The following is a 54,856-nucleotide window of genomic DNA, read 5'->3' as shown; positions in this document are numbered from 1 at the left end:
CGAGCTGGCCGAGACGTTCACCGCCTCCCGCCACGCCATGGACGACATGCCGATGGACGACACCGACTACGGCACCGTCCACTGGGACGTCGACCGCGTACGCGAGGCGGCGCGGACCATCGCGAACCGGGGCGACCTGCTCCACACCGTCGCCGCCGTCGCCGAGTCGGACGGCTCCATCGCCGGGTTCACCGAGCTGGTGGTCCCGGGCGACGGGAAGGGCGACGCCCAGCACTACGGCACCGGCGTGCTGCCCGCGCATCGCGGGCACGGGCTGGCCCGCTGGATGAAGGCCGAAGCTGTCCGGCGGGCACGTGAGCGCTACCCCGACCTCGACGGCCTGCTGACCGACACCGCCGACGGGAACCGCCACATGCGCGCCGTCAACGACGGGCTCGGTTACGTGCCGACCCATCAAAGGGTGACGCTGCAGCTCGACCTGTAGCGACGGTCGACCCGGACTCGACCTGAAGCGGCGGGACGACCCGGTCAACCTGTCGCGGCGGGCGGCCCGGTCGAAGGAAGGCCGGGCGTTCGCGGTCACGAAGCCGCGCGTCGCAGGCTGCGCGCGAGCCAGGGCGGGCAGTCCGCGGCGGCCTCGGCGGCCGTGAGCCAGACGAGGCCGGCCACCTCCTCCGCCGACGCGGCCACCGGCTCGGCGTGCGCCGGCAACGCGCCGCGGAACACCACGTTGATCACCGGATCGCCGTCGTCGGTGACGAAGAACCCGCTCTCCACATAAACGAGCTCGACCCCGTCCAGCTCGACGCCGATCTCCTCGGCCACCTCCCGGCGTGCCGTCTCCTCCAGTACGTCGGCTCCGGCGCCCTCGGCCTCGACCTTCCCGCCGACACCGGCGAGCATCCCGGGTGCGTGGGCCTCCTGGGCACCCCTCCGGATGAGCAGCCAGCGGCCGTCCCGTTCCAGCAGCACCTCGACGTTGACGACGAACGCGGGTCGCCCCGCTCGGGTGACACATGCCGATATTTCCGGCGGGTGAATGGTCATGACCGGAACTCTACGAGCCCGGCGTTCCCGTACATGACCATGTGGGGCGGTCCTATGCTCGGCGCGTCAATCGCCGCCCCTGGATGGGAGGCTCGTATGTCCGAGCCTGGTGGCAGCGAGGCGATGCCCCGGTCCGTGTCCGTGGCCAGGATCTGCATGTGGATCCAGACGGTCATGGGGATGGTCGGCCTGTTCCTGCTGTTCATCCTGCTGGGGAGCGCGCCGGTGGGGGTCGTACGGGGGGCCTTGCTGTTCGCGTTGGCCGTGCCGCTGGTGACGATCTCGCTGATCGGGTTCCTGGCGACGCGGATCGTCTCCCGGCGCGCCTGGGTACGCGTCTTCGGGCTGGTCGTCGAGTTCCTGCTGATCCTCTTGGGCATCTGGCGGGTCACGAACGGCGTCAGCCCCGGGAACGTGCTGGGGGTGATCCTCGCCGCGGTGGCGTTCGCGCAGTTGTGCGGGGCCCCGGCCGCGCGGTGGTTCGACCGGTGAGCCCGTTCAGGAGGCGACGAGGGCCTTGGACCGGTCGGTCGCCATGCTGATGGCGAAGCCGCCGAGCACCGTGCCGGTGACGTAGCGCTGGACGCGGATCCAGACCGGGCGGCGGGCCAGGAACGCCGCCAGGCTTCCCGCCGTGACCACGAACAGGGCGTTGACCAGGGTCCCGACGGCGATCTGCACGGAACCGAGGGCGAGGCTCTGCAGCAGCACGTGGCCCATCGCCGGGTCGATGAACTGCGGAAGCAGCGACAGGTACAGAATGGCGATCTTGGGGTTCAGCAGGCAGGTCAGCAGGCCCATCGAGAACAGCTTGCCCGGCCTCTCCTCGGGCAGCTCACGCGGTTGGAAGGCCGAGGCGCCGCCGGGCTTGACGGCGTTCCAGGCCAGCCAGAGCAGGTACGCGGCCCCGGCCAGCTTGAGAGCCGTGTACGCGGCCGGCACGTACGCGAAGACGGCCGTCAGCCCCAGGCAGGTGGCGGTCAGGTAGACGGTGAAGCCCAGGAAGACGCCCGTCAGCGAGATCAGCCCGGAGCGGCGCCCCTGCGTGATCGACCGCGACACCAGATAGATCATGTTCGGCCCCGGCGTGAGAACCATGCCCAGCGACACCAATGCGATCCCGATCAAGCCACCCGTCATATCGGCAGATTATCCGACAAATCAATGAAAATCATGCACTTACCGCTACCTGGCGTAATCGCATCGTCACAGGGAAAGGTGTGGTTCGGGGGAGAACATGCAGTTCGACGATGATGCGCAGCTCGACCCGTCGCAGGTCGAGGACGTACGAGCCTCAGGTCCGCAATCGGGGGGCGGGGGCGGCCGCCGGGGCGGCGGGATGCCGGGCGGCTGCGCGCTGCCCATCGGCGGCAAGGGCGGCGGCTGCCTGCTGCTGATCCTGGGGGTGGCGGCGCTGTTCCTGTTCGGGCTGGTGCCCACGCCCTTCAGCGGCGAAGAAGGCGGGCAGCAGGGCGGCGGGCGGCAGCCGAGCGCCCCTCCCCCGCCCTCCCCGAGCGGCAACCTGGCCGAACGGTGCAAGACCGGCGCCGACGCCGACCAGTCGGAGGACTGCCGCATCGTCGGGACGGTGAACAGCATCCAGTCCTACTGGCGGCAGGAGTTCGCCGAACGCGGAAAGAAGGCGTACACGCCGGCCAAAACCGTGCTGTTCTCCCAGGCGGTCCGCACGGGCTGCGGCGTGGCCGACTCGGCCGTCGGGCCGTTCTACTGCCCCGCGGACCGCAAGGTGTACCTGGACCTGAGCTTCTTCGACACGCTCCAGCGCGACTTCGGGGCCGAGGGCGGCCCGTTCGCGCAGGCGTACGTGATCGCCCACGAGTACGGGCACCACGTCCAGAACCTGCTCGGCACCATGAACAGGCTCAGCCGCGACAACCGCCCGGGGGCAGGCAGCGCCTCGGTACGCCTCGAACTCCAGGCCGACTGCTACGCCGGGGTGTGGGCGCACAACGCCGTCAAGACCGGCTTCTACGACGAGCCCTTCTCCCAGACCGACATCGACCAGGCGCTCAGCGCGGCCGCCGCGGTCGGTGACGACAGCATCCAGCGGCGGTCGCGCGGCCGGGTGACCCCCGACGCCTTCACCCACGGCACCTCGGAGCAGCGCGAGAGGTGGTTCAGCACGGGCTACGACAGCGGCGACCCCAAACGGTGCGACACGTTCACCGGTGGCATCTAGACGCGCGCTTTGCCGGTAGCCGGGCGTTCTTTGGGGCAGTTGTCCTGCGGGCAGTACCCAGAAAGGGACGTCAGCATGGACTTCAAAGACCAGGTCGAGCTCGACCCCTCACAGGTGGAGGACGCCGGAGGAAGCGGCGGCGGCGGGCGCGGCGGCTTTCCCGGCGGCATGGTCATCGGCGGCGGCGGGATCGTCAGCGTGATCGTGCTGGTGCTGGTGTTCGTCCTGAACAACGTGGGCGGCGGCGACGAGCCCGCCCAGCGGCAGCCCACGTCCAACCTCTCGGAGCAGTGCCGGACGGGCAAGGACGCCGACCAGTCCGAGCGGTGCCAGGTGGTGGGCGTGGTCAACAGCATCCAGGACTATTGGCGGCAGGAGTTCGCCGACTATCGCGCGGCGAAGACCGTGCTGTACTCGGGCGACGTCAGCACGGGCTGCGGCGCGGCCGACTCGTCCGTGGGGCCGTTCTACTGCCCCACCGATCAGCGCGTCTATCTGGACCTGAGCTTCTTCGACCAGCTCCAGAGCCAGTTCGGCGCCAAGGGCGGGCCGTTCGCGCGGGCGTACGTGATCGCCCACGAGTACGGGCACCACGTCCAGAATTTGCGCGACGTCCTCAAGTCGGGCGGTTCGGTCCCCGTCGAGCTTCAAGCCGACTGTTACGCCGCCGTCTGGGCCCGTAACGCGATCAAGACCGGTTTCTACGACAAGCCCTTCACCGAGACGGAAATCGCCGAAGCCATCGACGCCGCGGCCGCGGTCGGCGACGACAGAATCCAGCAACGCACCACCGGCAGAATCGATCCTGAATCGTTCACGCACGGCAGCTCGGAACAACGCGTCAACGCCTTCAAACGCGGCTACAAAAACGGCGCACCGGCCGACTGTGCTCTGTCTGACCTGGGCTGATCCGGCCGGATAGCGCAAGGAATCGGAATCTCTCCTAAAATCAGGGGGGTGATCTTCAAGCTTGTCGGCGACGGACGCCCTTATCCCGAACACGGTCTGACTCACCGAGAGTGGGCGCAGATCCCTCCACGGCAGGTCCGGCTCGACTCGTTGATCACCACGAAGGCCATGCTGGACCTGCACTCACTGCTCGCCGCCGACTCCACGTTCTACGGGGACCTTTTCCCGCACGTGGTGCAGTGGCAGGGCGAGCTCTATCTGGAGGACGGCCTGCACCGCGCGTTGCGCGCCGCACTGCACCAACGATCGATCCTGCACGCCAGGGTCCTGGAGCTGCCCACCTGAAAATAGGAAAAAGGGAGCCGCCGGTCGCGGCTCCCTTTTTTTGTGCCCGCCCTCCGGCGGATTCTCCCGGAACATGCCGAAGGGCCCCCGAGATCGGAGGCCCTTCGGCGTCGGCGGTGGTGGTGGGATTTGAACCCACGGATGAGTTGCCCCATCACACGCTTTCGAGGCGTGCGCCCTCGGCCACTAGGCGACACCACCGCGCACGAGCTTACCGGATCCGGCGAGTGGCGAAGAACCGCTTTAGTACCTCACCGCACTCCTCGGCCAGCACGCCCATGATCACTTCGGGCCGATGGTTGAGCCTGCGGTCGCGTACGACGTCCCAGAGCGAGCCGACGGCCCCGCCCTTCTCGTCGGTGGCGCCGTAGACGATGCGGTCCACCCGGGCCAGTACGGCGGCGCCGGCGCACATCGTGCAGGGCTCCAGCGTCACCACGAGCGTGCAGCCCCCGAGCCGCCACTGTCCGCGCCGCGCGGCGGCACGGCGCAGCGCGAGCACCTCGGCGTGGGCGGTCGGGTCGGCGGCGGACTCGCGGTCGTTGCCCGCCACGGCCAGGATCTCGCCGAGCGGATCGAGCACCACGGCGCCCACGGGGATCTCGCCTCTGGCGCCCGCCGTCGCGGCTTCGGCCAGGGCCAGGCGCATGGCCTCCTCGTGTGTCACCGCGAGCGTGTCACCGCAGCCGGTCGAGCTCGTCGGCGAACGACAGCCGCTCGGCGATCACCGACAGGATGTCGGCGGGCAGCAGGCCCTCCTCCATGCTGAGCTCGAGCAGCTCCTCGGAGCTCACGCCCAGGTCGCTGAGCAGCTCGAAATCGCCCGCCGGGCGCACGCCCAGGCCGTTGCTCTCCTTGTCGGGCGCCACGCCGGCGAACTCGGCGAACAGCTCGCCCAGGCTGTCGGTGAGGATCGCGTGCGCGTCGGAGAGGAACACCCGCGGCTCCTCCTCGCCCCGGTAGCGGGCGATGGCGAACCATTCGTCCTCCACCTCGACGCAGAGCAGGGCCAGCTCATCACCCGAGAGCCCCAGCACCTCCGTGACGGCGTCGCCGAGATCGTCGACGATCTCGGCGTCCCTGAGATCGACTTCGGCGCCGCTCCAGCCGTCGGACGTTCTGACAAAGGCCGCAGAGAAGGTGGTGGACGCCATGTCCGCGCTCCAGGGGGGTCAGCCGAAGACCGATTCGATGGCACGCTCGAACGGCTCGGAGAAGCCGAGCCGCGCGGCGATGCTGGACAGCACATCTTCGGGAAGCAGATCGATGTCGCCGGAGAGGATGCCCAGCTCCATCTCGTCCAAGCCGAGATCGGCGAAGATCGACAGATCTCCCGCCGGGAGCACGGTCTCCTCGTCCTGGAGGATCTCGTCGAGCTCCTCCTCGTCCGGCACGGGGACGTCGAGATAGTGCAGGACCTGACGGGCGAGCGGGAAATCCCAGGAAGCGGCGATGTCGGACAGGAAGACGTCCACCCGATCGCCGAGGACCCGCAGCGCCACGAAGAACTCATCCCCCACGGCGACCAGCCCAATCGTGCCGCTCTCGCTCGGCTGCTGCCTCAGGGCGTGGATCAGCCCCTGCAGGTCAGACGTGAGCGTGACCGGCAGCAGCTCGGCGTCCCAGCAGCCGTCCTCGCGATAAACCACGATGGCGAAGTCGAGAGCGTCTTCGTCTGTCATCGCCATACCCACCCGACCTCTGACACGACAGATATCACCAGCACCCAATCGTTCCAGAACCAGCCACTAGGCGTGTGCCTCTCCGACCAAATTGTGATCAAAACCAAAGGCGTGAGGTGCCGGTACGTTCCCCACAAGATAGCGTTGCCCCTTATGGAGACCCTCGTCGTCGACCATCCGCTCGTGGCTCACAAGCTAACCACGTTGCGCGATGTCCGCACCGACTCGCCCACCTTCCGCAGGCTCGCGGACGAGCTGGTGACGTTGCTCGCGTACGAGGCCACGCGCGACGTGCGCGTCACCGACGTCACCGTCCAGACGCCCGTCTCCTCAGCCCGGGGCGTCCGCCTCGCCAAGCCCTACCCGCTCGTCGTGCCCATCCTGCGCGCCGGGCTCGGCATGCTCGACGGCATGACCAGGCTGCTGCCCACGGCGGAGGTCGGGTTCCTCGGCATGATCCGCGACGAGTCCACGCTGCAGGCGGAGACCTACGCCACGCGGCTGCCCGACGACCTGTCGGGGCGGCAGTGCTACGTGGTCGACCCGATGCTGGCCACCGGCGGCACGCTGGCGGCGGCCGTGCAGTTCCTCTTTGACAGGGGCGCCGTCGACGTCACGGCCCTGTGCCTGCTGGCCGCTCCCGAAGGGCTGGCCCACATGGACAAGGTGTTCGCGAACTCCGGCAAGCCGATCCGCGTGGTCACCGCGGCGCTCGACGAGCGGCTCAACGAGAACGGCTATATCGTGCCCGGCCTCGGCGACGCCGGCGACCGGCTCTACGGCGTCGTCTGACCCTCGCCGCGACCGGGACCGGCCGCCCAAAAGCGCCATCTCATTACGCGCAGCCATCACTTCGTTACATACTGTGGTTGGGTGGGTATGAAGAGATAGGAAGGCAACTTCCGCATGCGCGTGGGGGAGCACGATGAGCGATCACACCGAGGCGGACCCGGCTCCGTACGCGGACGTCGAGACGGTGCTGTGCGACGAGTTCGCCGGCATTCACTCCGCGACCACCGTAACGCGCTGCGTCGAAGCAGCGCACTACGGCGCGCTGGAGGTCACCGGCTACGCCCATCCGAGTCTCGTCGAGCGCATCGCGCGCAAGCATCTTCACGTGCTGGCTCTGGTGGCCAGCGAGCGGGGCTAAGCAAGATCAGAACTAACCCGCCAAGTTACCTTTACCCCGGCATCGGGGTGGGTAATGTATAGGACGGGTGGAGTGGGTAAGTGCCACGGAGGCGACGGTGCAGGTCAAAAAAGTCCTCACATACGGTGGTATCGCATTTGTTGCGTACTACCTGTTCGCGCGACCAGCTGACGCCGCGGACGCGGTGAGAGGAGCGTTCGACACGGTGTTCAACGCAGCCGACTCGCTGGCTCAATTTGTGAACAGCCTCTCATGAGACTTGTGACCCACGGGGACTCCGCTCCATCGTCGGTCAACCGCTACCTCCTCCCCCACGAACAACAGGTCATCATGGTGCGACGGCACCCTGCCATCCTGCTGCGTCCGGTCGCCGAGGTCCTCGGCGGCCTGATCATCGCCGGACTGCTCAGCAAGTTCTTCGGCGGCGGCGAGGCGGGCGGCACGGCACTCGTCGTCGTCTGGTGGCTCTGGCTCCTGCTTCTGATCCGTTTCGTATGGAAAGTCGCGGAGTGGTCGGTCGATTACTTTGTGGTGACTTCCAAGCGTATGTTGCTGACCACGGGCTTGATCACGCGTAAGGTCGCGATGATGCCCTTGGGGAAGGTCACCGACATGAGCTTCCAAAGATCTCTCCTTGGGCGCATGCTCGGTTACGGTGAGTTCATCCTGGAGTCGGCCGGTCAGGACCAGGCCCTCTCCACCGTGGAGTACATTCCGTATCCGGAGACGCTCTACCTCGAGGTCTGTCAGATGCTTTTCCCCAGCAAGGACGACAGCGACGATTAATCTCCGCGTGGCAAATTCTTCACGCGGGGATACCAGATTCGGCTACTTCATGCAATCATTGCGTGTTGTTGACCCTTCCCCGCCTTGAGAGATGAGATGCCGAGTCAGGGAACCATCGGTGACCGCGTCCGAGGATTGCGGCTGAACAGGCGGATGTCTCAGGCCCAGCTGGCCGGACCCGACCTGTCTGACAGTTATGTCTCGCTCATTGAGTCGGGCAAGCGCACGCCGACTCCAGTGGTGGCCCGGCTCCTGGCCGAGCGGTTGGGGTGCACGACCGAGTTCCTCCTTCACGGGATCGAGCCTCGGCAGCGCATCGACACCGAGCTCGGCCTGCGACACGCCGAGCTTGAGCTGCAGCATGGAGACCCGTCCGTCGCCGCCGACCGCTTCACGGAGATCGTGAAGGCGGCCGACGAGGAGAATGCCATGCTGACCGCGCACGCGCGGTTCGGCAGGGCACGTGCGCTCGAAGCCCAGGGCCGTTTGGGCCAGGCGGTGGAGGCGTTCGAACGCCTGCGCAGGGAGGCAGCGGCTCATCCCGAGCGGCTGGCCGACCTTCCACTCACCATCGCGCTGAGCCGCTGCTACCAGCGGGCGGGTGACCGCTTGCGGGCCCGCGATCTGGCCGCCGCGGCGTTGACGCAGGCCGACCGGCTTTCGATCGGGCAGGGTGAGATCGCCGTCGATCTGGCCACCGCGCTGGTCGAAGCGCGTAGTGAGCGCGAGAGCGACTCCCCCGCGCTCGACTACGTCAAGCGGGTGCTGGACATGACCGGCATACCTGAAGTTGTGGACCGTTCCGGAGAAATCCGGGCACTGTGGCACGCGAGTGCGGCCGCCGCCGCGGGCGAGGATTCCGCGCTGGCCGTGCGCCTGGCCGACGACGCGATCATGGCAGGCCGCCAGGCCCGCCTCTCGCTTCAGCTCGCCCGGGCCGCCATGCACTGGTCCAGGCTGGCCACGGCGCCGATCGACGAGGCCGAGAAGTTCGTCGCGGCCGCCGAGAAGGCGTTCGCCGTGTTCCCCGCCAACATGCGCGAGCACGGTGAGAGCCTCATCGTCCACGCGCGGGTCCGGCTGCGGGCCGGCGACCCGGTGCGGGCCGGCGAGCTGGCCGTGTCCGCTCTGGGGCTCTCGCACGACCGCTCGGGCACGACGCCCGCCGAGGCCCACCTCGTGCTGGCCACCGTCGCGCTCGACCAGGACGTCGACGCCTCGGGGCACCTGCGTAACGCGCACCAGTTGCTCGACACGCTCGACCGGCCGGTGTTCGGCTCCGACCGGCAGGCCGCCCGCTGCTGGCGGGAGCTGGGCGACCTTTACGGCAGGGTCGGGTCGAGAGCGCAACAGACAGCGGCATATCGTAAGGCCCTCGAAGCTGCCGGAGTTCGCTCCGCAATGGCAGGGGTGACGGTTGACGCCACAGTGTCCCGCTGATCCTCCGGGAGCTCCAGATTTGGCTTTTTGAGTCTGGAATAATTAGGGTCGACCAGTCATTGACTCATAGGATGATTGGTTTCCCGGAGGAGGCGGACTGTGAGTCTGCGTACGGCGCAGCGGGCTTCGCTCGTCGACCAGGTGATCGATCAGCTCAAAGAGCAGATCACCTCAGGGTCGTGGCCGATGAACGGCAAGATCCCTACTGAGACCGTGCTCGCCGAGCAGCTCGGGGTGGGGCGCAACACCGTTCGTGAGGCCGTACGCGCGCTCACGCACGCCGGGCTGCTCGAGTGCCGTCAGGGAGACGGCACTTACGTCCGTGCGACCAGCGAGCTGTCCGGCGCGATGCTGCGCCGGCTGCGGCAGGCCGAGCAGCTCGAAATCCTAGAAGTACGCCGTGCGCTCGAGGTCGAGTCCGCGCGGCTGGCAGCCACCCGGCGCACGGACGACGACATCCGTCGCATCGAGGTGGCGCTGGCCGAGCGGGACCGCGCGTGGGAGCTGGACGACCCCGACTTCTTCGTCGAGGCCGACCTGGCCTTCCACATGGCGGTCGCGCACGCGACCCACAACCTGGTCCTGATCGACCTGTACGAGGACTTCTCGGCGGCGCTGCGAGCCAGCATCACGGCCGCCGGCACGTCACTGAACAAGAGCTACATCCCGCACGACGCGATCGCCCGGGCCATCGCGGCCGGCGACGCGGCGGCGGCGGAGCGGGCCGGGCACGCGTGCATGGAGCACATCCTCATCGCCCTCACCGACTCCTGACCCGCCTCTGACCTCCACCGCCACCGTGGTGGAGGTCAAGGGCGCAGGGCGGTGGCGTGGTCGTGGGCGAAGGTGGCGAAGGAGCGGGCCGGACGGCCCAGCACGTCTTCGACGGCCGTGGTCGTGTAGTCGCCCCAGCCCGCCGCGTACGCCGTCAGATATTCCCGGTTGACCGAGGCCAGCCACTCCGACATCCCCGCCTCGCGCATCGAGCGGTAGGCGTCGTCGGGGCTCACCGGCCGGTAGGCGATCGGCCTGCCGTACACCTGCTCCAACTCCCCCGCCGCCTCCCGCAGTGAGATGGCGGCCGGGCCCGTGAGAGTGTAGGTGGCGCCCTTGTGCCGGGCGGGATCGCGCAGCACCTCGGCGGCGACGTCGTCCAGGTCGCCGACCGCCACCCGCACCCCCGACGGCGCCTTGGCCGCGTCACGCACCAGGACACGCACGTCGGCCTGGCCGGCCAGGGAGCTCAACACCGCGCTCGAAACGGTGCCGGTGGCACCGGTGATCAGGATGGTCATGGGACGGTCCCCTCTTCCGTGGAGACGAGCTCGTCGATCAGGTCGAAGAAGACCTGGATGCCGGGCAGGTTGGCGCCCTTCGCGCGTGAGTCGGCGAAGTCGCCGCTCGATCGCCACTCCACGATGTCCAGCCATTCGTCCGGGGCCATGCGGACCAGCCGGGCGCCCAGGAATCCGGCCCGGTCGGCCTGGAAATCGGCGATCATGCCCGCCCGGGCCGCGAGCAGCTCGCCTGCGCGCTCGGGCGAGACCCGGAACCGGGTGAGTTCCACCGTTGTCGTCATGCCACGACACTATAGTAAGAATTAGTGACAATCAAACTTCTTTACTAAATGGAGAGTGTGACGTGCGCAGGAGCCAGCGCAAGCAGGAGGAGCCCGATCTCGGCGTCCTGTCCAGCCGGACCCTTTTCAGCCTGCAGCGGGAGCTGTTCACGCGGCTGGGCGAGCTGGGGCACCCCGACGTGCGGCCCCGGCACGGCGCGGTGCTGGCCTACCTCGACGAGGAGGGCAGCCGGGCCACCGACCTGGCCGCCCAGTCAGGGCAGCACAAGCAGGTGATCGGCACGCTCGTGGACGAGCTGGTGGCGCTCGGGTATGTGGAGCGGCGGCCGGACCCGGCCGATCGCCGGGCCAAGCTGATCGTGCCGACCGAAAAGGGGCGCGACCACATGACCAAGTCGGACGCCGTGCTCGCCGACATGGAGGCCGGGCACGCGCGGGCCGTGGGCGAGCAGGCGTACGCGGAGTTCAAGAGGGTGTTCAGGCTGGTCGTCGAGCGCCAGAGCGGGCATCAGCTCTGACGCAGCGACATCACCAGGTAGCGGAAGGCGGGCTCGGCGTCGCCGGGCACGTCTTGGATCAGGGCGGGCCTGGTCGGCGACTCCAGGTTGATGCGGGCCAGCTCGCTCTCGATCCCGATCAGCCCGTCGAGCAGGAACTGGGACTGGAAGGCGATCTGGATGTCGTCGCCGCGCAGCTCGCACGGGACCACCTCCGCGCCGCGCCCGATGTCGCCACCGCCGGCCTGGATGAGCACCTGACCCTGGCTGAACGACAGCCGGATCGCGGTGTTGCGCTCGGCCACCAGGGCCACCCGCTTGATGGCGCTGACGAACGGCGCCACCGCGACGTCGGCCCTGATCGACCAGTCGGAGGTGAGCCTGGCGCGGTAGTCGATGAACTGCTCGTCGAGCAGGCGCACGGTCGTGCTGCGCCCGACGCTCTCGAACCCGGCCACCCCGTCGCCCATCGCGACCGACACCTCGCCGCCGCGCAGCGACTTGGCCACCTCGACCAGCACCCGCGCCGGCACCATGGCGGAGACGGCCACGTCGGGCGCCACCGGGCGCCAGGTGAAGTCGCGGGCGGCGATGCGGTAGCGGTCGGTCGCGGCCATCGCCACGGAGTCGCCCTCGATGTCGACCCTGATGCCGGTGAGCATGGGCAGCGTGTCGTCGCGGCTGGCCGCGGGCGCGACCTGCCCAACGGCGGAGGCGAACACCCCGCCTCCGATGGCGCCGATGCTCGGCGGCATCGTGGGCATGGTCGGGAAGTCTTCGACCGGCATCGTGATCAGCCCGAACTCGGCGCTCCCGCAGGTCAGGACCGCCTCGGCGCCCTCGGTGACGATCTCGACGTCGTCGGCGGGCAGGCTGCGGCTGATCTCGGCCAGCAGCCTGCCCGGGATCAGCACCCGGCCCTCCTCGGCCACGTCGGCGTCGACCGCGGCCCGGGCCGAGACGTCGTAGTCGAACGCGGACAGGCTCAGCTCCGCACCCGCCTCCAGCAGCAGCCCGGACAGGACGGGCACGACGGGGCGGCTGGGCAGGACTCGGGCAGCCCACGCCACCGCATCTGCCAGAACATCGCGGTTAACCCGGATTTTCACCTGTTACCACCTCTTCGTCGCACCATGCCTCTATGAAAATAGCCGGTACGACCGACAACTAACGGCTGTTGAGGTAGGCGAGCACGGCCAGCACGCGGCGGTTGTCGTCGTCCGACGGCGCCAGGCCCAGCTTGGCGAAGATGGAGGCGGTGTGCTTGGCCACGGCGCTCTCACTGAGGTAGAGCCGTTGTGAGATCGCGGCGTTCGACCGTCCCTCGGCCATGGCCTCGAGCACCTCGCGCTCGCGCGGCGTGAGCTCGGCCAGCGGCTCACGCCTGGCGTTGCTGGCCAGCAGCTTGGCGATCACCTCCGGGTCCATGGCGGTGCCGCCCGCGGCCACCCTGCGTACGGCGTCGATGAACTGCTCGGCGTTGAAGACCCGGTCTTTGAGCAGGTAGCCGATCGCGCCCGAGCCGTCGGCGAGCAGCTCGCGGGCGTAGAGCTGTTCGACGTGCTGGGACAGGACGAGGACGGGCAGCCCCGGCACCTGTTTCCTGGCCGCGAGCGCCGCTTGGAGGCCCTCGTCGGTGAACGTGGGCGGGAGGCGTACGTCCACGATCGAGACGTCGGGGCGCAGCTCCAGCAGGCCCGACAGCAGCTCGGGGCCGCTCTCCACGGCCGCCACGACCGAGAAGCCGTGGGCCTGGAGCAGGTGGACCAGACCGTCTCTGAGCAGGTAGAGGTCTTCTGCGATGAGGACGCGGCTCACGGGCACCACGGCTTGGTCGGGGTCGCCTCGCGCATCCAGCGCTCGCGGTCGTGGGTGGCGGGGATGCGGATGGCCATGACGTGCATCAGGACACCGAGCGTGATCATTCCGGCGATCACCGGCCACTGCCAGACCTCGGGCAGGTGCAGGGCGAGGAACCAGGTCTTCTCGTCGATCCCGAAGATCTTGAAGATGGCCGCCACGATGCCCTGCGGGAACGTGGGGCACCAGGCCGTGGCCCAGAGGATGACGACCGTGGCCGCCTTCCAGCGTGGCATCCTGGGCAGGTTGCCCGCCCAGTGGTCGGGCAGCACGCGGGGCAGGTCCATCGTGACCGTGGTCGGGCCGCCCACCGGGCTGTTCAGGGCGAGCACGCCGTCGAAGGCGGCCAGCCGCCGTTCGATGCCGACCAGGCCGCTGCCCTTGGCCGGGTCGGCGCCGCCCAGGCCGTCGTCGGTGACCGTGACGCGCAGGTCGGCGTCCTTGACGCTGAGGTCCACGTTCGCCGTACGGGCGTCGCCGTGGCGCGCGGCGTTCGACAGCAGCTCGCTCACGGCGAAGTAGACCGCCGCCTCCACCGGCGCCTCCGGCCGGTGCGGCAGCTCGACGTCCACGCTGACCTCCAGCGGGCTGTCGATGGCCAGCGCGCGCACGGCGTCGGCGAGGCCGCGTTCGGCCAGCACGGGAGGGTGGATGCCGCGGATGACCCGGCGCAGCTCCGTGAGCGTCTCGGAGGAGGCGTCCCTGGCCTTGGCCAGCAGCGCCTTGGCCGCCGCCGGGTTGTCCTCGACGAGCTGCTCGACCGCGCCGAGCGTCATGCCGATGGCCACGAGCCTGGCCTGCGTGCCGTCGTGCAGGTCGCGCTCGATCCGGCGCATCTCGGCCGCCTGGGAGTCGGCGGCCAGGTTGCGGGTGCGCCTGAGGTGGCTCACCTGGCCGGCCAGACGGCTGGCGGCGGTCGCGGCGAGCAGCAGCTCGCACCATGAGACGTACACGCGCAGGCCGCGCTCGGGGAGCACGATGAACAGCGGGATCAGCGTGGCCTTCACCGTCGGGTCGAGCAGCAGCCAGACCTCGTCGCGCCACGTCGCCGGGTCGCCGACCAGCCACTTCCACCGGTTGTTCCAGGCCGGGACGCGGGGCGTCTTGTAGAGCGTGCGCTCCGAGCGGTACATCCCGTCCGGTTGCGGGATCGGGGGCGGCGGCTCCGGCAGGTACGGCCGATCGATCTCGATCCCCGTCCACTGCCGGATCAGCCGCCGGTGGAGCTGGGCCAGCCGCCTGACCATGATCGCCTGCGACGGGAACAGGAACACCATGCCCAGCGCGAACGACAGCAGCAGCATGACGGCCGTCAGAACGATCGCGGGCACCTGGACGAGGATGAGCGCCAGCAGCGTCAGGACCTGACCGTACCTTCGGAGCATGGTCCCAGTCTCGGCTATGGGGGCCGATCAGGTCACTGCACCTAGGTACACCCTTGCCGGGCACGTAGCCAGATTCCGCTACCAAGGCCGCGTTCCTAGTGTCGGGCACCATGAAAATCATCGAAGTCAGGAACCTGCGCAAGCGGTATCCGAAGCACCTGGCGGTCGACGATGTGTCGTTCGACGTGGCCGATGGAGAGATCTTCGGCATCCTCGGCCCGAACGGCGCCGGCAAGACCACCACCGTGGAGTGCGTGGCGGGGCTCCGTGTTCCCGACGGCGGGACCGTACGGGTGGCCGGGCTGGACCCGCAGCGGGACCGGACCGAGCTGCGAGAGGTGCTCGGCCTGCAACTGCAGAGCGCCGCGCTGCCAGAGAAGATCAAGGTCCGGGAGGCGATGGACCTGTACGCCTCCTTCTACCCCGACCCCGCCGACTGGTCCGAGCTGCTGGAGCGGGTCGGACTCGACTCCAAGCGCGAGGCCCTGTTCAAGAGCCTGTCCGGCGGGCAGCGCCAGCGGCTGTCCGTGGCGCTGGCACTGGTCGGCAAGCCACGCGTGGCGGTGCTCGACGAGCTGACCACGGGGCTCGACCCGCAGGCCCGCAGGGACACCTGGGAGCTGGTCGAGGGGATCCGCGACGCGGGCGTGACGATCGTGCTCGTCACCCACTTCATGGAGGAGGCCGAGCGGCTCTGTGACCGGCTCGCGCTCATCGACGCGGGCAAGGTGGTCGCCACCGACACGCCCGCCGGGTTCATCGCGCATCTGGGCGGGGACCAGCGGGTGCGGTTCCGGCCCTCGGGACCCTTCGACGACGGCCTGCTGCTGGCCCTGCCCGAAGTGAAAGAGGTCGGCAGGAGCGGCGACCAGGTCGTGGTGAGCGGCACCGGCAACCTCGCTCCCGCCGTCACCCTCGCCCTGGCCCAGCACCAGATCGTCCCCGGAGACCTGCGGATCGAGCGGGCCACGCTCGACGACGCGTTCCTCGCGCTCACTGGAAGGAAGCTGTCATGAAACTGTTCCTCATAGAGGCCAGGCTGCACCTGCGCGAATGGCCGTTCCTGCTGTTCACCGTCGGGCTGCCGACCCTGCTGCTGGTCGCGCTGGGGCTCAGCATCCCCGACATGACCAAGGTCCAGGAGTCGGGTGAGCGGGCCGTGGACACGCACATGCCCAGCATGATGGCCCTGCTCTCGCTGCTGACGCTCGCCTGCAACGTGCTGCCCGCGGTGCTGGCCACGTACCGGGAGCAAGGGGTGCTGCGGCGGATGTCCACCACTCCCGTGCACCCCGGACGGGTGCTGGGGGTGCAACTGCTGATCAACCTGGGTGTCGGGGCGGTGTCCACGGTCATCCTGATCGTGGCCGGCAAGCTGGTGTTCGGCTCGGCGCTCCCCCGGCAGTGGGTCGGGTTCATCCTCGTCTTCCTGCTCGGCACCGCCGCGCTGCTGGCGATCGGGCTCGTCATCGCCGCCATCGCCCCCAACGGCAAGGTCGCGCCCGGGATCGGGTCGGCGGTGATGTTCCCGCTGATGTTCGTGGCGGGCATGTGGGTGCCGCGCGAGACCATGCCGGACGCGATGCGCGTGGTCAGCGACTATTCCGTCGCCGGGCCCTTCGCCCAGGCGCTGAGGGACACCTGGGCGGGCCACGCGCCGCAGCTCATGCATCTGGTGGTGATCGCCGCCGGGCTGGTCGTCTTCGGCGGGCTGGCCGTGCGGTTGTTCCGGTGGGAGTGAGGTCAGCGGCCCGCCCAGACCGGGCGGGCACCGGTGACGTTGGTCATCAGGGAGTAGAGCGAGGTCGAGGCCGTGATGAACATCCGGTTGCGCTTGAGCCCGCCGAACACCAGGTTGGCCGTGGACTCCGGAAGCTTGAGCCGGCCGATCAGCGTGCCGTCGGGGTCGTAGCAGAGCACCGCCTTACCGGCCGCGGCCCACACGCGGCCGGTCTCGTCGAGCCGCATGCCGTCGAACTTGTCGTCGTCCGTGCCCTCGGCGAAGACCTTGCCGCCCGCCGGCACGCCGTCGTCGCCCACGTCGAACACCCGAATGTGCCTGGCGCTCGTGTCGGCGACGTAGAGCCGCCGCTCGTCGAGCGAGAAGGCCAGGCCGTTGGGCCGGACGAAGTCGTCGGCCACGACGCGGACCTCGCCCGTCACCGGATCGACGCGGTAGACGTGGCAGCCGTCGATCTCCTGCTCGGCGGCGATCCCCTCGTAGTTGCTGAGGATCCCGTAGGGCGGGTCGGTGAACCAGATGGAGCCGTCGGAGCGGACGATCACATCGTTGGGGCTGTTGAACCGCCTGCCCTGCCAGCGGTCGGCGACCACCGTGATCGAGCCGTCGTGCTCGGTGCGGGTCACGCGGCGCTGCCCCTGCTCACAGGAGACCAACCGGCCTTCGCGGTCGAGCGTGCCGCCGTTGGTGTAGCCCGACGGCACGCGGAACGGGCCGACCGCGCCGGTCAGCTCGTCCCAGCGCAACATGCGCTCGTTGGGGATGTCGCTCCAGACCAGGAACCGGCCGGCGGGGAAGTAGACCGGGCCCTCCGCCCAGCGGGTGCCGGTGTGGAGGATCTCGGTCCGGCCGTCTCCGCCGATCCCGGCGAACCGCTCGTCCAGCACCTCGAACTCAGTGGGGATCGTGTCCGTCATAGCGACCACCATACGCTGTTCGGCCGCTCGGCCATATGGCGGGATAGCATCTGGTCGTGGATGAAATCGACAGAATGCTGATCGGCCTGCTGCAAGAAGACGCGACCAGGTCGTACGCGGTGCTCGGCAAGGCGGTGGGTTTGTCGAGCGGGGCCGCGCACGAGCGGGTACGCAAGCTGCGCGAGCGCGGGGTGATCCGGCGGACCACGATCGAGGTGGACCAGGAGGCGCTGGGGCGGGGGGTCACCGCGTACGTGCTGGTCGACGGGGGCGCGTGGATGGGCGACAGCGCGGAGGGGCTGGCCGCGATCCCGGAGGTCGAGGAGGCGCACGTCATCGCCGGTCCGGCGTCGGTGCTGCTGAAGGTCCGTACGGCCGGCACCCGCGAACTCCAGGACGTGCTGCGCCGGGTCTTCCAGGTGAACGGGGTCACGGGGACGCGGACGGTCGTCGTCCTGGAGACGTTCTTCGAACGTACCCTCAAGTAACCTTCAGGTATGACCGTCGCCTGGAACACCAAGGAGCTCACCGTCGGCCAGCTCGCCGAACGCAGCGGCGTGGCCGTCTCCGCTCTGCACTTCTACGAGGCCAAGGGCCTCATCGCCAGCCGCCGTACGGCCGGCAACCAGCGCCGCTACAGCCGTGACAGCCTGCGCAGGGTCGCGTTCATCCGGCTGGCCCAGCGCATCGGCATCCCGCTGAAGACCATCAAGGACGCCCTGGCCGAGCTGCCCGACGAGCGCACCCCCACCCGCGACGACTGGGCCAGGCTGTCGGCCGCCTGGCGCGGCGAGCTCGATGACCGGATCGAGCAGCTCCAGCGGCTGCGCGACGACCTGACCGACTGCATCGGGTGCGGCTGCCTGTCGCTGGATCGGTGCCCGGTGGCGAACCCGTACGACCGGCTGGGCGACGAGGGGCCGGGCGCGCGGCGGATCGACACCCGGCTGGCCCCGCCTCAGAACTGCTGTGTCACCTCTTGGCCGGGGCCGGGGGGACAATGAGGGTCGGCCGGTGGGCGTGGTGCAGCACGTGGTTGGAGACGCTGCCGAGCAGCACCGACCTGACTCCGGCCAGGCCGCGTGAGCCGGTGACGACGAGCGAGGCGTCGACCTCGTCCGCCACGTCCACGATGGTCTTCCAGATCGACTCGTTGTCGGCCACGGCCCGGTAGGTGACGTCGCTCAGGCCGCCGGCGATGGCCAGCTCGGCGCCCTCTTGCGCGTGCTGTTCGGCCTGGGCCTGCGCCGCGTCCTCGGTGTCCGGATCGATCGCGCCCGCCGCCAGCGGATACTTCTTGAGCTGCACGAGCAGCGGCTCCCACACGGTGACGATGAGCACGGGCTGGGCGGCGAGGTGCTTGGCCGCGAACTCGATCGCGGCGCGGGCGTCGGCCGAGCCGTCGTAGGCGACGAGGATGGTCATGGCGTTCTTCCCTTCGCTGGCACTCTTTCGCTAGAGCACTGAAGGGATCAGGCACCATTCCTGAGGCCGATGTCTGCTTTGTCACACCTGACCCGGACAAGCCATGTGACTCGGGTGTTCGACCAGTGAGAAGATCGCGGGTGCTCCGAATAGCGAACGCAGTACTCGCAGGATTGCCGGAACCGCTGCGCGCACTCGCGCTGAAGCACCGTGAACCACTGAAGTTCGCGGTGGTGGGTGGAACGGCGTTCTTGGTGGACAACACGGTGTTCTATGCGCTGAAGCTGACCATCCTGGAACCGAAGCCGGTGACCGCGAAGGCCATCGCGGTGCTCGTGGCGACGATCGTGTCCTATGTGTTGAACCGCGAATGGTCGTTCCGGACCAGGGGCGGCCGCGAACGCCGCCACGAGGCGGCGCTGTTCTTCCTGGTCAGCGGCGTCGGTCTGGTGCTCAGCTCCACACCGCTCTGGATCTCCCGGTACGTGTTCCGCCTGGAGACCCCGGACGTGAGCCTGGTGGCCCAGGAGATCGCCGACTTCGTGAGCGCGCAGATCATCGGCACGCTGATCGCCATGGTCTTCCGCTTCTGGGCGTTCCGGAAGTGGGTCTTCCCCGACGAGAAGGCCCGGCCCGGCAGCGTGCGGCTGACGCCCACTCCCGATTCCACGGACGAGGCGGCTTGACGGCAGCGAACCCGGAAGCCGTTCCGGCGGTCGGACCGCCGAAACGCGGGCGCGTCAGTGCTGAGCCATGTCCACGAACCGGCTGTAGTGACCCTGGAACGCCACCGTCACCGTGGCGGTGGGGCCGTTACGGTGCTTGGCCACGATCAGGTCGGCCTCACCGGCCCGGGGGGACTCACGCTCGTAGGCGTCCTCCCGGTGCAGCAGGATGACCATGTCCGCGTCCTGCTCGATGCTGTTGTGCACCGATATGCCGTTGGCGACGAAGTTGTGGGTGCCCAGCACCGTGGCGTCATAGACCGGCTGCTCGCCCAATCTCTCGATCGAGGCGACCTCGTCCCAGAAGACGTCGTTCGTCGCCAGCATCTCCATCTGGGCGTCGTCCAGGACCGCCGCCACCCGGCCCAGGCGCTCCCGGCCGGGCGCGTGCTCTCGCGGAGCGCTGTCAGGGAACCGCGCGGCCTGACGGGGCATGCGCTGCTCCGCCAGCACGTCACGGACCCGGGCCCAGATCTCACGGGGAACCGTGTCGAGGTGCGAGTCGCCCGTGACCGCCCGCAGCTCCTGCGCGCAGCGAGCGGCATGCGTCGCCCCTTCGCCGTGCGCGCCCACCTCGTCCAGGAACCGGAGCTGGTTCTCCGCGTCATGAGCGTGCAGTCGATACGCCGGCCGGTGGTCGCCCTTCCGCGTCGTTTCGACACGAGTCATGACGTTGAACCGGAGGAGCAGCCGCGCCACGTCGTCGATCAGACGTCGGCTCGTCGAGGTGTAGTGGACCTGCGGCCGGCCGGGGTTTTCGGCCCACCGGACGCATCCGCCGCTCGCCCACAGGTGCCGCAGGAACAGGGCGAGCTGCTTCTTCGGCAGGGAGAAGACCTCCTGAGGGACGAACCTCTCGTGACCACTGAGGCCGAACAGGCCCAGATCGTCGGGCCATTGCGCGATGGGGTTCGGCTCGCCGTGCGTGCAGCGAATCGGCTGTCCCTTGACGAACGAGCCAGCGCCGATCATGTGCCCCAGAAGGATGACCTCCTCCTCCGGCCACTCCCGAAGACCCTGAGGGGCAGGAACATGACGCGGAACGGCCAGGCGGGTGCCGGCGCCGATCTCGCCCAGCGAACGCCAGCCGTCGTAGGTCATGAAGGGATGGCCGGCCGTCGCCTTGATCTCCCGGCCCGACGTCAGCCGCAGCCTGAAGACCTCTTTCGTGCCGCTGGGGAAGACATGCGTCATGGTGCGCCGCACGAGCCGCAGGTTCTCGTCGAGAGACCACACGGGGATGTCGCGTGCGCCGGCCTCCAGCAGCTCACCCAGTGACGTCTCCGCGCCCGTGTCGGCCCGAAGGACCCGGGTGTCGGCCGTCAGGCACCCGGACTCACGCAGGTCGCTGACCGCCGGGCGCTTGTCGGTGCGCTGCTCGGGGCCACGGTTGAGCTGGGAGATCGCGATGACCGGGACCTCGAGCTCCTTCGCCAGCAGCTTGATGGCTCGGGAGATCTCCGAGACTTCGTTCTGGCGGCTCTCGGTCTTCTTCGGCGAGCTCATCAGCTGCAGATAGTCGATGACCACGAACCGCAGGTCGTTGCGCTGTTTGAGACGGCGGCACTTGGCCCGGATCTCCATCATCGACATGTTGGGCGAGTCGTCGATGAACAGCGGCGCCTCGGCCACCTCGCTCATCCGGCGGGCCAGGCGGGTCCAGTCGTCGTCGCCCATCATGCCCGAGCGCATGGCGTGCAGGGCCACCCGGGCCTCGGCGGACAGCAGACGCATGGTGATCTCGTTGCGGGACATCTCCAGGGAGAAGATGACCGTGGTCATGCCGTTCTTGATCGCCGCCGAGCGGGCGAAGTCGAGGCCGAGCGTGCTGTTGTGGGTGGGGATGCACGCCCGGCTCGCGAGGTACAGGTGGTCGGCGTTGTCGACCTGGACGCAGCGGACCGGGCGGGAGGGGATCGGGCGCACGTCGACGATGTGGCGCACCCGGGCCATGGGGCGGGCGGTGACGACCTGCCTGGAAGCCTTGCGGGACAGCCGGAAGAGCCTTTCGGTGGCGGTGAAGTCGATCGTGTGGCGGCCCTTGGCCTGCTCGGGGCCCATCGTCGCCTGGTGGCCGAGGCTCAGGATGAGCTCCAGCGCGTCGTGCGCGAGACGCCGGCCCGCCACGGCGAGCCGGATCTGCCCGCCGTCGCCGACGGATCCGGCCGTGTCGAGCAGCCCCGCCAGCAGGTCACGCCGCTGCCGCTCCGAGGCACGCAGGTAGGCCACCGGAATGTGCCCGCCGTGGACCGGCCCGGGAAGGGCCGGCCGGTAGGAGATCGCGGAGCCGGCCTGTGTGACCCGCACCCCTTCGGCCGCCAGGTTGGCGGCGATCTCCGCGTCGGCCGTGCTGAATCGGCCCGTCGCGCTATCGGCGCCGCCCAGCCATAGGCCCAGCGCGTACGGCGGCACCGGCAGGTCCTTGGCGGCGAGATCGAAGGACGCCGCCACGGCCACCGCGTGCTTCGGCCGGTCGCCGGCCGCCGGGCGGCGCAGCGAGGCGGCGATCTCCTCGGTGGTGAGCACGGTCTCCCGCGGACCCATCGCGGTGAAGGGGAGGTGGCGCGCACGGTCGCCACGGATCGGGCCGCCCGCGAGGGCCGGCACCCTGGAGGAGCCGCCGGCCTGCCCGGCCGCGCGCGTGGTCGTGCGCCACTGGTGCAAGGCGTCGGCGACGATCACCGTGCCGTCGCTGAACTCCACCTCGTAGCACGGCCGGCCGTGCATCACCTCGGTCGCCGCGACCACCCTCGTCGGCCGGCCGTCGGCGCCGATGAGCCGATCGCCCACCTCGACCTCGCCCATCGTCGTCCATCCGGTCGGCGTGGGCAGCGGTGTGTCGAGCGCCAGGGCCTTGCCGATCGCCGGACGGGCGGCCACGACGATCATCTGGCCCGGGTGGAGGCCGTTGGTGAGCGAGTCGAGGTCCTGGAAGCCGGTCGGCACGCCGACCATCTGGCCGCCTCGGCTGCCGATGGCCTCCAGCTCGTCGAGGGCGCCGGGCATGATGTCGGCCAGCGGCGCGTAGTCTTCGGAGGTGCGGCGCTCGGTGACCTTGTAGATCTCCGCCTGGGCGCGGTCGACGAGGTCGTCGACCTCTTCGTTCTGACCGCCGTAGCCGAAGGAGACGATGCGGGTGCCGGCCTCGATGAGGCGCCTGAGGATGGCCTGCTCGCGGACGATCTTGGCGTAGTAGCCGGCGTTGGCCGCGGTGGGGACCACGGCCGTGAGCGTGTGGAGATAGGCGGCGCCGCCCACCCTGGCCATCTCGCCGCGCTTCTGCAGCTCGTCGAAGACCGTGACCGCGTCGGCCGGCTCGCCTCGGCCGTAGAGGTCGGTGATGACGTCGTAGACCATCTGGTGTGCCGGGCGGTAGAAGTCGTCGGAGCGCAGGATCTCCACGACGTCGGCGATGGCGTCTTTCGACAGCAGCATGCCGCCGAGCACCGACTGCTCCGCCTCGATGTTGCTGGGAGGAGTGCGTTCGAAACCGGGGCCTCCGCCGGCCCCTTCGTCTTCAATGCTCACCGCGCCCCCTCGAGAACTTGCAGGCGGTCGCACCACCCCCACTTGTAGTCGACCGGTCTGACAGTTTCGCGGAGTCGTGGGCCGACGGCAACGTGGCCTGTGGACAACTCTGTGGTCAAGCTGTGCACTATCCCGCCGTGGGTGTGAACGGCCTGTGGACGGAGCTGGGGATAACTCTTGCGGATATCCACCGAAGCGGCCCCGACCTGGGCGAACAGTGTCCACCGGCTGTGGAGGAAAGAAAGTTGGCCCGACACGCCGTGTAAGGGTCATAATAGACAAATGCCCATTACAGCCAAGGATCGGGAGATTCTACGGCTTGCCGTGCCCGCGTTCGGGGCACTGGTCGCCGAGCCGCTCTTCCTGCTCGCCGACTACGCCATCGTGGGCCACGGCCTCGGTACGACGGCGGTGGGCGCTCTGGGCGTCGCCGGCACCGTTCTGGCGACGCTGATGAACCTGTGCGTCTTCCTCGCCTACGGCACCACGGCGTCCGTGGCGCGGCAGTCGGGGGCCGGCAACCACGCGCGGGCCATGCGGGGCGGCGTGGACGGGATCTGGCTGGCGCTGGCCATCGGGCTCGCCCTCATCGTCGTGTGCTGGCCGCTGGCGCCGGCCATCGTGGAGGCGTTCGGGGCGGTGGGTGAGCAGGGGGCGCAGGCGGTGACGTACCTGCGGATCAGCCTGCTCGGCGCGCCCGGGATGCTGGTCGTGCTGGCCGGGACCGGGGTGTTGCGCGGGCTGCGGGACACGGTGACGCCGCTGGTGGTGGCCGTGGGGTCGTTCGCCTTGAACGCCGCCCTGAACGCCTGGTTCGTGCTGGGGCTGGAATGGGGCATCGCCGGGTCGGCGTGGGGCACGGTGCTGGCCCAGACCGCAGGCGCGGCCGTCTACCTGGTCGTGGTGGCGCGGGGCGCGCGGCGGCTGGGAGCGACGCTCGTGCCCGACCTCGCGGGGATCAAGCAGGCGGGTACGGCCGGCGTCGCGCTGCTCGTCCGTACCCTGTCCATGCGGGTCGTGCTGGTCGTGGCGACCGTGATCGCCACCAGGATGGGCGAGGCGGAGCTGGCGGCGTACGCGATCGCCACGCAGGTGTGGTCGCTGCTGGCCTTCGCGCTTGACGCCATCGCCATCGCCGGGCAGGCCATCACCGGGCGGTCACTGGGCGCCGGGGACGTGCTCGCCACCCGAGACGCGACCAGGCGGATGGTCCGGTGGGGGGTCTGGTCGGGGACGCTGCTCGGCCTGCTCGTGATCGCCGCGCGACCGGTGCTGCCCGGGTTGTTCGACACCGATCCGCACGTCACGGCGTTCCTGCTGGACCTGCTGTGGCCGGTGGCGCTGTTCCAGCCCGTGTGCGGGATCGTGTTCGTGCTCGACGGCGTGCTGATCGGCGCGGGCGATCAGCGGTATCTGGCCTGGGCGAGCGTGTGGTCGACGGTGGCCTATCTGCCGGTGGCGCTGGTCGCGGCCGGCTTCGGGGTCGTCGCCCTGTGGTGCGCACTCGGGATTTGGATGCTCGCCCGCCTGCTCACGCTGGGCCGCCGCGCCGCCGGGAGCGCATGGCTGGTGACCGGGGCCTGAAACGCCCCCGCTCGCGCAGTGGCCCGCTGGACGCGCTCCTGTAATCGTCCCGTGCTTGTTGTTGTCCAAGGGGTGAGACATTGTGAGCGAGTTCCCTGAGCGGGGTGTTCCTTGTCCACGATTCTGCGACGACTACCGCCATCGGAGGCGACCGGCCTGCGGACCGGCGCCCGCCACAGCCTGGGTGAGTTCTACCGTCCTGCCGACCTGGTGGTGCTCGGTCTCGGCGTGATGATCGGGGCCGGCATCTTCAGCATCGCCGGCCGCCAGGCGGCCACCGCGGCCGGGCCCGGCGTGATCCTGTCCTTCATGATCGCGGGCATCGCCTGCCTGCTGGCCTGCCTGTGCTACGCCGAACTGTCCTCGACGATGCCGACCTCGGGCAGCGCCTACACCTTCACGTACGTCATCTTCGGCGAGGTCTGGGCCTGGATCATCGGCTGGGCGCTGATCCTGGAGCTGCAGTTCGCCGCCGCGGTCGTGGCCAGGGCCTGGGGCGAGATCGCGGTCGGCGCGATCGTCAACTTCGGCGTCGAGGTGCCCAACAGGGGTCTCGTCAGCGACCTCTTCGTGTTCGTCATCCTGGTCCTGCTCACCGGCATCGTGGCCCTCGGCGCGCGGATCGGCCTGCGGGCGCTGTGGATCATGGTGTCGGCCAAGCTGCTGGCCATCGGCGCGGTCATCGTCGTCGGCCTCACGTACGTCGACGTGGCCAACTTCGGCGACTTCTTCGTCCCTCCCAAGACGCTGCAGGTCCCGCCCCAGACCGTGCTGGAGGTCGTGTCCGGCCAGAGCCAGGCGTTCGGCTGGTTCGGCATCTTCGCGGCGGCCTCGGCCATCGCGTTCGCGTACATCGGGTTCGACATCGTGGCCACCTCCGCCGAGGAGACCGTGAACGCGCCCAAGGCCGTCCCCAAGGGCATGATCCGCAGCCTGGTGATCGCCACGGTCATCTACATCACGGTGGCGCTGGTCATGGTGGGCATGGTGCCGTACTCGAAGATCTCCTTGGAGGCGCCGCTGTCCAGCGCGTTCCGGGTGGTCGGCGTGGACTGGATGGTGCACGTCATCGACGCGGGCGCGGTGCTCGGGCTGACGACGGTGATCCTGGTGCTGATCGTGGGGCAGACGCGGGTGCTGTTCTCGATGGCGCGCGACGGGCTCATCCCCCGCGGGCTGGCCTCGGTCAGCCGCCGCTACCACACGCCGACGCGGGTGACGCTGGTGATCGGGCTGGTGGCGCTCTTGCTGGCGGAGTTCGTGCCGGTGCTCACGATGCAGGAGCTCGTGGTGATCGGGACGCTGTTCGCGTTCGCGTTCGTCGCGGCGGGAGTGATCGTGATGCGGCGGCGGATGCCGCACCTGGAGCGGGGGTTCCGGGTGCCGCTCTCACCGCTGCTGCCCGGCCTCTCACTGGTCGCCACGCTCTGGCTCATGGTCAACCTCCGCGTGCTGACCTGGGCCTGGTTCGCACTGTGGATGGCCTTCGGCCTACTGGTCTACCTCCTGTACGGCCACCGCCACAGCCTCCTGGCCCACCCGCGCACCCCGGAGCGGCCGCAGCACGGCCACGGCCGGCACCGTCGCTAAAACAGCCGCTAAACAGCCGCCAGAACAGCCGCTAGAACCGTCCCGACTTCAGCACGCTGCGCAGGAACTCCTGGGTACGCGGATGCTCGGGCTCGGTGAGAACCTGCTCCGCCGACCCCTTCTCCAGGAGCACGCCCCCGTCGAGGAAGCAGACCGTGTCCGAGATGTCCCGGCAGAAGCTCATCTCGTGCGTCGTGAGGATCATCGTCATGCCCGTCTCCTTGAGCTCGCGGATGATCCCCAGCACCTCGATCACCAGCTCCGGGTCGAGTGCCGAGGTGACCTCGTCGAGCAGCATCAGCCTGGGCCGGGTCGCCAGCGCCCTGATGATGGCCACCCGCTGCTGCTGACCGCCCGAGAGCTGGTCGGGGTAGGCCCGCGCCTTCTCCCCCAGCCCGAACCTGCTCAGCAGCCCGTACGCCTGCTCCTCCGCCTGCGCCCTGGCCACCCTGTACACCTGGCGGGGCGACAGCGTGATGTTGTCCAGCACGGTCATGTGCGGAAACAGGTTGAACGCCTGGAACACGATGCCCAGCCGCTTGCGCACGTCGTCGACCTTCACGCGGGGATCGGTGATCTCCTCGCCGTCGAGGCGGATGGTGCCGTCGTCCACCGTCTCCAGCAGGTTGACGCAGCGCAGGAGCGTGGACTTGCCCGACCCCGACGCGCCGATCAGGCTCACCACCTCGTGCGGGCGCACCTCCAGGTCGATGCCGCGCAGCACGCTGTGACCGTGGAAGTTCTTCCACACCCCTTCCATCGTCAGCACGCTCATGTGACCTCCTTCGCCGGGCTCGTCGGCGTGGCACGGCCGCGTCCGGTTCGTCGCTCACTCATGCTCCACGCCTCCTGCGCGTGCGGGCGGCCAGGTGGTCGGTGAACCGGGCCAGGGGGATCGTGAGCAGGATGAACAGCAGGGCCGCGGCCAGGTAGGACGTGTAGTTGAAGGTGTCGGCCGCGTGGATCTGCGCCTGCCTGAGCGCGTCCAGCGGCCCGATGGTGGCCACCAGCGCCGTGTCCTTCTGCAGGGAGACGAAGTCGTTCAGCAGCGGCGGCACGACCCTGCGGGTGGCCTGCGGCAGGACCACGAACCGCATGGTCTTGAGGTGGCTCAGCCCCAGCGAGCGGGCCGCCGCCACCTGGCTGGGGTGGACGGACTCGATGCCGGAGCGGAACACCTCGGCCACGTATGCGCCGTACGAAAGCGTCAGCGCGATGATGCCCAGCGTCACCACGTCGGACGGGACACCCTGCAGCCGCAGCGCGGGCAGCCCGAAGCCGATCAGGTAGATCACCAGCAGCGTCGGGACGCCCCGGAAGATGTCGGTGTAGAGCGTGGCCAGCGCCCGGATCGGGAAGAACGCCGGGCTCCTGATCCCCCTGGACAGCGCCACCAGCAGGCCCACGATGAGGATCAGCGGCTCCGCGATCAGGAAGATCTTGATGTTGATCAGGAACCCGCTCAGCACGTCGGGCAGCGCCGCGACGAAGTGGTCGTAGTCGAAGAACGTCTCCTTCACCCGCGGCCAGCCCGGCGATCCGGTGACGATCCAGGCGACCAGCACGATGAAGACGATCGTCGAGGCCGTCGCGATCGAGGCCGAGCGGCGGGCACGCGACCTGCGGATCCGCTCCCGCTCGACCTGCCGCTCGGATTTGACCCATTCGCTCATGCGGGAGTCACTGCAGCTCGGGCGCGCCCGCGGCGGAGCCGAGCCATTCCTGCTCGATCTTGGCCAGGTCGCCCTTGGTCTTCAGCGCGTCCACGGCCTTGTCCACGCAGGGCTTCAACGCGCTGCCCTTCTCCATGACCAGCCCGAACTCCTCCGGCGTGCCGCCCGTCGAGCTGAACTGGCCCACGATCCTGGACTTCTCGACCTGGGCCGCCGTGACGTAGAACGCCGTCGGCAGGTCCACGACGAGCGCGTCCACCTGCTTGTTCTTCAGCGCGTTCACGGCGTCGATCTGCTCGTTGTAGACGTTGGGGTCGTCGGCCGGCTTGATGACGTTCGTGACCGCGGCCAGCGAGGTCGTCCCGACCTGTACGCCGATCTTCGCGTCCGCCAGCTCGGCCAGGCTCTTCGCCGCGGCGAACCTACTACCCTCGACCGCCACGATCGCCTGCTTGACCGTGTAGTAGCCCTTGCTGAAGTCGACCACCTCGGACCGCTTGGGGGTGATCGACACCTGGTTGATGTCGAAGTCGAACTGCTTCTCCCCGGGCGCGAACGCGGAGTCGAACTTCACGGTGCTCCACTGCACCTCGCTGCGGTCGAAGCCGAGCTCCCCCGCCACGGCGAAGGCCACCGCGCTCTCGAACCCCTGCCCGTTGCCCGGATCGTCGTCCTTGAACCAGGGCTCATAGGCGGGCTTGTCGGTCCCGATGGTCAGCTTGCCGGGGGTGCGGAGCTGGAGTTGCTCCTTGGTGCAGGCCGTGGACGTCGTGGGGGCGGCGGCCGTGGTGCTCGCCGTGTCGTCGACCGGCGCACAGCCGACGACCGCCACCGCGAGCGCGAGCAGCATCAGGGGACGGGCCATGGCCAAGCCTCCAGGGGGAACGTGCCGGAGAAACGACGGCATTCTACGCTGCCCGAATAGGAAATACGGTGCCAGGTACACCTTGACCACGGCAATCGACGACGGCGGTAATCGGTGAGTGCGGCAATCGGTGAGTGCGGTAATCGGTCCACGTGGGCTCGCGTGTCGGCGGCGCGCCGGTGAAGGGTCAGCGGCCGTTTCCTGGAGGGCCCTCAGCCACCTGCGGCGGGTGGCGGGGCGGGGGCTGGCCGTAAAGGAAGGGTCGTAAAGAGAAGCAATGAAAAAGGCCCCCCACGGAGGGAGGCCCTTTCACTGAGAGGTCAGCCCGCGACGACCTCGACGTCGACCGCGGCGGAAACCTCCGGGTGGAGCTTCACCGTGATGCGGTGGGAGCCGACGCTCTTGATCGGGTTGGGGATCTCGATGCGGCGGCGGTCGAGCAGCGGGCCACCGGCCGCCTTGACGGCGTCGGCGATGTCGCCCGTGGTGATCGAGCCGAACAGCCGACCGGAGTCGCCCGCGCGGGTGGTCAGGCGCACGCGCAGGGCGCCGAGCTGGCCGGCGACCTCCTTCGCGGTGCCCAGGTCGCGGATCTCGCGAGCGTCACGAGCCTTGCGAATGGTGTCGATCTGCTTCTCGGCCCCGCGCGTCCAGCGCATGGCGTAGCCACGCGGAATGAGGTAGTTACGGCCGTAGCCGTCCTTGACCTCGACGACGTCGCCAGGGGCGCCGAGGCCGGAGACCTCGTTGGTGAGGATGAGCTTCATAGCGGCAGGCCTCCTTAGCGCGCGGTGCTCGTGTAAGGCAGCAGAGCCACCTCACGGGCGTTCTTGATCGCGGTCGCCACGTCGCGCTGGTGCTGGGTGCAGTTGCCCGTCACCCGGCGCGCACGGATCTTGCCGCGGTCGGAAATGAACTTCCGCAGCAGGGCCGTGTCCTTGTAGTCGACGTAGGAGATCTTGTCGTGGCAGAACAGGCAAACCTTCTTCTTGGGCTTGCGCAGTGCCGGCTTCGCCATCGTGGTGCTCCTTTCAGAGCCCCGCAGTCAGAGCGGGAATGGACTCGGGCTTGTGGACTGGGTTTAGAAAGGCGGTTCGTCGCTGAAGTCGTTGCCGCCGCCGCCGAAGCCGCCGCCGCTCTGCTGACCGCCGCCGCCGCCACCGTAGTTGCCGCCGCCGCCACCGCCCTGGAAGCCGCCGCCTCCCTGAGGCGGAGCGGGCGACGCGGAGGCCCACGGGTCGTCGGCGGGTCCGCCGCCGAAGCCGCCGCCGCCACCGCCGCCACCCTGACGGGAGGTGCGGTTGACCTTGGCGGTGGCGTTACGCAGAGACGGGCCGACCTCGTCGACCTCGACCTCGTAGACCGTGCGCTTCTCGCCTTCCTTGGTCTCGTAAGACCGCTGCTTGAGCCGCCCCTGCACGATGACCCGCATGCCGCGCTGGAGGCTCTCGGCGGCGTTCTCCGCCGCCTGCCGCCACACGTTGCAGGTCAGAAAGAGGCTCTCGCCATCCTTCCACTCGTTGGTCTGGCGATCCATGAACCGCGGAGTGGACGCGATGCGGAATCGAGCCACCGCTTGCCCCGTCGGGGTGAAGCGCAGCTCCGGGTCGTCGACAAGGTTGCCGACGATGGTGATTACGGTGTCGCCTGCTGCCATGGCTAGCGCTCGCCTTCCTGCACGCCTTCGCTTGGGTTACGGCTCAATGTACGGGGCGGCCCCGACAAAAGCCGGGGTTGACGACCCGGGGTTAGTGCACGTCCGGACGCAGGACCTTCGTACGCAGAATGCCCTCGTTGAGGTTCATCTGCCGGTCGAGCTCCTTGACCGTCGCGGGCTCCGCGGACAGGTCGACGACGGCGTAGATGCCTTCCGACTTCTTGTCGATGTCGTAGGCGAGACGGCGACGGCCCCAGACGTCGACCTTCTCCACGGTGCCGCCGTCATTGCGGACCACGGTGAGGAACTGGTCGAGGGACGGCGCGACAGTGCGCTCATCGAGCGAAGGGTCCAGAATGACCATTACTTCGTAACGACGCATGCGGGACTCCAACCTCCTCTGGACTCTTGCGGTCACGACACTCTGCCGTGACAGGAGGACGCTGACGTTTGCCCCCAGGCGGCCCATTTCGGCACCCCGGGGCGATGGATCACCCATCACAACGCAGCGTGCCCAAGGTTACCAGCCGCGAGTAGGTGGGAAGGCCTGTAGGAAAACAAGGGGGTGGTGGCTTTGCCACATGTGCTCCAGCCCTCCGAGAGGGAGCGGTTCAGGCTCACGCTCAACACGGACGGACGTCCGCACCCGATGGAAAACGTCCTCGCCGTCGCCACCCTGGCGCTCGGCATCGTGGCGTTCGTCTCCACGTTCTGGCCCGCCGCGCACGCGATCTCCGCGTGGGTCGGCACGCTCGGCTTCGGGGTCGGTCTCTACTCTCAATACATCTCGGCGACCACACCGCAGCGCTCACTCAACGTCATCGGGCTCGTGGCCTCGTTCGTGGGGGCCGCGCTGGGCATCGCTCACGGCGGTTTCCTGCCCCACGCATGAGCGACGGCCCCGGGTTCGTCCCGGGGCCGCGCGATATGTCGTTCACCCGATGTTCAGGTCGATGCCGAGCAGGACCAGGAACCAGAGGAAGACGGCGAGCAAGGCTTCGGCGAGATCCTTCAGCAGCCCCGGCGTGATGTAGTCGTACACCCAGGCGACGTAGATGCCGATGACGACGTAGACCAAGACGATCAGCGCTCGTAAGCGCCAGCGGCTCATAGTGTTTTCTCCTCGGGTAGGGGGTGCCTCCCGACTGCCCTGGTACGCCCGTCCGAAACCCGGTCCCGGTGAGACCTCTACCAGGCCGCGCGAGCCACCGCTCTCGCCCCCGGGCTCCCCGCTCCGGCGTAGTCTCGGGGGCATGCGCATCGGAGCCCACGTGCACCAGGACGATCCCGCCGCTCACGCCGAGGCGGTGGGAGCCGAGGTGGTGCAGTTCTTCCTCGGCGACCCTCAGGGCTATGACAAGCCCGTGCTTCCCCCCAACCCGGTCGAGGGGGTCGACGTCTACATCCACGCCCCCTATCTGATCAACGTGGCGACCACCAACAACCGCATCAGGATCCCCAGCCGCAAACTGCTGGAGCAGCATCTGAAGGCGGCCGCGGGGCTCGGCGCCAAGGGCCTGGTCGTGCACGGCGGCCACCTCAACAAGAACGACGATCCACAGGCCGGGTTCGACAACTGGCGCAAGGTGTTCGAGCGCATGGAGTGCCCCATCCCCGTGCTGATCGAGAACACCGCGGGCGGCGGCAACGCGATGGCGCGCAGGCTGGAGCGCATCGCCCGCCTCTGGGACGCCCTCGACGGGTTCGACGTGGGCTTCTGCCTCGACACCTGCCACGCCCACGCCGGCGGCGAGGAGCTGGTCGACCTGGTCGAGCGGGTCAAGGCCATCACCGGCCGCATCGACCTCGTCCACTGCAACGACTCGCGCGACGACTTCGACTCGGGCGCCGACCGGCACGCCAACCTCGGCCAGGGCACGATCGATCCCGAGCTGATCCTCGCGGTCTGCCGCGCGGCCGGCGCGCCGATCGTGGTGGAGACCCCCGCCGAGGGCCAGGCGGACGACATCGCGTTCCTGAGGAAGAACCTCTAGCGAATACACACAGCCTGTGGATAACTTCCCTGGATTACCGAGACGAGAAAGCGGGTATAGAGGTCAGCCCGCCCACGCGCCACTGAGGAACCGGCCGGCGTTGCCTATCATGAGCGGCCCGGAGATCAGCGCATAGAGGGCGATCACCCAGGCCCTCCTCGTCGCGACCCGGGCGATCAGGATCCACAGCGGAAACCACAGCACCAGCATGCGCGGGATCGACAGGTAGTACGCCGACGTCATGAGCGCCGCCGCCTGCGTGCCCACGTAGACGGCCTCGCTCCACCTGCGCAGCAGGAGCAGCCACACCAGCCCGGCCATGGCCACCGCGGCCCCGGCGATCTCCATGCGGAAGGCCACCGCGAAGTCGCCGGAGCCCATGGCCTGGTCCCAGGTCGTCCGCAGCGCCTCCCACGGCCACGCGAAGTCCCGCCCCCAGCCCGCCTCCTGCGCGTGCTTCCACGCCAGCCAGTCGCCCGACCTGCTGTAGTGGTAGTACGAGTACGCCACCAGCGGCGCGAACGGCACCACCAGCCACCCCGCCTGCCGCGGCGACTCCCTGCTCGCCACGAACTCCACCACCAGCGCGATCGCCAGGAACAGCCCCGTGATCCGCACACAGGACGCCCCCGCGGCCAGGAAGGCCGCCGCCGACCACTGTCCCCGCCGGGCCGCCAGCCACGCCGGGATCGCGAACGCCAGGAAGAGCGACTCGCTGTAGCCCGCGACCAGGAAGACCGCCGTCGGGAAGAGCAGCAGCGCCAGCACGGCCATCCAGCCGTCGATGCCTTCGAGCTCGGCGAGCCGGGCCAGCGCCACCATGGCCACCGCCCCGGACACCAGCGAGATCAGCAGCCCGGCCGCCGTCCAGTCCGGGATCACGACGTGCACCATGCGCAGCACCGCCGGCAGCCCGGGGAAGAACGCCGGCAGACCGTCGTCCGGCGGCCTGCCGGGCTCGCCGTCGTAGCCGTACCGGGCGATCGTGACGAACAGCGTGGCGTCCCACTTGTGCCACTTGTTGAGGTATTCGCCCAGCGCGACCCCGAACAGCGTGGCGATCAGCAGCCCGGCCCGCGAGCCGAACCAGAGCAGCAGCGCGTCCCGGCCGGCCGAGCGTGTGATCATCGTGCGAGAGAAGAAAGCGTGAACCGGTCAGGGGCGTCCTCGAACACCCCGCCTGCCTGGTCGTCGATGCCGGCGCGCCGGATCACGTCCTTGTCGGGGCGCAGGATGTCGCGTACGACGAACGCCATCATGATGCCGATCGTGATGACACGGCCCCAGACCGCGGTGAAGTAGGTGTCGTCGCCGATGCCCAGGTCCTCCCGCTGCAGCGGCGGCTGGGAGAGCAGGTAGAGCCAGATCGCGGCGAAGTACCAGACCTCGGCGAGCTGCCACAGCGCCAGCGGCTTCCAGTTGGGCCGGGCCAGCACGGCGAACGGCACCAGCCAGAGCACGAACTGCGGCGACCACACCTTGTTCGTCATCATGAAGGCGGCCAGCGCCAGGAAGCAGATCTGCGCCAGCCTGGGCCGGCGCGGCGCGGCCAGCGTGAGCACGGCGATCCCCAGGCACATGACGCCCAGCGACACCATGCCGAGCGTGCTCACGTCGAGCTCGCCCACCACCGCCCATTCCTTGCGCTGGAAGAACAGCCACGGCGAGCCCCAGTCGACCCCGCGCTCCTGGGAGAAGACGTAGAAGCGGCGCCAGCCGTCCCACGCGAAGATCATGAACGGCGCGTTGACCGCGATCCACGCGCCCGCGGCCGACGCCATGGTGATCAGGAACGGCCGCCACTGCCAGGTGCGCAGCGTCAGCAGGAACAACGCGCCCACGAACATCAGCGGATAGAACTTGGTCGCGATCGCCAGCCCCAGCAACACCCCGGCCGGCACCAGCCTGCGGCGCTTCCAGGCCAGCAGCATGCCCATGGACAGGGCGCCCGCCACCAGGTCCCAGTTGATGTAGGCGGCCAGGATCACCGCCGGCGCGACGGCGTACCAGAGGGCGTCCCACGGCCGGGTGGGCCCGATGACCGCGGCCATCAGCAGCACGCCGACCACCAGGCTGACGCCGAGCAGGATCACGGTCAGGTCGTAGAACCGGACCGCCTGCGCGACCTTGTCGACCTCCAGCCACCGCGCCAGCCAGCTGAACACCTGCATGACCTCGCCCAGCACGACCGGGTATTCGACCTGCTTGTCGAACGGCACGGCGGCGAAGTAGGGGTTCTGGGTGGCCAGCTCCCGGTCGAAGTAGAGGGGGTAGATGTCGGTGTAACAGAAGTTCGTGTACGTCGTGACCTGGTCGTTCCACCCTCCGGTACGGCAGGGCAGCCGCACCACGTAGGCAAGGGTGGCCCCCAGGGCCGCGATCAGCCCCAGAGGAAGGTACGGGACGGCACGCATCGCCCAGGGCGCGCGTGCCTCCGTGCTCGTCACTGGTCCTCTGGCCTGGTCATGATCGAGTCAGGCCGGCGATATCTCGGATCAGGCGCCGACCCGCCACCCGCGACGCCCGCGTCGTCGGCCGTCGTCTGCGGACCGGGCTCCCCGCTGCCGTCGTCGATCGTCACGTCCTCGTCGGGGTTGGTGTCGTCACCGCAGCCGATGAGGCAGTCGTCCTCGTTGCCCTGGTCGAACGGGTTCTCGTCGTCGAACGGGTTCTCCTCCGCTTCCGGCGTCGGCGTCGGAGTGGGCGTCGGGCTCGGCACGATGTTCTCCGGCACGCCGACCTCGGCCCGGTCCGGGAACTCCTCGACCGGCAGCCCCTGGTGGGCGAGCGTCATGAACTTCTGCCAGGCGATCGTGGGCGGGCCCGCGCCCTCGAAGTTCAGGGACACCTCGAAGGGCTTGGTGTAGGGGTTGTCCCAGGTGTACTTCTTGCTGCCCTTGCGGAAGACGGGGCAGTTGGAGTGCTGGGGCGGGACGACCTTGCCGGTCTTGGTCCTGCACTCCTCGCGGTAGAACCCGACGGCCGTGGAGATCTGCGGCGTGTAGCCGACGAACCAGGCTTCCTTCTCGTCGTTGTTCGTCCCGGTCTTGCCGGCGGCCGGCCTGTTGCCCAGGCCCTTGCCCTGCGCGGTGCCGTTCGTCAGGACCGCTTCCATGGCGACGGTGGCGTCGGCGGCCACGCCCGGGTCGATGACCGGCTTGGGGCTCGCCTGCTCGCCGTAGACGACCTGCTTCTTGAGCTTGACTTCCTTGACGACGTGGTAGCGGACGTATTTCCCGCCGTTGGCGAAGATCGCGTAACCGGCGGCCTGCTCCACGGGCGTCACCAGGGCGCTGCCGATGGCGAACTGGTAGTGGTGCACGCTGACGTCGTCGTCCATGCGCTTCTCGTTGAAGCCGGCGGCCTTGACGAGGTTCTTGACGTCGTCGAGCTGGTTCGGCAGCGCGAACGCCATCGAGACGTACGCCGTGTTGACCGACTGCGCCGTGGCCTTGACCACGTCGACGGCCGCGCCGACGTTGTGGCTGTTCTTGATGCCGCCCGGCTGCTGGCCGGGAAGCACCTTCGGGACCGTCTGGTTGCCGGGCACGAAGCTCTTGAGCGAGTAGCCGGCCTGCAGCCAGGCGGCCAGCACGTACGGCTTGAAGGCGGAGGCGGCCTGCTTGGTCGACTGGAAGGGCTCGTTCCACGGGTCGGTGAGGTAGTTGTCACCACCGTAGAAGGCCAGCACGCGCCCGTGCTTCGGGTCCACCGCGGCCAGGCCCGCGTGGTATTCGGTGGACATGTTGAACGCCTTGCGCGTCTCCTTCACCGCGGTCTGGGCGGCCTTCATCAACCTCCGGTCGAAGGTCGAGATGATGTCGTAGCCGCCGCTCTTGATCTTCTCCTCGGTGAGGCCGCGGCTCTCGAGCTCGTTCAGGACCTCCCTGACCATGTAGCCCCTGATGCCGGCCATCTCGTTGGGGCCGCTGCTCTTCTGCGTCTGGGGGAACTTGGCGGTCTGCGGCAGCGAGCCGTAGCGGTCGGGCCACTGCTCGGCCATGTACTGGACGACGGTCTTGAAACGGGCCTGGAGCTCAGGGGAGTTGTGGTCCCAGTTCGGCTGCTGGATGCGCGCGGCCAGGTAGGCCCCCTGCTCGGGGGTCAGCTTGGCGGCGGTGGCGTCCTTGCCGAAGTACGCCTTCGCGGCGGCCTCGACGCCGTAGGCGCGGCCGAAGTTGATGGTGTTGAGGTAGTTGGCCAGGATCTCGTCCTTGGTCAGCTCGTCGTCGAGCTTGACCGCGACGAAGATCTCCATGACCTTGCGCTTGATGGACACTTCCTGGCTGAGGCCGTCGTAGTAGTTACGGGCCATCTGCTGGGTGATCGTCGAGGCGCCCTGGAGCTGCTGCCCCGTCGCCGTCATGTACACCGATCGGAACATGGCGGAGATGGAGATGCCGGAGTCCTCGTAGAACGTCTTGTTCTCGATGGCCACCGCGGCGTCCTTGACGCTCTGCGCCATCTTCTCGATCGGGACGATCTCGCGCTTGAAGCCGAGCTTGGCGATCTCTCTCTTGCCGTCTCGGTAGTAGATGGTGCTCTGCTGCGCCGTGGCCTCGCCCTGGACGTCTTTCGGCACCGGGGTGTTGGCATACGCGACCATGATCATGCCGAAGAGGCCGGCGGCGAGCACCACGGTGCCGGCCACGACGATCTTCCAGCTCGGCACGAACCTGCGCCAGCCGCCCCGGCCGCCGCCGCCCTTCTTCGTCGGCGGGCCCGGAGGCTCGGGCGGCTCGCCCTGACCCCGTCGGCGCGAGCGCCGCGGCGCGTCACTGACGATCGTCTCCTGGCCGCTCACCGTGCGCGGGTCCTGGCGGGCGCGCGAGCGCGGCGGCTGTTGCTGCTGCTCACCACGGCCGGGCGGTTGCTCACCGTAACCGGGAGGCGGCGCCCCGCGCCTGGGCGGCTCGTCATAAGGCTGCGCGGCCATGGCGCCCGTCTGCTCATACGCGGCTTCCGCACGACGCGGCGGCTGCGCCGCTCCCCAGGTCGATTCGCCGGTTTGGGGAGGAGAACCTTGGGGCACAGAACGGGATGAGCTGGAACGGCGCCGCCTTCCCTGGCGAGGCGTCCCCTCATTCATGCTGTTACTCACACGTCCTCACAACGTCGTCGGAAACAAAAACGGCGGTTGGGCGTGAGGTTTCTCGCCGCCCTCAGTTCTTCACGCGTGGCCGACGAGGTCAGGCGGTCCGTTCCCGAGCACGTACGAAACCGTCAGGTGATTCCAGGAACAACCTTGGCAGACCTCGACAACGTACACCCGGAACTCATCGTAATCATGGGCCATGGCGACGAGTTCTGACATGACCTTCGCCTGACCGGCCTGCCGCCCGAGGGCGTCGCCGTAGACATAGGTCACGTTGGTGACGTTCTCCTTTTCGCAGACCGGGCAGAGGCGTTCGGTCGGCTCGCCGAAGTGGCGCGCCGCGCGAAGGAGGTAGGGCTGTGCGTCGCAGACTTCACCGCGCGATGCCCGCCCGGCACGCAGGGAGCGGACCACCGCCCTTTTCGCGAGGCCGTAATCCACCACCCTTCGCTGCGACCACATGAGCGCCAGACTACGGCGTTTCGCGGGTTCATCCCAACGGCTTGGCAGATTCACAGATTGCAGGCATATGGCACTCGGAGGGTATCCTCGTGATGTATCGGCTCGATACATCGACGCGAGAGGGGACGGTTCCCGTGGCCAGCGGACAGGGCAGGGTCCTGGAACTTGCCGTGCTCGGCTCGCTGCACGAGACACCGCTACACGGCTATGAGCTGCGCAAACGGCTCAACGCCCTGCTGGGGATGTTCCGTGCGTTCTCCTATGGATCGCTGTACCCCTGCCTGCGCTCACTGCTGGGTCAGGGCCTCATAGCGGAGGAGCAGCCCGCCCCGGCCGCGATCGTCGGCGGCAGGTCGAAGATCGTCTACAAACTGACCGCGGAGGGCAAGGAACGGCTGCAGGACATGCTCACGCAGGCCGGCCCCTCCGCTTGGGAGGACGAAAGCTTCGGTGTGCACTTCGCCTTCTTCCGCCACACCGAGGCAGAGGTGCGCCTGCGCATCCTCGAAGGCCGCCGCAGCCGGCTGGAGGAGCGGCTCGACGCGGTGCGCACCGCGCTCGCGCGCACCAGGGAGCGTCTCGACAGCTACACGCTCGAGCTGCAGCGACACGGGCTCGAATCCGTCGAGCGCGAGGTGCGCTGGCTCAACGAGCTGATCGCAACAGAGCGTCGGGCCTCGTCAGAGGAGAGGCCCGAAAGAGATAGCACGTCAAATGATGAGTAAGGGAGCGAGTGCGATGGGTTCGGTTCGCGTGGCCATTGTCGGTGTCGGCAACTGCGCGTCGTCGCTGGTCCAGGGCGTTCACTACTACAAAGACGCCGACCCGGACACACGGGTGCCCGGCCTGATGCACGTGAAGTTCGGCGACTACCACGTCGGCGACGTCGAGTTCGTCGCGGCCTTCGACGTGGACGCCAAGAAGGTCGGTCGTGATCTGTCCGAGGCGATCGTCGCCAGCGAGAACAACACGATCAAGATCTGCGACGTGCCGCCGACGGGAGTGACGGTCCAGCGCGGTCACACCTTCGACGGCCTGGGTGAGTACTACCGAGAGATCATCGAGGAGTCCGACGAGACGCCCGTCGATGTGGTCCAGGTGCTCCGTGACAGCCGGGTCGACGTCCTGGTGTCGTACCTGCCCGTGGGCTCGGAGGAGGCCGACCGCTTCTACGCGCAGTGCGCCCTGGACGCCAAGGTCGCCTTCGTCAACGCGCTGCCGGTCTTCATCGCCTCCGACCCGGTGTGGGCGGAGAAGTTCGCCCAGGCCGGGGTGCCGATCGTCGGTGACGACATCAAGTCGCAGGTCGGCGCGACGATCACGCACCGGGTGATGGCCAAGCTGTTCGAGGACCGCGGGGTGGAGCTGCTGCGCACGTACCAGCTCAACGTCGGCGGCAACATGGACTTCATGAACATGCTGGAGCGCACCCGGCTCCAGTCCAAGAAGATCTCCAAGACGCAGTCGGTCACCTCGCAGATCCCGCACGAGATGGCCAAGGCCGACGTGCACATCGGGCCGTCCGACCACGTGCCGTGGCTGGACGACCGCAAGCTGGCGTTCGTGCGCCTGGAAGGGCGCTCGTTCGGTGACACTCCGTTGACCCTCGAGTACAAGCTCGAGGTTTGGGACTCGCCCAACTCGGCGGGCATCATCATCGACGCCGTACGGGCCGCCAAGATCGCCCTCGACCGCGGGATCGGAGGGCCGATCCTGTCGGCGTCGTCGTACTTCATGAAGTCGCCGCCGAAGCAGTTCTCCGACGACGAGGCCCGCGACCACGTCGAGAAGTTCATCCGGGGCGAAGTCGAGCGCTGAGCCCACCGGCCGGCTCCCGGCGGCGCCCGCCCGGCTAGAGGCGGGCCGCCGGGGGCAGGGCGGCCGGGGAGGCCGGCTGCCAGGTCAGGGGGTCGGAGCCGAGCTCCATCAGCAGGGGCACCTGCTCCCTGCACCACGGCGAGATCGCCAGAATGCCGTTCTGCACCCCCTCGGTGAACTCCTTCCACGGCATCCACCACGTCTGCCCCACCTCGTCGGGGTTCGGCGCGACGGGAGAGTCGACCGTGACGCGGTATACCGGGCAGAGCTCGTGCTCGACGATGCCGTTGGCCATGACGGCGCGGTAGGCGAAGGTGGGCAGCATGAGGTCGGCGCCCGCCACCGTGAGCCCGAGCTCGTAGGAGAGCCGGCGCACGACCGCCCGGTCGAGCGGCTCGCCCGGCAGCGGGTGGCCGCAGCAGCTGTTGGTCCACACCCCGGGCCAGGTGATCTTGTGGTCTGCCCGCCTCGTGAGCAGCACGCGGCCTTCGCGATCGAAGACGTAGCTGGAGAACGCCAGATGAAGAGGGGTCTCCCGGCCGTGCACCAACGACTTGGGTGCGGTGCCGAGCGCGTGGCCGTCGTCGTCGACCAGCACAACGTGTTCCTCAGTCGTCACGCTATGAAGCGTACGAGATCATGACGACCGCTCGGAACCCGTTGCCCACCTGCTGCACCAACCTCTGACGCATCTTAGGGGACGGGTGCGGGGCTAGGCTGGCGGCGTGTCTTTTGTCGCCGATCTCCGCGTGGTCCTGCGAGGCAGGGACTTCAGACGGCTGTTCGGCACCCGGCTGATCTCCCAGTTCTCCGATGGGATCTTCCAGTTCGGAGTGGCCGGATTCGCCTTCTTCAGTCCCGAGAACCAGACGACCGCCCTCGGCGTGGCCACCGGGCTGGCCGTGCTCCTGCTCCCCTACAGCGTGCTCGGGCCGTTCGTGGGCGTGTTCATCGACCGCTGGTCACGACGGCAGATCCTGATGGTGGCGCCGATCGTGCGCGGCGCGCTGCTGCTGGTGGCCGCGGCTCTCGTCGCGGCCAATGTGCCCGATCCGGTGTTCTACGGTGCGGCGCTCGCCGTGCTCGGGGTCAACCGGTTCTTCCTGGCCGCGCTCGGCGCCTCGCTGCCGCACGTGGTGCCCGCGGACCGGCTGATGGCGGCCAACGCGGTCACGCCCACCTCAGGGACCGTGGTGACGTTCGTGGGCGCGGGCGTGGGGTTCGTGCTGCGCGAGGTCCTCGGCGGTGACGACTTCGGCGTCGCGCTGCTCCTGGTCACCTCGGGCGTGGTGTTCGGGCTGAGCGCGCTGGTCGCGCGGACGATGGACCGGCGGCTGCTCGGCCCCTGGTTCGACCCCGAGCGGCCGCAGGCGCGCCAGGCCGTGCGCAACGTGCTCGTCGGCCTGGTCGACGGCGCCAAACACCTCGTACGCCACCGCACGGCCGCCGCCACCATGGGCGCGATGGCCGCCCACCGCTTCTTCTACGGCATGGCCACCGCGCTCGGCATCATCCTCTACCGCTACTACTTCACCGACGGCGATCCCGAGGCCGCCCTGCGCGGGATCACCCTGGTGCTGGCCACCTCCGGCGTCGGCTACTTCCTCGCGGTGATCATCACCCCCTACGCCACCGAGCGGTTCACGATCGAGCGCTGGGTGCCGATCGCGCTGTCGGTGGCCGGCGTGCTGTCGGCGGCGCTGGTGCTGCCGTTCCAGGAGTGGGGGCTGCCGGTGGCCGGGTTCGTGCTGGGCGTGGCCGGGCAGAGCGTCAAGATCTGCGCCGACACCACCGTCCAGCGCGACGTGGAGGACATCTATCTGGGCCGCGCGTTCTCCATCTACGACATGCTCTTCAACGGCATGTACGTGCTCGCCGCGGCCCTGTCGGCGGTCATCCTGCCCTCCAACGGCAAGTCCTACGCGGCCGTCGTGATCATCGCGGTCGGCTACCCCGTGGCGGCGCTCGCCTACCGGATGATCACCACGTCGTCACGCGCCAAGGTCGTTTGACCGGGCCCACTCCAGCAGCGCCTCGGTGGCCGCGTCGGTGCCGATCATGCCCTTGTCGAGCCTGAGCTCGAGCAGGAACTTGTACGCCTGCCCCACCACCGGCCCGGGCCCCACCCCGAGCACCCGCTGGATCTCGTTGCCGTCGAGCTCGGGACGGATCTTGGCCAGCTCCTCCTCGTCGGCGAGCTTGGCGATGCGCTCCTCGAGCTGGTCGTAGGTCCGCGACAGCGCCGCCGCCTTGCGCTTGTTGCGCGTGGTGCAGTCGGCCCTGGTCAGCTTGTGCAGCCGGTCGAGCAGGTGCCCGGCGTCGCGCACGTAGCGGCGCACCGCGCTGTCGGTCCACTCCCCCGTGCCGTAGCCGTGGAAGCGCAGGTGCAGCTCCACCAGCCGCGAGACGTCGCCCACCACGTCTTTGGGGAACTTCAGCTCGGTCATGCGCTTCTTGGTCATCTGGGCGCCGACCACCTCGTGGTGGTGGAACGACACCCGCCCGCCGGCCTCGTGGCGGCGCGTCTTGGGCTTGCCGATGTCGTGCAGGAGCGCCGCCCAGCGCAGGATCCGGTCGGGCTTGCCGTCCTCCTCCTGCGCGATGGCCTGGTCGAGCACGGTCAGCGAGTGCTCGTAGACGTCCTTGTGCCGGTGGTGCTCGTCGATCTCCAGGCGCAGCTTGGGCAGCTCGGGCAGCACGTGCCCGGCCAGGCCCGTCTCGACCAGCAGCCGCAGCCCCTCACGCGGGTTGGCGCCGCAGACGAGCTTGTCGAGCTCGTCGCGGATGCGCTCGGCGGAGACGATCTCGATGCGCTCGGCCATCGCCGTCATCGCCGCCAGCGCCTGCTCGTCCACGGAGAAGCCGAGCTGCGAGGCGAACCTGGCGGCCCGCAGCATACGCAGCGGGTCGTCGTCGAAGGAGCGCTCGGTGGTGCCGGGCGTGCGCAGCGACTTGGCGGCCAGGTCGCTCAGGCCGCCGTACGGGTCGACGAACTCGTGGCCGGGCAGGCGGACCGCCATCGCGTTGACCGCGAAGTCACGCCGCTCGAGGTCGGCCTCGAGCGTCTCGCCGTACATGACCTCGGGCTTGCGCGACTTGGGGTCGTAGGACTCGCTGCGGTACGTCGTGATCTCGATCAGATGGCTGCCCTTGCGCAGCCCCACCGTGCCGAAGTCGATGCCGATCGTCCACACGGAGTCGGCCCAGTCCCTGACGATCTCGAGCACCCTCTCGGGGTGGGCGTCGGTGGTCAGGTCGAGGTCATTGCCGATGCGGCCGAGCAGGAGGTCGCGTACGGGGCCGCCGACGAGGGCCAGCTCGTGCCCCTGCGCGGCGAACAGGCGGCCGAGCTCGTCGGCCACCGGAGCGATCTTGCGGAACAAATCGTTCATGGCCCGCTGCTGGCTTTCGGTCAAAGTTGAGTCGGACAAACTACGTCGGTCCTTCTGGTTGCGGAACATATCCCCCGAGCCACACCCGGTCCGGGTTACCGTCGGTCAAGAGACCGTCGGGGGCCATGGAACGAGGCAAGGAGGACTATATGAAGGACGCCCTCGCGATCCACCGCTGGCTCCTCGCACACCAGGTCCATCATGAGATCGTACGCCTTCCGCGCCCCATGACATGCGCGGAAGAGCTGCCTGAGACGGTCTCCGCGGCGCCCGGGCGCTGCCTCGTGGTCACCGTGCTCGAGGTCACCACCAGGGTCGGGCGCGAGGCCGTCGTCGGCGTCACCGCCCCCGTCTCCGCACCGCCCCGGCCGGGAGCCGTCGGCGGGCTGCTCGGCGCGCGGCAGGTGCGTCCCGCCCCCGCCCACGTGGTCAACGCGATCACCGACTACGCGGACGGGCTGGTGTGCCCGCTGCTGCTGCCCGAGTCGATGCCGATGTTCATCGACGACCGTCTCTCCGCGGACAACGAACCGATCTTCACCGCCACCGGCGAACGCCATACGGCACTGTCCCTGCGCGCCCTCGACCTGCTGACTCTTCTGCCAGGCAAGATGGTGGACCTACGGGGGCCGCGGCCCAAAGGAACTCGTGCGGCGGTCGCGCGACGGCACTGAACCCGTACCATTGCGGGCGTGCGTCGTCGTAGACCAGCTCGGGCATCCGCGTGATCCGTAAGGCCACGCTGCTCGCCACGCTGTCCGCCGCGTTGCTCGCCCCGATGGTGGCGGCGGCGCCGAGCGCGGCTGCCGTGAAGCCGAAGACGGCCGCGGCCGAGGCACGCCGGCAGACCATCTCCGTGTCGATCACCTCGATCACCCCGGACGTGCCGAAGAGCCTGACCGACGTGATCAAGTTCACCGGGACGATCCGCAACGACACGGGCACGCCGCTGTCCAACGTGTACATCCGCCTGCGCTACGACGCGCAGCCGTTCACCGACCGCGCCACCATGGCCGCCTTCCAGACCGACCAGAACCAGGCGACCCTGCCGCGCAGCGTCTCGTCGAACTCCTCGATGGTGCTCCCGCTCGTGGCCGCCGGCTCCTCGGAGCGCTGGGAGTTCACCGCGACCCCGGTGCAGCTCGGCTATCGCTCGTTCGGGGTCTACCCGATCGCCGTGGACGTGGCGCCCAACGGCGTGTCCATGCACTCGCAGCGCACCTACCTGACGTACGCGCCGCCCTCGGTGCCGAAGCCGCCGGTCAACAGGCTGGCCATCGCGGTGCCCGTCATCGACCAGCCACACCGGGCCACCGACGACCTGTTCGTGGACGACAAGCTGAGCCAGTCGCTCACCGGTAAGGGCCGCCTGGCCGACCTGGCCGGTCTCGCGCGGACGGCGCCCAGCAGCGTCACCTGGGTCGTCGACCCCGCGCTGCTCGACGACCTGCAGAAGATGGCCACCGGCGGATACAAGGTCAGGACGAAGGACGGCGAGCAGAAGAAGCCGGCCAACGCCGAGGCGGCGCAGTGGCTGACGAGCATGCGCACCGCGCTGGCCAGCTCTCCGGTGGTCGCGACCCCCTACGCCGATCCCGACGTGGCCGCGCTCGCGCACCAGGGGCTCGACACCCAGACCAGGCGGGCGATCGACCTGGGCGGGCAGACGGCCAGGGCGCTGATCAACCGCGACGCGAAGACCAACATCAACTGGCCGGCCGCGGGCGTCCTCGACGCCGACGCGCTCGACCTGCTCTCGGTCAGCGACGTCAACAGGGTCCTGCTCAACTCCACGAACCTGCCGCCGGTGACGCCCACCACGACCACGCCCGACGCCGCCACGACGCTCGACTCGGTCAAGGGCCCGGTCACCGCGCTGACCGCCGACCCCGAGCTGAGCCGGCTGTTCGAGCCGACGGGGGCCACCTCCGTCCTGCTCAGCACCCAGCGCTTCATCGCCGAGACCGCGATGATCGCCACGGAGCCCGGCCAGGTCACGCCCAGGTCGCTGGTCGTCGCCCCCTCGCGGCGCTGGGACCCGAACCCGACACTCGTCGCCGCGCTGATGAAGGCCGCGAACCGGCTGCCGTGGCTGCGGCTCACCACGCTGGAGTCCATCAAGCCGAGCAAGGCGTCGGTCCCGCGGGCCGGCCTGACCTACTCCGACCAGGAGCGCAAGGAAGAGCTGAGCGCCAAATACCTGACGCCGATCAAGGAGACCTGGTCGGAGGCCCAGCTCACCGCCCTGATCACGGGCCGGACACAGTCGAGCTTCGACGCGGCGGTGCTGCGGCTGACCTCCTCCGGCTGGCGCAACGGCACGCGGGCGGGCCGCGCGGTGACCAAGCTGGTCGGCTCGGCCGTCACGGCGAGGACCGACGAGATCCAGATCACCGGCGCCGGTCCCGACCGGCCGCGCACCCTGGCGGGCAGCAACGGCGTCGTGCCCATCAGCGTGAAGAACTCCCTGGGCACGCCCATCTCGCTCTTCATCGACGTCACGTCGAACAACCCCGGGTTGTTGCAGGTCACCTTCGAGCAGAAGGAGCCGTTGCAGATCGGCGGCGGGCAGAGCGGCACGGTCCAGGTGCCGATGAACGCCGCCCCCGACGTCAGCGGTGACGCGACGGTGACCGTACAACTCCGAACCTCCGACGGCCAGCCGTACGGCAAACCGCAGCGGCTGACGGTCCGCACCACCGGCTACACCGGGATCGCCCTCGTGATCGTGGGCGCGGCGCTGACCGTGATGCTGGCCGCCGTGGTGCTGCGGGTGCTGCGGCGCAGGTCGGAGCGCAAGCTCGCACGCGCCGCCAAGTCCCGGGAGAGTGAGTCCGTATGAGCCGCATGCTTCGGGCCGGCGCCATCATGGCGGCCGGCACGATGGTGTCCAGGGTCACGGGGTTCGTGCGGACGATGGTGCTCGCCTACGCCATCGGCACGGCGGCCCTCGGCGACGCCTACAACGCGGCCTACGCGATCCCCTACAGCATCCTCGACCTGCTGCTCCTCGGCGTGCTGAGCAGCGTCATCGTGCCGATGATCGTCCGGGCCCAGCAGCACGACTCCGACGGCGGCCGGGCCTACGAGCAGCGGCTGCTGACGCTCTCCACGGTGGTGCTGTTCGTGGTGGCGGTGGCCGCCGTGCTGGCCGCGCCGCTGCTGATCGACCTCTACACCGACTGGGACGCGGGCAGCACGAAGTACGAGGTCGCGGTCATGCTGGCCCGCTTCATCCTGCCGCAGCTCGCCTTCTTCGGCGTGGGCGCGGTGGCCGGGGCCATCCTCAACACCCGCGACCGATACGGCGCCCCCATGTGGGCCCCGGTGCTCAACAACCTGGTCGTCATCTGCGTGTTCGTGCTCTACGCCATGATCGGCTCGGGCAACGACGTCGACGCGGTCACCACCGGCGACCTGGCGCTGCTGGGCGTCGGCACCACGGCCGGCATCGTGGCCCAGGCGGCGGTGCTGATCGTGGCGCTGCGGCGGGTCGGGTTCACCTTCGTGCCCCGCTTCGACCTGCGCAACGCCCGGCTGGGCGAGATGGCCAAGGCCGGCGTCTGGACGATCGGCTACGTGGTGGTCACCCAGCTCGGCTTCCTGCTGACGACCAACCTGGCCAGCTCGGCGGGCAACGTGGTCGACGGGCACGGGATCAGCGCGTACACGCTGGCGTTCCAGCTTTTCCAGCTTCCGTACGGCGTCATCGGCGTCTCGGTGATCACGGCCATGCTGCCGCGGATGAGCCGGGCCGTGTCCGACGGGCGGTTCAACGACGTTCGCGGTGAGTTCGGGTCGAGCGTGCGGCTCGTCTGCTCGCTCATGGTGCCGGTGTCGCTGCTGCTCATGGTGCTCGGCCCGGCGATCACCGTGCCCATCTACGGCCACGGCGCCAACAGCGTCGCCGACGCCGTCTACATCGGCAACGTGCTGCAGGTCTACGGCCTCGCGCTGGTGCCGTTCGCGGTGTTCCAGCTCCTGCTGCGGGTCTTCTACAGCTTCGGTGACACGCGTACGCCGGTTTTCATCGGCGCGGGCACGACCGTGGTCAACGCCGTGCTCATGATCTTGTTCTACATGGCGTTGCCGGCTCGCTACGCGGTGATGGGGCTGGCGCTGGCGTACGCGATCGCGTACGCGCTGGGCGCCGTCCTGGCCTGGTGGCTGGCCAGCCGCCGGGTCCAAGGGCTCGGCGGCTGGGACATCGGCATGGCGTTGACCAGGATGTATCTGGCCGCCATGCCCACGGCGGTGCTCGCGCTGGCCGCGGTGTGGATCGTCACGGGGGTGTTCGGCGGCCTCGGGTTCCTCAACTCGCTGATCGTGCTCGCCGTCGGCGGCGGGCTGGGAATGTTGCTCTATCTCGGTGTTGCCCACAGAATGCGCATTCCGGAGGTCAACTCGATCGTTGGGATGGTCGCGAGGCGGGTAGGTCGGTAAAGAACGCGGGCGGAATCGACTCGGCACTACCATTGAGCCCGACACGCGCGAATGGAAGCAGGAGGGGCGTGGGCGGATCCACCCGGCATAGCGTGCCTTCGTGGGACACCACCACGCAGGTGAGTCGAGTTATGAGCACGTCCGATCGGCCTAGCGGAGTGAGCCAGTGAGCAGCACGTCGGCCGTCGAACCCGGCACCCGTCTCGCCGAGCGCTTCCGGCTGGAAGACCGCGTGAGCGAGTCGGAAGGCGCCACGTTGTGGAAGGCCATCGACGAGATCCTGGCCCGTCCCGTGGCCGTACTCACCTTCGCGCCCGGTTTCCCCCGCGTCCACGAGGTGGTCACGGCCGCCCGCGCCGCGAGCCGGCTGACCGACCCGCGCCTGACGCAGGTGTTCGACGCCGCGGAAGACGACAAGGCCGCCTATGTCGTCAGCGAGTGGGTCACCGGCGAGACGCTGACCGACCTGCTCGCCTCGGGGCCGCTGGAGCCCGAGCGCGCGGCCGGGCTGGTGGCCGAGGCCGCCGAGGCCCTCGCCCACGCTCACGAGGCCCAGCTCTACCATCTGTGCCTGCAGCCCTCGCACCTGGTGTGGACGACCGGCAGCACGGTCAAGGTGCTCGGCGTGGCCGTGGACGCCGCCATGTACGGGCTCACCACCGACCAGCCCGCTCTCGACGACGCCGAGGGCCTGGGCCGGCTGTTGTACGCCGGGCTGACCGGTCACTGGCCGGGCGACGAGGAAGAGGGCGGCCTGCCCGCGGCCCCCATGAACGATGGCCACTTCTGCACACCCCGCCAGGTCACCGCCGGCGTCCCCGGCTACCTCGACGCGGTCACCGTGCGGGCGTGCCTGCCCGAGTCCCGCAGGGGCCAGGGCGCGCTGACGAGCCCGTCCGAGGTCGCCGAGGCGCTGGCCGACGTGGCCAAGCCCATGCCGATCCCGATCACCTACCCCTCGACCCCCGCGGTGGCCTCCGCCTCCCACACCGAGGGCCTGGACATCGCGCACCGCCCGCAGCGCACCTCTCCCCCGCTGCCGCCCGCGCCGCGCCGCCCGGCCAACCACGGCGGTGGCGGCAGCGCGCTCAACCGGGTCCTGATGACGCTGGTGGTGCTGCTCGTCATCGCCGCCGTCGGCGTCGGCGCGTGGACGATAGGGCGCAGCCTGGGCAGCCCGACCGCGTCCGAGACCCCGACCGCCGGCCCCACCACCTCGACCTCCGCCCCGGCCGCGGCCCAGGTGGTCAAGCCGGACAAGGCCCGGGGCTTCGACCCGCTCGGCGACGGCGACGAGAAGACCGACATGGCGAAGCTGGCCATCGACGGCAAGCCCAGCACGTTGTGGAAGACCGAAACCTACACCAGCGCCGACCTGGGCAGACTCAAAGACGGCGTGGGCCTGCTGCTCGACATGGGCAAGTCCATGCAGATCAGCGACGTGGTGGCTACGCTGTCGGAGGCACCCGGTGCCACCGTCGAGCTGAAGGTGGGCGACTCCCCCGAGCTCGGCTCCCTGAAGACCGTGGCGACCAAGAAGAACGCCGCAGGTAAGACCACCCTTGCCCCCGGTGAGGCGGCAACGGGTCAGTACGTTTTGATCTGGTTTACACGCGTTCCGACGGATGCAGGCACTTTTCATGGCACCATCTATGAGGTAGTGGTGCACTCTCCCGGATCGGCATAATCAGGAAACTCTCTTGTGAACTCCCCACCCGAGACACCTTCAGCAGCGGAGCGGCCGGCGGTCACAGACGCCGAGCTGCTGACCGCGCACATCAACGGGGATCCACACGCCTTCAGTGAAATCGTCAAAAGGCACCGCGACCGCATGTGGGCGGTCGCCCTGCGCACGCTCGGTGACCCCGACGAGGCCGCCGACGCCGTGCAGGACGCCTTCGTCTCCGCATACCGCAAGGCCGCCACGTTCCGCGGCGAGGCCGCCGTCACGACGTGGCTGCACCGCATCGTGGTCAACGCCTGCCTCGACAGGATGCGCCGTAAGTCCGTCAGGCCCGTCGCCGACGACGAGCTCATCGAGGCCGCCGAGCGCGAGACCCCGCTGCCCGACCAGACGGTCGAGCGTGAAGTGTCAATGGAGGTTTCGGCTGCTCTCAAACTGCTGCCCAACGACCAGCGAGCGGCGCTGGTGCTGGTCGACATGATGGGCTACTCGGTCGAAGACGCAGCTCAGGTGCTCCAGGTGCCCAGCGGCACCGTGAAGAGCCGGTGTGCGCGGGGACGCGCGAAACTTGCCCCAATTCTTTCGCATCTGCGGAACCGAACAGACCTCAATCGCGTCTCATCCGCGAAGGGAGCAGAACTTCGTGACGGGTGATACGCACTACGATCTGGAAATCCTGGCCGAGTTGGCCGAGGGTCTCCTGGACGTCGGCAAGGCACGCCAGGTACGCGAGCATCTCGCGGTCTGCGACCCCTGCGGGGAGCTACTGGCCGACCTGGCGGCGGTTCGCGAGGTGCTCGCGGCGACCCCAACACCGGCCATGCCGATGGGTGTCGCACTGCGCATCGACAAGGCCCTGGCCGCCGAGGCGGACTCCAGGCGCGGCGGAGGTGTCGGCCTCGCGGAAACACCGGACTGGGATGAGCTCATGCGGGACGCGCCGTGGGAGCGACCGGTCGAGGTCCCGAAGCCGGCCTTCGTTCCGGAGCCGGCCTTCGCGCAGGCTACCGAGCCGGTGCGCCTCGGCGTGGTCTCCGACGACGGCGCCATCGTCCCCGCCAGGAGCAGGACCTCACGGCGGCGGCGCTGGGCGATGCCCGCGGTCGCGGCCGCCGCGGCGGCCGTCGTGGTCGGCACGGCCGTGGCCTCCACCAACCTGCTGGTGGCAAGCGGCGGTGACACCGGCAGCAGTGTCGCTGCTCCACCGATGGCGGAGCAATCCCAGTCGCCGACCCAGCCGGAGAAGACCAAGCAGGCGGCCAGGGCCTACGCGCTGACCGACAGCGGCCACAACTACAGCGACCATGAGCTGCGGATGCGGCTGGGCAGCTTCCTCGGCCCGGCTCCCGCCCTGCACAGCGACTCCGACGACGCCGGCCAGGCCGCCAAGTGCGTGACCGCGGTCTCCAACCGGAGCAAGCTCGACGTCTTCGCGGTCGACCAGGGCCAGTACAACGGACAGGAGGCCCTCATCGTGGCCTCGTGGAAGCAGCGGGCGGCCAAGAAGGTGCGCATCGACATCGTCGACCCGTTCAACTGCAAGAACCTGCGTAAGCCCGCACTGGGCCGCTGGTAACCGAAATCGTGGTCAGAGCCCGCTTCGGCGGGCTCTTTCGGTTGCCCTGAGCGTTGTCTTGAGCGTTGTTGGGTAGTGCGGGAATCACGACGGCCTAGGATCTGTTGTCGCCGGTGGCAACAGCAGACGAGGAAGGCGTGGAGCGTTGAGCGACGTTCGTAACGTGATCATCATTGGATCCGGCCCAGCTGGCTACACCGCGGCCGTCTACTCCGCGCGCGCCGAGCTTCAGCCGCTGGTCTTCGAGGGCTCCGTCACCGCGGGTGGCGCACTCATGAACACCACCGATGTGGAGAACTTCCCAGGGTTCCCCGACGGCATCATGGGCCCCGACCTCATGGACAACTTGCGCAAGCAGGCCGAGCGGTTCGGCGCCGAGCTGGTGGCCGACGACGTGATCGAGGTCGATCTCGAGGCCAACCCGAAGGTCGTCAAGACCTACACCGACACCTACTACGCCAAGTCCGTCATCCTGGCCATGGGCTCCGGCTACCGCGAGCTCGGCCTGGAGAACGAGAAGCGGCTGTCCGGCCGCGGCGTGTCCTGGTGTGCCACGTGTGACGGGTTCTTCTTCCGCAACAAGGACATCGTGGTCGTCGGTGGCGGCGACACCGCGATGGAGGAGGCCACGTTCCTGACCAGGTTCGGGCGCATGGTGACGGTGGTGCACCGCCGCGACTCGCTGCGGGCCAGCAAGATCATGCAGGAGCGGGCGCTCGCCAACGAGAAGATCCGCTTCATGTGGGACTCCGAGGTCGTCGACGTGCTCGGCGACAGCAAGGTCGAGGCCGTCAAGCTGCGCAACGTCAAGACCGGCGAGGAGTGCGAGCTGGCGACCGACGCGCTGTTCCTGGCGATCGGCCACGATCCCCGCACCGATCTGGTCAAGGGGCAGATCGACCTCGACGAGAACGGTTACGTCAAGGTGGCCTCCCCGACCACGGAGACCAACATCGACGGCGTGTTCGCCGCGGGTGACGTGGTCGACCACATCTACCGCCAGGCCATCACCGCGGCCGGCACCGGCTGTGCGGCCTCGCTCGACTCAGAGCGCTGGCTGGCCAACAACGAGAAGTAAGGAGCGCACCGTGAAGGCTGTCACCGACGCCAATTTCGAGGCCGAGGTTCTCAAGAGCGACAAGCCCGTGCTGGTCGATTTCTGGGCCGAGTGGTGCGGTCCGTGCCGTCAGGTCGCGCCCATCCTTCAGGAGATCGCCAACGAGCACGGCGACAAGCTGGAGATCGTCAAGCTGAACATCGACGAGAACCCTGAGGTTCCGCGCCAATACGGTGTGCTCCAGATCCCGACGCTGAACGTCTACAAGGGTGGCGAGGTCGTGAAGCAGATCATCGGCGCCAAGCCGAAGGCCATGCTGCTGCGCGAGCTCGAGGGCATCATCTAAGACGCCCTAGGTGGCCCGCCCTGCCGGGCGGTGTGCTCCGACCGTCGAAAGCCCCTCGCCTCCGCGGGGGGCTTTCGCATGTCGGTCGCGGCGTGCCACGCCCAGGCGTTCGCGTACGAGGCTCTCAGGAGCCGTCAGACGGGACGTAGGGCGCGTTCCGGACTCATGGAGCCGAGAAGCCGCTCCAAGGCCACCTCGACGTCCTCACGCCACGAGACGGCGGTCTTGAGTTCGAGTCGCAGCCGGGGAAATCTCAAATGCGGGCGTACGGTCTTAAAACCCACAGAAAGCAAGTATTCCGCCGGAACTACGCAACTAGGCTCTTCCCACTTCAAATCTCCGAAAGCTTCAATGGCCTTCACGCCGCGCCGCGTCAGGTCTTTGGCCACACCCTGGATCAGCATCCGCCCCAGCCCGCCACCGGAGAACTCGGGAATGATGTGCGCCGTCATCAGCAGCACCGCGTCGGCGCTCACCGGCGAGGTGGGAAAGGCGACCGAACGAGGGCTGTAGAGCGGCGGGCTGTAGATCACGAACCCCGCGGGCACCCCGTCGACGTAGGCGATTTTCCCGCAGCTCCCCCATTCGAGCAGCGTGCCGGAGAGCCAGGCTTCCTTCTCCAGCTCCGGGTCGCCCGACTGCACCGCGCGCTCCCCGCTGACGGGGTCGAGCTCCCAGAACACGCACCGCCGGCAGCGGCGCGGTAGGTCTTCAAGATTGTCCAGGGTTATGTTGACCAGCCGGCGCGACAACTACGGCCCCTATCGTTGACCCGGAAAAGCGCGCGAAAACCGCGTCCACAGGTGGCATCGTAGCTCAGGGAAGATGCCGCCAGCGGACACCACGACGGTCGAGCCCGGTCACGTACGACATGTCCGGCTGGCGTAATCTGGTATTTCGGTCCGATATGACACCTAGGAGGTGGGCCGTGACAGAAGAGCTGGATCACGGTCAGACACCCGCGACCCAAGGGTCGCGCATCGACGCTTACGTCGATCGGTACGCCGCACGAGCTACCGGGATGGTCGCTTCCGAGATCCGAGCTCTTTTCGCCGTCGCATCGAGGCCAGAGGTGGTCTCGCTCGCCGGCGGCATGCCGTACGTCACGGCTCTTCCCCTCGACATGGTCGGCGAGCTGGTCTCCGATCTCGTCACCAGGCGCGGCCCCGTCGCGCTGCAGTACGGTTCCGGCCAGGGTGACCCGCATCTGCGCGAGCAGATCTGCGAGGTCATGCGGCTGGAGGGGATTCATGCCGGGGCGAACGACGTGGTCGTCACCGTCGGATCTCAGCAGGCGCTCGACCTGATCACCCGGATCTTCATCGACCCGGGCGACGTGGTGCTCGCCGAGGGCCCTTCGTACGTGGGGGCCTTGGGGACATTCGCCGCCTACCAGGCCAAAGTGGTTCACATCGCCATGGACGATCAGGGCATTGTGCCCGAATCGCTGGCGCAGACCATTTACGCGCTGGAGACGGCCGGGGCGCCCATCAAGTTCCTCTACACGATCCCGACCTTCCACAACCCCGGCGGCGTCACGCTGAACATCGCCCGCCGGCAGCAGGTGCTCGACATCTGCCAGCGGGCCGGGATCCTGATCATCGAGGACAACCCGTACGGGCTGCTCGGCTTCGACGGTGAGCCCATGCGCGCCCTGCGGGCCGACAACCCCGACGGCGTCGTCTACCTGGGCTCGTTCTCCAAGACGCTCGCCCCCGGCTTCCGTGTCGGGTGGGCGCTGGCGCCGCACGCCATCCGCGACAAGCTCGTGCTCGCGATGGAGTCGGCGGTGCTGTCCCACTCCTCGTTCACGCAGCTCGCCGTGGGCCAATACCTGACCACGCAGCCGTGGCGGGAGCAGATCAAGACGTTCAGGGAGCTCTACCGTGAGCGCAGAGACGCCCTCCTTGACGCTCTCGAATCGCTCATGCCGCCGGAGGTCACGTGGACCCGTCCTGCGGGCGGGTTCTTCGTCTGGGCGACGCTGCCGGAGGGGCTCGACTCGAAGGCGATCCTGCCGCGGGCGGTGGCGGAGCGGGTGGCGTTCGTCCCCGGGACCGGGTTCTTCTCCGACGGCAGCGGGGCCCGGCACATGCGGCTGTCCTACTGCTATCCCGAGCCCGACCGCATCCGCGAAGGCGTACGACGGCTCGCCGGGGTGATCGATCAGGAGATGCAACTGCGCGACACCTTCGGCACGGCGTCGGCCCGCGACCACCAGGGCGTCGACACCCCGGGCCCCGATCTGGCCTAGCCCGTATCACCGGCCGGGGGCCGGCGCCACCTTTCGGTCACCACCACACGACCCGAAGCCACGGCGCCGGCCCTGCGGCTTTCTCCGGTCCTTTCGCACACCTACCCCTGACGCGGCGACGCGCCGGGAGCGGCGACGCGGCGGGCGGCGGGCGGCGGGCGGCGGCTGGCCAACGTGCGCAAGCACGCG

Annotated in this window: 60 protein-coding genes and 1 tRNA gene (1 of these 61 cut by a window edge); 32 read left to right on the top strand and 29 right to left on the bottom strand. The window is 68.9% G+C overall.

Translation table 11 applies throughout. From position 1 onward, the window contains the following. Positions 1-445, top strand: the 3' portion of a protein-coding gene (locus tag AB0I15_RS58975; RefSeq protein ID WP_358117799.1) for a GNAT family N-acetyltransferase. The gene continues 437 nt to the left of window position 1, outside the view; only the last 445 of its 882 coding nucleotides appear in the window; its start codon lies beyond the left edge, outside the window; it ends in the stop codon at positions 443-445. Positions 446-540: 95 nt separating this feature from the next. Here AB0I15_RS58975 and AB0I15_RS58970 read toward each other — a convergent pair whose 3' ends face one another. After that, positions 541-1,008 (bottom strand): NUDIX domain-containing protein, encoded by a 468-nt coding sequence (locus AB0I15_RS58970; RefSeq protein WP_358117796.1) that lies wholly within the window; start codon positions 1,006-1,008, stop codon positions 541-543. Positions 1,009-1,104: 96 nt separating this feature from the next. On the opposite strand from AB0I15_RS58970, the gene AB0I15_RS58965 reads away from it, so the two are divergent. Continuing rightward, entirely contained in the window at positions 1,105-1,500 is a 396-nt protein-coding gene (locus tag AB0I15_RS58965) for a hypothetical protein (protein ID WP_358117793.1), read from the top strand. Positions 1,501-1,506: 6 nt separating this feature from the next. Here the strand turns inward: AB0I15_RS58965 and AB0I15_RS58960 are convergent, their stop codons facing one another. Continuing rightward, on the bottom strand, positions 1,507-2,148 hold the full coding sequence (locus tag AB0I15_RS58960; RefSeq protein ID WP_358117791.1) for a LysE family translocator: 642 nt from the start codon (positions 2,146-2,148) through the stop codon (positions 1,507-1,509). Between the two features lie 97 nt (positions 2,149-2,245). Between AB0I15_RS58960 and AB0I15_RS58955 the strand changes: the two genes are divergently transcribed. The 3 genes from AB0I15_RS58955 to AB0I15_RS58945 all read left to right on the top strand — a co-directional run bounded on the left by AB0I15_RS58955 (position 2,246) and on the right by AB0I15_RS58945 (position 4,462). Then, positions 2,246-3,208, top strand: a complete 963-nt coding sequence (locus tag AB0I15_RS58955) for a neutral zinc metallopeptidase (RefSeq protein ID WP_358117789.1) — start codon at positions 2,246-2,248, stop codon at positions 3,206-3,208. A 75-nt stretch (positions 3,209-3,283) separates the two neighbouring features. After that, positions 3,284-4,117 (top strand): neutral zinc metallopeptidase, encoded by an 834-nt coding sequence (locus AB0I15_RS58950; protein WP_358117786.1) that lies wholly within the window; start codon positions 3,284-3,286, stop codon positions 4,115-4,117. Between the two features lie 48 nt (positions 4,118-4,165). Further along, entirely contained in the window at positions 4,166-4,462 is a 297-nt protein-coding gene (locus tag AB0I15_RS58945; RefSeq protein ID WP_358117782.1) for a type II toxin-antitoxin system VapB family antitoxin, read from the top strand. Between the two features lie 114 nt (positions 4,463-4,576). Here AB0I15_RS58945 and AB0I15_RS58940 read toward each other — a convergent pair. The 4 genes from AB0I15_RS58940 to AB0I15_RS58925 all read right to left on the bottom strand — a co-directional run bounded on the left by AB0I15_RS58940 (position 4,577) and on the right by AB0I15_RS58925 (position 6,144). Beyond that, positions 4,577-4,663: transfer RNA gene (locus tag AB0I15_RS58940), tRNA-Ser, on the bottom strand. Positions 4,664-4,673: 10 nt separating this feature from the next. Continuing rightward, positions 4,674-5,129, bottom strand: coding sequence for a tRNA adenosine(34) deaminase TadA (gene tadA, locus AB0I15_RS58935; RefSeq protein ID WP_358117779.1), 456 nt, complete (start codon positions 5,127-5,129; stop codon positions 4,674-4,676). Positions 5,130-5,139: 10 nt separating this feature from the next. After that, entirely contained in the window at positions 5,140-5,616 is a 477-nt protein-coding gene (locus AB0I15_RS58930) for a tRNA adenosine deaminase-associated protein (protein ID WP_358117777.1), read from the bottom strand. A gap of 18 nt (positions 5,617-5,634) precedes the next feature. After that, on the bottom strand, positions 5,635-6,144 hold the full coding sequence (locus tag AB0I15_RS58925; protein ID WP_358117774.1) for a tRNA adenosine deaminase-associated protein: 510 nt from the start codon (positions 6,142-6,144) through the stop codon (positions 5,635-5,637). Between the two features lie 153 nt (positions 6,145-6,297). Between AB0I15_RS58925 and upp the strand changes: the two genes are divergently transcribed. The 5 genes from upp (at position 6,298) to AB0I15_RS58900 (ending at position 10,294) form a co-directional block, all read left to right on the top strand. Beyond that, entirely contained in the window at positions 6,298-6,936 is a 639-nt protein-coding gene (upp, locus tag AB0I15_RS58920) for a uracil phosphoribosyltransferase (protein ID WP_358117771.1), read from the top strand. A gap of 133 nt (positions 6,937-7,069) precedes the next feature. Further along, positions 7,070-7,294 (top strand): hypothetical protein, encoded by a 225-nt coding sequence (locus tag AB0I15_RS58915; RefSeq protein WP_358117769.1) that lies wholly within the window; start codon positions 7,070-7,072, stop codon positions 7,292-7,294. Positions 7,295-7,546: 252 nt separating this feature from the next. Continuing rightward, complete coding sequence (locus AB0I15_RS58910) at positions 7,547-8,080, top strand: PH domain-containing protein (protein ID WP_080044211.1); 534 nt, start codon at positions 7,547-7,549, stop codon at positions 8,078-8,080. Positions 8,081-8,176: 96 nt separating this feature from the next. Continuing rightward, entirely contained in the window at positions 8,177-9,520 is a 1,344-nt protein-coding gene (locus tag AB0I15_RS58905) for a helix-turn-helix transcriptional regulator (RefSeq protein WP_358117765.1), read from the top strand. Between the two features lie 99 nt (positions 9,521-9,619). Next, complete coding sequence (locus AB0I15_RS58900; protein ID WP_358117762.1) at positions 9,620-10,294, top strand: FadR/GntR family transcriptional regulator; 675 nt, start codon at positions 9,620-9,622, stop codon at positions 10,292-10,294. 35 nt (positions 10,295-10,329) lie between these two features. Here AB0I15_RS58900 and AB0I15_RS58895 read toward each other — a convergent pair whose 3' ends face one another. Both AB0I15_RS58895 and AB0I15_RS58890 read right to left on the bottom strand, forming a co-directional pair. Beyond that, a complete protein-coding gene (locus tag AB0I15_RS58895) occupies positions 10,330-10,815 on the bottom strand; it encodes a hypothetical protein (protein WP_358117759.1) in 486 nt (161 codons plus the stop codon). Further along, positions 10,812-11,099 carry an antibiotic biosynthesis monooxygenase gene (locus AB0I15_RS58890; protein ID WP_358117756.1) on the bottom strand — a complete coding sequence of 96 codons (288 nt, stop codon included), beginning with the start codon at positions 11,097-11,099 and terminating at the stop codon, positions 10,812-10,814. Before AB0I15_RS58890 ends, AB0I15_RS58895 begins: the two co-directional genes overlap by 4 nt. A 62-nt stretch (positions 11,100-11,161) precedes the next feature. On the opposite strand from AB0I15_RS58890, the gene AB0I15_RS58885 reads away from it, so the two are divergent. Then, positions 11,162-11,617, top strand: a complete 456-nt coding sequence (locus tag AB0I15_RS58885; protein WP_358117753.1) for a MarR family winged helix-turn-helix transcriptional regulator — start codon at positions 11,162-11,164, stop codon at positions 11,615-11,617. Here the strand turns inward: AB0I15_RS58885 and dnaN are convergent. Genes dnaN through AB0I15_RS58870 form a run of 3 tightly spaced genes read right to left on the bottom strand, consistent with a single transcriptional unit; the run spans position 11,608 to position 14,841 of the window. Next, positions 11,608-12,705, bottom strand: coding sequence for a DNA polymerase III subunit beta (dnaN, locus tag AB0I15_RS58880; protein ID WP_358117751.1), 1,098 nt, complete (start codon positions 12,703-12,705; stop codon positions 11,608-11,610). The two genes, AB0I15_RS58885 and dnaN, sit on opposite strands and share 10 nt — an antisense overlap. A 58-nt stretch (positions 12,706-12,763) precedes the next feature. Beyond that, entirely contained in the window at positions 12,764-13,414 is a 651-nt protein-coding gene (locus tag AB0I15_RS58875; protein ID WP_358117748.1) for a response regulator transcription factor, read from the bottom strand. After that, the gene (locus AB0I15_RS58870) at positions 13,411-14,841 is read right to left on the bottom strand and encodes a histidine kinase (RefSeq protein WP_358117746.1); all 1,431 of its coding nucleotides are present in this window, start codon (positions 14,839-14,841) and stop codon (positions 13,411-13,413) included. Before AB0I15_RS58870 ends, AB0I15_RS58875 begins: the two co-directional genes overlap by 4 nt. Before the next feature lie 110 nt (positions 14,842-14,951). Between AB0I15_RS58870 and AB0I15_RS58865 the strand changes: the two genes are divergently transcribed. Together AB0I15_RS58865 and AB0I15_RS58860 are read left to right on the top strand one after the other, a co-directional pair. After that, positions 14,952-15,857, top strand: coding sequence for an ABC transporter ATP-binding protein (locus tag AB0I15_RS58865; RefSeq protein ID WP_358117743.1), 906 nt, complete (start codon positions 14,952-14,954; stop codon positions 15,855-15,857). After that, on the top strand, positions 15,854-16,582 hold the full coding sequence (locus AB0I15_RS58860; protein ID WP_358117740.1) for an ABC transporter permease: 729 nt from the start codon (positions 15,854-15,856) through the stop codon (positions 16,580-16,582). Before AB0I15_RS58865 ends, AB0I15_RS58860 begins: the two co-directional genes overlap by 4 nt. 2 nt (positions 16,583-16,584) lie before the next feature. Here AB0I15_RS58860 and AB0I15_RS58855 read toward each other — a convergent pair whose 3' ends face one another. Then, positions 16,585-17,499, bottom strand: a complete 915-nt coding sequence (locus AB0I15_RS58855) for an SMP-30/gluconolactonase/LRE family protein (protein ID WP_358117738.1) — start codon at positions 17,497-17,499, stop codon at positions 16,585-16,587. Positions 17,500-17,555: 56 nt separating this feature from the next. On the opposite strand from AB0I15_RS58855, the gene AB0I15_RS58850 reads away from it, so the two are divergent. Beyond that, positions 17,556-17,987, top strand: coding sequence for an Lrp/AsnC family transcriptional regulator (locus tag AB0I15_RS58850; RefSeq protein ID WP_358117736.1), 432 nt, complete (start codon positions 17,556-17,558; stop codon positions 17,985-17,987). Between the two features lie 9 nt (positions 17,988-17,996). Continuing rightward, a complete protein-coding gene (gene soxR / locus AB0I15_RS58845; RefSeq protein WP_358117733.1) occupies positions 17,997-18,503 on the top strand; it encodes a redox-sensitive transcriptional activator SoxR in 507 nt (168 codons plus the stop codon). Here the strand turns inward: soxR and AB0I15_RS58840 are convergent. After that, complete coding sequence (locus tag AB0I15_RS58840) at positions 18,472-18,924, bottom strand: universal stress protein (protein ID WP_358117730.1); 453 nt, start codon at positions 18,922-18,924, stop codon at positions 18,472-18,474. The two genes, soxR and AB0I15_RS58840, sit on opposite strands and share 32 nt — an antisense overlap. Before the next feature lie 125 nt (positions 18,925-19,049). On the opposite strand from AB0I15_RS58840, the gene AB0I15_RS58835 reads away from it, so the two are divergent. Further along, on the top strand, positions 19,050-19,610 hold the full coding sequence (locus AB0I15_RS58835; protein WP_358117727.1) for a GtrA family protein: 561 nt from the start codon (positions 19,050-19,052) through the stop codon (positions 19,608-19,610). A 54-nt stretch (positions 19,611-19,664) separates the two neighbouring features. Here AB0I15_RS58835 and dnaB read toward each other — a convergent pair whose 3' ends face one another. Beyond that, the gene (gene dnaB, locus AB0I15_RS58830) at positions 19,665-23,177 is read right to left on the bottom strand and encodes a replicative DNA helicase (protein WP_358117724.1); all 3,513 of its coding nucleotides are present in this window, start codon (positions 23,175-23,177) and stop codon (positions 19,665-19,667) included. Between the two features lie 282 nt (positions 23,178-23,459). Between dnaB and AB0I15_RS58825 the strand changes: the two genes are divergently transcribed. Together AB0I15_RS58825 and AB0I15_RS58820 are read left to right on the top strand one after the other, a co-directional pair. Beyond that, entirely contained in the window at positions 23,460-24,761 is a 1,302-nt protein-coding gene (locus tag AB0I15_RS58825; RefSeq protein ID WP_358117722.1) for an MATE family efflux transporter, read from the top strand. A gap of 111 nt (positions 24,762-24,872) precedes the next feature. Continuing rightward, positions 24,873-26,351 (top strand): amino acid permease, encoded by a 1,479-nt coding sequence (locus AB0I15_RS58820; RefSeq protein ID WP_358117720.1) that lies wholly within the window; start codon positions 24,873-24,875, stop codon positions 26,349-26,351. A gap of 31 nt (positions 26,352-26,382) precedes the next feature. On the opposite strand, the gene AB0I15_RS58815 is transcribed toward AB0I15_RS58820, so the two are convergent. The 7 genes from AB0I15_RS58815 to rpsF all read right to left on the bottom strand — a co-directional run bounded on the left by AB0I15_RS58815 (position 26,383) and on the right by rpsF (position 30,928). Further along, complete coding sequence (locus AB0I15_RS58815; RefSeq protein ID WP_358117718.1) at positions 26,383-27,126, bottom strand: amino acid ABC transporter ATP-binding protein; 744 nt, start codon at positions 27,124-27,126, stop codon at positions 26,383-26,385. 58 nt (positions 27,127-27,184) lie between these two features. After that, complete coding sequence (locus AB0I15_RS58810; protein ID WP_358117715.1) at positions 27,185-28,024, bottom strand: amino acid ABC transporter permease; 840 nt, start codon at positions 28,022-28,024, stop codon at positions 27,185-27,187. Between the two features lie 7 nt (positions 28,025-28,031). After that, on the bottom strand, positions 28,032-28,889 hold the full coding sequence (locus AB0I15_RS58805) for an ABC transporter substrate-binding protein (protein WP_358117713.1): 858 nt from the start codon (positions 28,887-28,889) through the stop codon (positions 28,032-28,034). A 320-nt stretch (positions 28,890-29,209) separates the two neighbouring features. Continuing rightward, positions 29,210-29,656, bottom strand: coding sequence for a 50S ribosomal protein L9 (gene rplI / locus AB0I15_RS58800; protein ID WP_358117710.1), 447 nt, complete (start codon positions 29,654-29,656; stop codon positions 29,210-29,212). 14 nt (positions 29,657-29,670) lie between these two features. After that, positions 29,671-29,907 (bottom strand): 30S ribosomal protein S18, encoded by a 237-nt coding sequence (gene rpsR / locus AB0I15_RS58795; protein ID WP_020543048.1) that lies wholly within the window; start codon positions 29,905-29,907, stop codon positions 29,671-29,673. A 63-nt stretch (positions 29,908-29,970) separates the two neighbouring features. Then, entirely contained in the window at positions 29,971-30,546 is a 576-nt protein-coding gene (locus AB0I15_RS58790) for a single-stranded DNA-binding protein (protein WP_358117708.1), read from the bottom strand. 91 nt (positions 30,547-30,637) lie between these two features. Beyond that, entirely contained in the window at positions 30,638-30,928 is a 291-nt protein-coding gene (gene rpsF, locus AB0I15_RS58785) for a 30S ribosomal protein S6 (protein WP_358117705.1), read from the bottom strand. Between the two features lie 201 nt (positions 30,929-31,129). Between rpsF and AB0I15_RS58780 the strand changes: the two genes are divergently transcribed. Further along, positions 31,130-31,438 (top strand): hypothetical protein, encoded by a 309-nt coding sequence (locus AB0I15_RS58780; RefSeq protein ID WP_358117805.1) that lies wholly within the window; start codon positions 31,130-31,132, stop codon positions 31,436-31,438. A gap of 42 nt (positions 31,439-31,480) precedes the next feature. On the opposite strand, the gene AB0I15_RS58775 is transcribed toward AB0I15_RS58780, so the two are convergent. Further along, a complete protein-coding gene (locus AB0I15_RS58775) occupies positions 31,481-31,657 on the bottom strand; it encodes a hypothetical protein (RefSeq protein WP_358117702.1) in 177 nt (58 codons plus the stop codon). A gap of 142 nt (positions 31,658-31,799) precedes the next feature. Here AB0I15_RS58775 and AB0I15_RS58770 point away from each other — a divergent pair, with 142 nt between their 5' ends. After that, entirely contained in the window at positions 31,800-32,540 is a 741-nt protein-coding gene (locus AB0I15_RS58770) for a deoxyribonuclease IV (protein ID WP_358117700.1), read from the top strand. Between the two features lie 63 nt (positions 32,541-32,603). Here AB0I15_RS58770 and AB0I15_RS58765 read toward each other — a convergent pair whose 3' ends face one another. From AB0I15_RS58765 to AB0I15_RS58750, 4 genes are all read right to left on the bottom strand, one after another. After that, entirely contained in the window at positions 32,604-33,668 is a 1,065-nt protein-coding gene (locus tag AB0I15_RS58765) for a mannosyltransferase family protein (RefSeq protein WP_358117698.1), read from the bottom strand. Beyond that, entirely contained in the window at positions 33,665-34,987 is a 1,323-nt protein-coding gene (locus AB0I15_RS58760) for a glycosyltransferase 87 family protein (protein ID WP_358117694.1), read from the bottom strand. Before AB0I15_RS58760 ends, AB0I15_RS58765 begins: the two co-directional genes overlap by 4 nt. After that, a complete protein-coding gene (locus AB0I15_RS58755) occupies positions 34,984-37,476 on the bottom strand; it encodes a transglycosylase domain-containing protein (RefSeq protein WP_358117691.1) in 2,493 nt (830 codons plus the stop codon). The genes AB0I15_RS58760 and AB0I15_RS58755 overlap by 4 nt, the downstream gene beginning before the upstream one ends. 234 nt (positions 37,477-37,710) lie before the next feature. Next, a complete protein-coding gene (locus AB0I15_RS58750) occupies positions 37,711-38,097 on the bottom strand; it encodes a DUF5318 family protein (RefSeq protein ID WP_358117688.1) in 387 nt (128 codons plus the stop codon). A 134-nt stretch (positions 38,098-38,231) separates the two neighbouring features. On the opposite strand from AB0I15_RS58750, the gene AB0I15_RS58745 reads away from it, so the two are divergent. Continuing rightward, entirely contained in the window at positions 38,232-38,822 is a 591-nt protein-coding gene (locus AB0I15_RS58745; protein WP_358117686.1) for a PadR family transcriptional regulator, read from the top strand. A 13-nt stretch (positions 38,823-38,835) separates the two neighbouring features. Beyond that, entirely contained in the window at positions 38,836-39,915 is a 1,080-nt protein-coding gene (locus tag AB0I15_RS58740; protein WP_358117683.1) for an inositol-3-phosphate synthase, read from the top strand. Positions 39,916-39,949: 34 nt separating this feature from the next. Here AB0I15_RS58740 and idi read toward each other — a convergent pair whose 3' ends face one another. Further along, positions 39,950-40,534, bottom strand: a complete 585-nt coding sequence (gene idi, locus AB0I15_RS58735; RefSeq protein ID WP_358117680.1) for an isopentenyl-diphosphate Delta-isomerase — start codon at positions 40,532-40,534, stop codon at positions 39,950-39,952. A 106-nt stretch (positions 40,535-40,640) separates the two neighbouring features. On the opposite strand from idi, the gene AB0I15_RS58730 reads away from it, so the two are divergent. Continuing rightward, the gene (locus AB0I15_RS58730) at positions 40,641-41,927 is read left to right on the top strand and encodes an MFS transporter (RefSeq protein ID WP_358117677.1); all 1,287 of its coding nucleotides are present in this window, start codon (positions 40,641-40,643) and stop codon (positions 41,925-41,927) included. On the opposite strand, the gene AB0I15_RS58725 is transcribed toward AB0I15_RS58730, so the two are convergent. Continuing rightward, the gene (locus AB0I15_RS58725) at positions 41,907-43,307 is read right to left on the bottom strand and encodes a CCA tRNA nucleotidyltransferase (RefSeq protein ID WP_358117675.1); all 1,401 of its coding nucleotides are present in this window, start codon (positions 43,305-43,307) and stop codon (positions 41,907-41,909) included. The genes AB0I15_RS58730 and AB0I15_RS58725 overlap by 21 nt on opposite strands. A 149-nt stretch (positions 43,308-43,456) precedes the next feature. On the opposite strand from AB0I15_RS58725, the gene AB0I15_RS58720 reads away from it, so the two are divergent. The 8 genes from AB0I15_RS58720 to trxA all read left to right on the top strand — a co-directional run bounded on the left by AB0I15_RS58720 (position 43,457) and on the right by trxA (position 52,413). Continuing rightward, the gene (locus tag AB0I15_RS58720) at positions 43,457-43,981 is read left to right on the top strand and encodes a YbaK/EbsC family protein (protein ID WP_358117672.1); all 525 of its coding nucleotides are present in this window, start codon (positions 43,457-43,459) and stop codon (positions 43,979-43,981) included. Between the two features lie 50 nt (positions 43,982-44,031). Next, complete coding sequence (locus AB0I15_RS58715; protein WP_358117669.1) at positions 44,032-46,149, top strand: DUF6049 family protein; 2,118 nt, start codon at positions 44,032-44,034, stop codon at positions 46,147-46,149. Beyond that, positions 46,146-47,750 carry a murein biosynthesis integral membrane protein MurJ gene (murJ, locus tag AB0I15_RS58710; RefSeq protein ID WP_358117667.1) on the top strand — a complete coding sequence of 535 codons (1,605 nt, stop codon included), beginning with the start codon at positions 46,146-46,148 and terminating at the stop codon, positions 47,748-47,750. Before AB0I15_RS58715 ends, murJ begins: the two co-directional genes overlap by 4 nt. Positions 47,751-47,916: 166 nt before the next feature. Next, positions 47,917-49,437 (top strand): protein kinase family protein, encoded by a 1,521-nt coding sequence (locus AB0I15_RS58705; RefSeq protein ID WP_358117664.1) that lies wholly within the window; start codon positions 47,917-47,919, stop codon positions 49,435-49,437. Positions 49,438-49,452: 15 nt separating this feature from the next. Continuing rightward, on the top strand, positions 49,453-50,088 hold the full coding sequence (sigM, locus tag AB0I15_RS58700) for an RNA polymerase sigma factor SigM (protein ID WP_138693272.1): 636 nt from the start codon (positions 49,453-49,455) through the stop codon (positions 50,086-50,088). Then, positions 50,078-51,010, top strand: a complete 933-nt coding sequence (locus AB0I15_RS58695) for a hypothetical protein (protein ID WP_358117662.1) — start codon at positions 50,078-50,080, stop codon at positions 51,008-51,010. The genes sigM and AB0I15_RS58695 overlap by 11 nt, the downstream gene beginning before the upstream one ends. A 145-nt stretch (positions 51,011-51,155) precedes the next feature. Beyond that, positions 51,156-52,088 (top strand): thioredoxin-disulfide reductase, encoded by a 933-nt coding sequence (gene trxB / locus AB0I15_RS58690; RefSeq protein ID WP_358117659.1) that lies wholly within the window; start codon positions 51,156-51,158, stop codon positions 52,086-52,088. Positions 52,089-52,098: 10 nt separating this feature from the next. Further along, entirely contained in the window at positions 52,099-52,413 is a 315-nt protein-coding gene (gene trxA, locus AB0I15_RS58685) for a thioredoxin (protein WP_358117656.1), read from the top strand. A 134-nt stretch (positions 52,414-52,547) separates the two neighbouring features. Here trxA and AB0I15_RS58680 read toward each other — a convergent pair whose 3' ends face one another. Continuing rightward, positions 52,548-53,165, bottom strand: coding sequence for a GNAT family N-acetyltransferase (locus AB0I15_RS58680; protein ID WP_358117654.1), 618 nt, complete (start codon positions 53,163-53,165; stop codon positions 52,548-52,550). A gap of 269 nt (positions 53,166-53,434) precedes the next feature. Here AB0I15_RS58680 and AB0I15_RS58675 point away from each other — a divergent pair, with 269 nt between their 5' ends. Further along, the gene (locus tag AB0I15_RS58675) at positions 53,435-54,667 is read left to right on the top strand and encodes a PLP-dependent aminotransferase family protein (RefSeq protein WP_358117651.1); all 1,233 of its coding nucleotides are present in this window, start codon (positions 53,435-53,437) and stop codon (positions 54,665-54,667) included. Positions 54,668-54,856 lie beyond the last annotated feature (189 nt).

Source organism: Nonomuraea sp. NPDC050643 (genome assembly GCF_040654715.1).
GTDB lineage: Bacteria > Actinomycetota > Actinomycetes > Streptosporangiales > Streptosporangiaceae > Nonomuraea.
The sequence above is the reverse complement of the archived record's forward strand: the minus strand, read 5'-3'. Positions and strand labels throughout refer to the sequence as shown.

What these genes read in the sequence shown, in the direction of transcription:
- AB0I15_RS58970 (WP_358117796.1), bottom strand. Translation starts at nt 1,008, where the DNA reads ATGACCATTCACCCGCCGGAAATATCGGCATGTGTCACCCGAGCGGGG.
- AB0I15_RS58965 (WP_358117793.1), top strand. Translation starts at nt 1,105, where the DNA reads ATGTCCGAGCCTGGTGGCAGCGAGGCGATGCCCCGGTCCGTGTCCGTG.
- AB0I15_RS58960 (WP_358117791.1), bottom strand. Translation starts at nt 2,148, where the DNA reads ATGACGGGTGGCTTGATCGGGATCGCATTGGTGTCGCTGGGCATGGTT.
- AB0I15_RS58955 (WP_358117789.1), top strand. Translation starts at nt 2,246, where the DNA reads ATGCAGTTCGACGATGATGCGCAGCTCGACCCGTCGCAGGTCGAGGAC.
- AB0I15_RS58950 (WP_358117786.1), top strand. Translation starts at nt 3,284, where the DNA reads ATGGACTTCAAAGACCAGGTCGAGCTCGACCCCTCACAGGTGGAGGAC.
- AB0I15_RS58930 (WP_358117777.1), bottom strand. Translation starts at nt 5,616, where the DNA reads ATGGCGTCCACCACCTTCTCTGCGGCCTTTGTCAGAACGTCCGACGGC.
- AB0I15_RS58925 (WP_358117774.1), bottom strand. Translation starts at nt 6,144, where the DNA reads ATGACAGACGAAGACGCTCTCGACTTCGCCATCGTGGTTTATCGCGAG.
- upp (WP_358117771.1), top strand. Translation starts at nt 6,298, where the DNA reads ATGGAGACCCTCGTCGTCGACCATCCGCTCGTGGCTCACAAGCTAACC.
- AB0I15_RS58915 (WP_358117769.1), top strand. Translation starts at nt 7,070, where the DNA reads ATGAGCGATCACACCGAGGCGGACCCGGCTCCGTACGCGGACGTCGAG.
- AB0I15_RS58910 (WP_080044211.1), top strand. Translation starts at nt 7,547, where the DNA reads ATGAGACTTGTGACCCACGGGGACTCCGCTCCATCGTCGGTCAACCGC.
- AB0I15_RS58905 (WP_358117765.1), top strand. Translation starts at nt 8,177, where the DNA reads ATGCCGAGTCAGGGAACCATCGGTGACCGCGTCCGAGGATTGCGGCTG.
- AB0I15_RS58895 (WP_358117759.1), bottom strand. Translation starts at nt 10,815, where the DNA reads ATGACCATCCTGATCACCGGTGCCACCGGCACCGTTTCGAGCGCGGTG.
- AB0I15_RS58890 (WP_358117756.1), bottom strand. Translation starts at nt 11,099, where the DNA reads ATGACGACAACGGTGGAACTCACCCGGTTCCGGGTCTCGCCCGAGCGC.
- AB0I15_RS58870 (WP_358117746.1), bottom strand. Translation starts at nt 14,841, where the DNA reads ATGCTCCGAAGGTACGGTCAGGTCCTGACGCTGCTGGCGCTCATCCTC.
- AB0I15_RS58865 (WP_358117743.1), top strand. Translation starts at nt 14,952, where the DNA reads ATGAAAATCATCGAAGTCAGGAACCTGCGCAAGCGGTATCCGAAGCAC.
- AB0I15_RS58860 (WP_358117740.1), top strand. Translation starts at nt 15,854, where the DNA reads ATGAAACTGTTCCTCATAGAGGCCAGGCTGCACCTGCGCGAATGGCCG.
- AB0I15_RS58855 (WP_358117738.1), bottom strand. Translation starts at nt 17,499, where the DNA reads ATGACGGACACGATCCCCACTGAGTTCGAGGTGCTGGACGAGCGGTTC.
- soxR (WP_358117733.1), top strand. Translation starts at nt 17,997, where the DNA reads ATGACCGTCGCCTGGAACACCAAGGAGCTCACCGTCGGCCAGCTCGCC.
- AB0I15_RS58840 (WP_358117730.1), bottom strand. Translation starts at nt 18,924, where the DNA reads ATGACCATCCTCGTCGCCTACGACGGCTCGGCCGACGCCCGCGCCGCG.
- AB0I15_RS58825 (WP_358117722.1), top strand. Translation starts at nt 23,460, where the DNA reads ATGCCCATTACAGCCAAGGATCGGGAGATTCTACGGCTTGCCGTGCCC.
- AB0I15_RS58815 (WP_358117718.1), bottom strand. Translation starts at nt 27,126, where the DNA reads ATGAGCGTGCTGACGATGGAAGGGGTGTGGAAGAACTTCCACGGTCAC.
- AB0I15_RS58810 (WP_358117715.1), bottom strand. Translation starts at nt 28,024, where the DNA reads ATGAGCGAATGGGTCAAATCCGAGCGGCAGGTCGAGCGGGAGCGGATC.
- AB0I15_RS58805 (WP_358117713.1), bottom strand. Translation starts at nt 28,889, where the DNA reads ATGGCCCGTCCCCTGATGCTGCTCGCGCTCGCGGTGGCGGTCGTCGGC.
- rplI (WP_358117710.1), bottom strand. Translation starts at nt 29,656, where the DNA reads ATGAAGCTCATCCTCACCAACGAGGTCTCCGGCCTCGGCGCCCCTGGC.
- rpsR (WP_020543048.1), bottom strand. Translation starts at nt 29,907, where the DNA reads ATGGCGAAGCCGGCACTGCGCAAGCCCAAGAAGAAGGTTTGCCTGTTC.
- AB0I15_RS58790 (WP_358117708.1), bottom strand. Translation starts at nt 30,546, where the DNA reads ATGGCAGCAGGCGACACCGTAATCACCATCGTCGGCAACCTTGTCGAC.
- rpsF (WP_358117705.1), bottom strand. Translation starts at nt 30,928, where the DNA reads ATGCGTCGTTACGAAGTAATGGTCATTCTGGACCCTTCGCTCGATGAG.
- AB0I15_RS58775 (WP_358117702.1), bottom strand. Translation starts at nt 31,657, where the DNA reads ATGAGCCGCTGGCGCTTACGAGCGCTGATCGTCTTGGTCTACGTCGTC.
- AB0I15_RS58770 (WP_358117700.1), top strand. Translation starts at nt 31,800, where the DNA reads ATGCGCATCGGAGCCCACGTGCACCAGGACGATCCCGCCGCTCACGCC.
- AB0I15_RS58765 (WP_358117698.1), bottom strand. Translation starts at nt 33,668, where the DNA reads ATGATCACACGCTCGGCCGGCCGGGACGCGCTGCTGCTCTGGTTCGGC.
- AB0I15_RS58755 (WP_358117691.1), bottom strand. Translation starts at nt 37,476, where the DNA reads ATGGCCGCGCAGCCTTATGACGAGCCGCCCAGGCGCGGGGCGCCGCCT.
- AB0I15_RS58750 (WP_358117688.1), bottom strand. Translation starts at nt 38,097, where the DNA reads ATGTGGTCGCAGCGAAGGGTGGTGGATTACGGCCTCGCGAAAAGGGCG.
- AB0I15_RS58740 (WP_358117683.1), top strand. Translation starts at nt 38,836, where the DNA reads ATGGGTTCGGTTCGCGTGGCCATTGTCGGTGTCGGCAACTGCGCGTCG.
- AB0I15_RS58725 (WP_358117675.1), bottom strand. Translation starts at nt 43,307, where the DNA reads ATGAACGATTTGTTCCGCAAGATCGCTCCGGTGGCCGACGAGCTCGGC.
- AB0I15_RS58720 (WP_358117672.1), top strand. Translation starts at nt 43,457, where the DNA reads ATGAAGGACGCCCTCGCGATCCACCGCTGGCTCCTCGCACACCAGGTC.
- murJ (WP_358117667.1), top strand. Translation starts at nt 46,146, where the DNA reads ATGAGCCGCATGCTTCGGGCCGGCGCCATCATGGCGGCCGGCACGATG.
- AB0I15_RS58675 (WP_358117651.1), top strand. Translation starts at nt 53,435, where the DNA reads ATGGTCGCTTCCGAGATCCGAGCTCTTTTCGCCGTCGCATCGAGGCCA.